A 57,671-nucleotide genomic window follows, 5' to 3' on the forward strand; every position below is an offset into this window, starting at 1 on the left:
ATCTGCCTGAAAAGCGCAAAACGGGCTCTATTATCTTAGTGTTTGATAACGGCGGCCATATTCCACACATTACCCAGCAACGGCTTTTGCCTTTAATGCGCAATGAAGACCAGTGCTTACTGATTAGCAACAATGTTAAAATGTCGCTCGATTATGCGAAAAAACTGGGGTTTGATGAGTTGCTCGCCTGTTCTGAACTCGATAGCCAACTGGAGCACATGATGTCTCGTCTCATACAAAAGGGAGACAGGCTAAAGAACGCATCTTTGTCACGGATCAATCCTTTGCGTAAAACGCCTTGAAGCAAAACCACTAACCTTGAATAATACAAACGAATGGAGATGATATGGACTGTTTATTTTGCAAAATAGTGAATGGCGACATTCCGGCAACCGTCCTATACGAAGACGACGATGTGATTGCCTTCGAAGACATTATGCCGCAGGCACCAACGCATTTTCTTGTTATCCCTAAACGTCATATCAGCACACTCAATGATTTAACAGATGACGATGCCCCAATGGTTGGCAAGCTCCAAATCACCGCCGCAAAAATTGCAAAACAAAAAGGCATTAGCGACGCAGGGTATCGTGTTGCAATGAACTGCAACGAAATGGGTGGACAAACCGTCTACCACATTCACATGCATGTATTGGGCGGCCGTGCGATGACATGGCCACCGGGTTAATTAAGAGGAAGTAAGATGATCTCTTTTCTAGATAAAGCCGTATTACAATTTGATCGTGCTTTGCAAACACTGGTTCCGCATGCGGCGACCGCTTCTCGCCCTTCACCTGCGGATCCATTAAGTGAAGCCGAGTTAGATCAAGACGAACTCAAGCACTCGTCTGGGCTCATGCGAATCAACCATACTGGTGAAGTCTGCGCCCAAGCACTTTATGCGGGGCAAGCCACTACGGCAAAACTGGCGGAAGTGCGCCAAGAAATGGAACACGCGGCTGACGAAGAGATAGACCACCTCGTCTGGTGCGAACAACGCCTTTACGATCTTGGCAGTAAACCCAGTATTTTAAATCCGCTATTTTATGGCGCTTCTTTTGTCATTGGCGCAGGCGCAGGACTCATCAGCGATAAACTAAGCTTAGGTTTTGTTGCGGCGACGGAAGATCAAGTCTGTGTTCATCTAAAAAAACACATGGCGACATTGCCATCACAGGATGAAAAAAGCAGAGCTGTATTAACACAAATGCACATAGATGAAGCAAAACACAAAGCCATGGCATTAGACGCTGGTGGTTACGCGTTTCCAAAACCCATTATGGCCATCATGACTCAAGTATCCAAAGTCATGACCACAACCACTTACCGAGTTTAATCATGAACAGAGACCTTCATTCTATTCGTCGTGACTACCAATTCGACGACCTTTTGGAAGAGCAATCCGGACACGACCCTCTTGCTCTGTTTGATGCTTGGCTTGAAAAAGCGATAGATAGCTGCCCAGACGACCCGACCGCCATGGTACTCAGCACAGTGGATTCAGACGGCTGGCCTCACTCTCGCGTGGTGTTACTAAAACAACGTAACGAATCCGGCTTTTCATTTTTTACCAATTATGACAGCGAAAAAGCGCAGCAGCTGGCAAACAACAACAAAGCCAGCATGACCTTTTTCTGGCCCGCCCTTTCTCGCCAGATTCGCGTTGAAGGCACGATTGAAAAAGTCTCTCGGGATATTTCTGAAACCTACTTTGCCAGTCGACCTCGCGGTAGCCAACTCGCGGCTCGAACCTCGAAACAAAGCACGGTCATTGAAAGCCGAGAAGCCTTACAGCAAGCCTTCAATAAAGAAGAACAAGCGTTCAATGACCAAGACGTACCTTGTCCGGAAAACTGGGGCGGTTATGTTCTGAAACCCACATTCATTGAGTTTTGGCAAGGACGACCGAGTCGCCTCCATGATCGGATCTGCTTTACCGCAAACGAAAAAAATTGGCTGAGAACTCGTAAAGCGCCGTAACCGCGCCATCGTTACGCTTTAGTGGACATCGTTTATTTGGCGATCAAAGCAGGAGACGAAAGGTCAAACTCATTCTCTCCTCTTTGATTCTCTTCCTGATTGGCAAAGAATGCTGCCACAACACCTGAGTCGAAGCCGACATAGTCAACCAACTTCCATTTTCTAACATCTGGCTGTGTTTAATTTTATGATTAACCTTTGAACGAAACAGAAAGGGTCGTGCTACTCCCAGACTCAACATCGCCACTACTGGCGCTGGCCCCAATGTTTTTTCATCGTCCGAGTGCCACCCCATATAATCTTCACCATTTTGATACCAGTTCAACAGCACCGCGTTAAAAGCTTGTCCAGCTTGTGCTTCCGCCTCCGCTTTAACTGACAACAACCATTCAGGCCAACCTGCGCCAATATGGTCTTTACCAGAATAGCGATAATGCAAACCGTGGTCTGCGACGAACGCCACCAACCTTGGCACGAGCACATCTCGCCCAAACATCGATAGACTTTCTCTTTCCCACAACAAACCGTCCTTCAGACGAGGTAAAAGCGCCTGCGAACTTGAGCTAGAAAATGAGTATCGGTATGATGGCCGAGCTTCCATTAAACTATTCACTTTGGATTTCCATGCAAACCTCTCCAGTATATGAGCCCGCAAAACGCAGTGCGTTTTTAGACATTTACCGCGGCTCTGCCGTACTGTTAATGATGATTTTTCATTTTTGCTGGGACTTGCTCAATTTTGGTTTTATGGAGTTCTCTATTTACGACCCTTTTTGGGTACACTTTAGAAGCCTTATCCTGACGCTATTTCTTTCCGCAATTGGCTGGTCGACATTCATCGTATTAAAGAAAGACAAGTCAGCTTCTTTTTGGAAGCGAGATATCAAGCTCTTCCTTTCTGCCGCGGCGATTTCCCTAGCGACCTATCTTGCTGTGCCAAACCAATGGATCTATTTTGGTATTCTGCATTTTATCTTTATCGCGTCTCTCGCTATTAGACCAATTGCTCGCTGGCCAATACATTGCGCTATCTTTGGTGCCGCGATTATCATTATTTACCATTCAACAGACTGGTTGCTTTTCCCTAACGCCTTCTCAACCATAACCCATTACATTGCACTGCCACAAAGGACGCTTGATATCGTTTTCCCATTCCCTTGGGTTGGTGTCGTGTTGATAGGACCACTGCTAGGCTATTTAAACTGGCACAAAATCCCTACACCACAACATACTGTATTGACGGTATTCGCTTTTATGGGTCGTTATGCGTTACCAATTTATCTTACCCATCAGCTTGTTCTGTTTGCACTCGTTGCTACGTTCAAAATGGTGCTCACCTTCATTTCTTGATCAGTTTTCGTGCGCTCGATAAGGTTAGTTTTTTTCATGCAAAAATAGAAAAAAATAGCCTTTCTGGCCTTGCCAATTGCTAACTTTACGCTTCTTGAGGCAAGTAAAGTAAGTGACCACTTAGGCATTCTTTATTTCTCATTTTCGAGTTTTTTTCAAGCCTTGATTTTACATTGAATGAGCACTATTGTTCGTTACAGATTATCAATGAAGCACTACATATAGTGTGTTGGTCGAAAAGAACACACTATATAGAGTACATCACCTCTTTTTATAATGCACTAATGGGAAGTTAAGGCATGAGCACTCTCACAGTTACTAAGCGTAACGGGACCACCGAAAACATCAATCTTGAAAAGATTCATAAAGTGATAACGTGGGCCGCTGAAGGATTAGACAACGTATCTGTTTCCCAAGTGGAATTAAAAGCACAAATACAGTTTTTTGAGGGTATTCGCACAACCGATATCCACGAAACTCTCATCAAGTCTGCTGCTGATTTGATTTCAGAAAACACACCAGACTACCAATACCTAGCTGCACGCCTAGCCATCTTCCATTTGCGTAAAAAAGCCTTTGGTGACTTTGAGCCACCACATCTTTATGCGCACGTCAAAAACCTCGTGCAGCAACAGCGTTATGACTCCCATTTATTAGAAGATTACACTGAAGAAGACTTCAACGAGCTGAATGCATTCATGGATCACTCTCGTGACATGGACTTTTCTTATGCGGCTGTAAAACAACTTGAAGGCAAATATTTAGTTCAAAACCGCGTGACGGGCGAAATTTACGAAAGCCCTCAGTTTATCTACATCCTTGTCGCGGCTTGTTTATTCGCGAAATACGATAAGACAGAGCGATTGACTTTGATCCGCCGTTTCTATGACGCCGTGTCTAAATTCAAAATTTCGCTGCCAACACCGATTATGTCCGGCATCCGTACACCTACTCGTCAATTTAGTAGCTGTGTGTTGATTGAATGTGGCGACTCGCTTGATTCCATCAATGCCACATCAAGCGCCATTGTGAAATACGTGAGCCAGCGTGCCGGCATCGGCGTGAACGCGGGCGCTATTCGTGCACTAGGCAGCCCAATCCGTGGCGGCGAAGCATTCCACACAGGATGCATACCATTCTACAAACATTTCCAAACAGCGGTTAAAAGCTGTTCTCAAGGTGGTGTTCGTGGCGGCGCGGCGACGGTTTTCTACCCAATTTGGCATTTAGAAGTCGAAAGTCTATTGGTTCTAAAAAACAACCGCGGTGTTGAAGAAAACCGTGTTCGCCACCTAGATTACGGCGTTCAATTCAACCGTTTGATGTACCAACGCTTGATTAAAGGTGGCAACATCACCTTATTCAGTCCATCCGATGTGCCTGGTTTATACGATGCGTTCTTCGCAGACCAAGAAGAATTCGATCGCCTATACACCATGTACGAACAAGATCCTGCGATTCGCAAACAAACCATGAAGGCAAGCGAATTGTTTACCTTGTTTGCTTCAGAGCGTGCCAGTACAGGCCGTATCTATTTGCAAAACGTGGATCACTGTAATACACACAGTCCGTTTGATCCGGCCGTTGCGCCAGTCAAGCAAAGTAACTTGTGCTTAGAAATTGCGTTACCGACTAAACCGTTAAACAGCATCGATGACCCAGAAGGCGAGATTGCACTTTGCACTTTGTCTGCCTTCAACCTAGGCGCACTTGAGAATCTCGACGAACTAGAAGAACTAGCAGAACTGATCGTTCGCGCGCTAGACAGCTTGTTGGATTACCAAAACTACCCAATTCCAGCCGCACAACGTGCAACAGAATTGCGTCGTACATTAGGTGTTGGCGTTATCAACTACGCGTATTACCTAGCGAAAAATGGCGTTAAATATTCCGATGGTTCTGCCAACGAATTAACGCACAAAACCTTTGAAGCCATTCAGTACTTTCTATTAAAAGCATCGAACAAGCTGTCAAAAGAGTTTGGTCCTTGCTTGGCCTTCAATGAAACAACGTATTCAAAAGGCATTTTGCCAATCGATAGCTACAAAAAAGAAATCGATGCCATTTGTTCTCCAGAATTGTTCTATGATTGGGAAACCTTACGCAGTGATATCGTAGAGCACGGCTTGCGTAACTCAACGCTGACCGCATTAATGCCATCTGAAACATCCTCTCAGATCAGTAATGCCACCAACGGCATTGAGCCACCACGTGGTTTTGTTTCTGTGAAAGCCAGTAAAGACGGTATTCTTAAGCAAGTTGTTCCTGAGTTTGAACGTCTAAAAGACAACTATGAATTGTTGTGGACCATTCCATCTAACGATGGCTATCTGCAATTAGTTGGTATCATGCAGAAGTTTGTTGACCAAGCCATTTCGGCAAATACAAACTACGATCCACAAAAATTTGAGTCTCAAAAAGTACCGATGAAGGTCATTCTGAAAGACTTGTTGACCGCATACAAATTGGGCGTGAAGACACTCTACTACCACAACACCCGTGATGGTGCTGACGACAAACAGGAAGACATGGACGATTGCGCTGGCGGCGCTTGTAAAATCTAAGCCAGTAATTGTCTGATACAGCAAAGCCTCATCCCAATGAGGCTTTGCTACGTTTACCGCGTAAATACAACTATCAACATCTATTAATAACTAAGACATCTTCACAACCGAACATGTCTTACGCTTTTGAGGAATACCCTGAGACATGAGTTACTCGACTTTCAACCGTAAGCACTTCGATAGTACAAAAGAACCTATGTTCTTTGGTGAAAATGTCAACGTTGCTCGCTATGATCAGCAAAAGCACCCTATTTTTGAAAAGCTAATAGAGAAACAGTTGTCTTTCTTTTGGCGTCCAGAAGAAGTGGATCTTTCGACAGACCGCAAAGATTTTCAAAGACTAGAAGAACACGAACAACATATATTTTTAAGCAATTTAAAATACCAAACACTTTTAGACAGTGTGCAAGGTCGATCACCAAATGTTGCCTTATTACCCATCGTTTCTTTGCCAGAATTAGAAACCTGGATCGAAACCTGGTCGTTCAGTGAAACCATTCATAGTCGCTCTTATACTCACATTATTCGTAATATCGTCAACGATCCGACCAAAATTTTTGACGACATTGTAACCAATGAAGAAATCACCAAACGAGCAGACAGTGTTTCAAAATACTATGACCGTCTCATTGAAATGGTGAGTATTTACAACACTATGGGCATGGGCACATTTAATATCCCAGGAAAAGGCGATATTGAAATCTCTATGCCTAAACTGAAGAAGGCACTTTACCTAACCGTTGCCTCAGTGAATGTGTTGGAAGCCGTGCGTTTTTATGTGAGCTTTGCTTGCAGCTTTGGTTTTGCTGAACGAACACTAATGGAAGGCAATGCGAAAATCATCAAGTTAATCGCGCGTGATGAAGCCCTTCACCTCACTGGCACACAGCATATGCTTAACCTAATGGCATCCGGTAAAGATGACCCAGAAATGGCCATTATTGCTGAAGAGTGCAAAGAGGAAATGCGTAATATCTTTGTAGAAGCCGCCGAGCAAGAAAAAGATTGGGCAACGTATCTTTTCAAAGATGGCTCCATGATCGGTCTAAACGCTCAAATCTTAGGTCAATATGTTGAATACATTACAAACGTACGCATGCAAGCCGTTGGTCTTGAAACGTACTTCCCAACCAAGCACAACCCAATTCCTTGGATCAATGCTTGGCTAGTAAGCGATAACGTACAAGTTGCACCACAAGAAGCCGAAATAAGCTCTTACTTGGTTGGACAAACGGACAATAGTTTAGATGACTCAGACTTCGATGACTTCGATCTCTAAGCACGCATTACCCGAAACGAAAGATCAGGTACATCGTGTACTCATTGGTAAGAAGCAAATTCTTGTCACAGAAGAGGAACCGTTATTGGTTCAGCTTGAACGTGCAGGCATTCATATAGAATATCAATGTCGCGAAGGGTATTGCTCTTCTTGCTCTGTGAAGCTCTTATGGGGACACGTCAGTTACCCATTTGAGCCTTTAGCGTGGGTGCAAAGCGGTTATATGTTAGCCTGTTGTGCGATCGTGAAAAGCGATATCGAAATCGCTTTTTTCGATTAACCCCCGTCCAATCCGTTTTTCGACTTCCCTTAGCCCAATGTGCGATAACCCGCGTAAATTCGAGTTGCTGTGGTTATCCAACAAATCCCACCAAACACATACGCCAACAAGGAAAAATGCGCTGGCAATAAACAAATCAACACTAAAAACGCGATGGTTTCTGCCCCTTCCGCCAAACCACCTAAGAAATACAAAGATTTATTGCCGTATTCCAAACGCTCAATTTTTCGTTTTTCTGCCATAATAGCAAACGCTAAAAAGCTGCTTCCCGTTCCCATAAAGGAAAAAATCAAAAAGCTTGCCGCTAGCGCATTCTCTATCGGATTCATCAGAGCGAAACCGAAAATCACGGCTGAATAAAAAATAAAATCTAACGTAATGTCCAAATATCCACCTAAGTCGGTGGGCCCCTGCACCCTCGCGACGGCGCCATCCAGCCCATCCAGTACCCGATTAATGACAATAAAAACCAACGCCAATACTGTATTGCCAAAGTACAACGCAGGCAGCACCAGAATGCCGATAAAAAATCCCAACAGGGTAATCCAATTGGCCTTCACGCCAACCTTATTCAACCCCATGGCCATAAGACGTAACGGGGTTTTCAAAGACTTAATAAAAAACGTGTCTAACATTCAAAACAACCTTGATTCCATAGGGACGAAGCTTTCAAAGACTTGATACAATATAAGCCAACAGGTGTCACTCTCACCATCCATTGACTCACTATTTAACATAATAAGGTAACTATGATTCACGCCAAGCAATATGGTTCCTCTGGCCCTAATCTTATTGTCATTCACGGTTTATTTGGCAACGCAGACAATTGGCACTCCATAGCACAAGCTTTAGCGGAACAGTTTACTGTGTATTGTGTTGACCTGCCTAATCACGGTAAATCGGACAACATGATGGACGCGACTTACCCGAAAATGGCCGATGAGATACTCGATTGGGCAAAGGCCAACCATGTTGATTCGTTTTATTTATTGGGGCATTCAATGGGCGGAAAAGTGGCGATGCAAATGTCGGCAATGGCTCTTCCGGAGCAAATAAAAAAATTGATTGTGGTGGACATTGCACCAGTGGATTACCAAGCCAGCCACACTCGAATTTTAGACGGTTTGAAGGCCATCAATAACGGTGACATTCACTCGCGAAAAGAAGCGGACGCACTCTTAAGCCAATACGAACCCAACCTTGCCGTCAGACAGTTTTTATTAAAAAATCTAATGAAAAGTGAGCAAGGCTTTAAACTTTCTTTGTCGGTCGACAATATTGCGAACAGCTACGCGACGATTCTAAAAAAACCCACCATTGAAACAGCGGTCACCACACCAACGCTGTTTATCAAAGGTGAACACTCAGATTACATTGTCGCTGAGCATCAAAAGGCCATTACAGACCGTTTTTCAAACGCGAGTTTTAAAGTGATATCGGGCGCAGGACACTGGCTTCACGCGGAAAAACCCGTCCCCTTTACCAGTTTAGTGAAACGTTTTTTACAATAATTAATCGCATATTGTGTCGGAACAAAGACCAAAACGGTCTTTCAAATAGGAAGAAGAAGGTAATACAATGCCATGGGATTTAATCAGATAAGGGTTAAAGCTGACCCGCAATCGATCGGGGTATACGGCATCGAGCAGTATCCCTTTTGTTTCCCAGGCGGTCAGTCGTTCTGCCAGCGACTGTAACTTAGCGTCATTATCCGAATAAATAGCAAACAATGAGCCTGAACGCACGAAAGCCAAAGAAGGCCCGATCATCACTTGTTGTTTGTGAAACAGTAACCTCAAAATATCCTGCGCATTGCCATTTTTATACAGCTCTGAATCCACTAACGAAACAATCAACGCCGAGTCTTCTAGAATAAAGTTTATCGACCTCAACACAGACAGCCGATCCGTCTGTGTTTTTATAAATTGGAAAACAAAACCATATTGATCCGCTTGGGCCATCATGTCTTCTTCATTAACAAACAGATGATCACTATAAATCACCGCAAGCGGTTTGCGATCAAACCACACGGCTTGCAGTAAATTCAATCGGGTTGCCAGCGGCGCGCCAGAAAAAACACCACTAACAGGCATTGCGCATTGCGGCTTTATTTTAAGATACTCTTCTTGCCCAATGAAAACCGCCATAACCGCCCCAACAGCAGCGACTGAGCACACCTTTCGGAAGCTTTCAGCTCCCACGGTAACCATCACATCATCATGCTTAAGGACGTTAATATTTTGAACAAACAACGTGCTGCGAACAGGAATTAATGGTTTTTTTATCGTTAATAGCTTAGACAGTTGGAATGTCAGAGAACGTACTGAACTTTCTTCGGTATCGTGTATAACATAAATTGCTGCAGGCACCTTCAATGAAGCCAGCAGCAAAAATATAAGAAGAAAAAACCTTTGCACGTTTCTATTAATCCTAATTAGAAAGTGACATTACTAAAGACATAATAAAATGTGTCTTTATCTAAATTATTGTGTCTGGAAACCAATGCATTACCATCCAAGCGCGCTTCCATCCCAAATCCCATTGTCGCTTTAGAGTATCCACCTAACGATAACTTGTAAGATAGCCAAGTGTTGAGATACTCATAATCTTTTCCATTTAATTTTTCGCCATACCAATAATAACCATTTAAAAACCATTGCTCCGTTAATGGCTGGCTGCCGAAAAAAGACATCATCACAGGAGATGTTGAATCCAGTATTCTTTTATTATCCGTTTGTGTGTCTTGATAAGCATAGGTGAAACGCGTCATTGCGCCAGAACGAAAACGCCAGTCCAATTCAAACTCTACGCCGTTAATGTCAATATTTTCCACTACGCCCTCTTCAAGGGCTGCATCGACGCCACCTTGAGAGAAGTATTTTCGACTAAGTACCATGTCCTTAATTTCATCATGGTAAAGTTTAGCGTCTATAGATAAACCTTGGCCTGGCCAGTAATGGTAATAGCCAATTTCATAAGAGGTGATTTTTTCAGCGTCTTCCCCCTGATCAGCGTAAGTTGTGTAAGAACTTTCACCATTAGACAAAACATAATGCCATTTAAAATACTGATCTGATAAATCAGGCGTTCGGATGGCTTTTGATACATTGAATCTAACCGCCTCTTGTTCAGATATTTTATAAGTGACCCCAAATTTTGGAGATAAAAACGTCCCACCCATTTGCGTATTTTCTAGCATGGCACCGGTATTTATTACCCAGCTATTACCCATTCGGTATTCCATATTAGAAGATAAACGAAACACTTCATCGCTCACCTTCCCAGAAAAGTAATGCTCAGAGTTCGCTTCGTCTAAACGATAGCCAGCCGCCGAGATGACACGCAAATTATCCGATACTTCCCAAGTGCTCTGTAACTCAATGTCTTGACGCGTTTCGACTAAATCCACTACATACGAATCATATACATTGGTAACGCTGCTTCCACCAAAAAAAGCGGCATAAAAGCCGGGGGTCAATACAACAGAATGGTATTCATTTTGATCCGCTCGATCATAGTAATATTGCACCTTAATCTCGTGATTTGAAGTCACTTGCTTACTGTAACTCAGCTTTATGTGTTCGCGATCTGTCTGACGCACTGGATCATTAATGTCATATGATCCTGCTGCGTATTCGGATGGATCGATATTGGCCTTTAAACTACTTGCTCCAACATCTAAATCAAAAAAACTGGTCGCCGTTTCTTTCTGAATAAAGACATTTCCCACATTAGACCCATGTCCATCATGACGTTCTTCACCATCATTATCCGTATCAAACCCATCAACATTATTAGTGGAGACGGAAGCACGATAACTCCAATCACCATTCAAACCGCTGTGCTGGCCATATAATCGATAATCGCCACGCGCGCTAGAATACGCAGAAATGCTATCGCCCAACGTTTCTAGCGGAGAACGAGTAATGATATTCACCACAGCGAAAAAAGAATTGATGCCGTAACTCGCGGCATTTGGACCGCGGTTCACTTCTACGCGTGCTACATCCTCAATATTCAGAGGTAACGTTGCCCATTCAACTCGAGCCTTACCAGCACTGTAAACCGATCGGCCATTGACCAATACTTGAATTCGTCGGTACTCCTCTAACTGAGTACCATGATAGGAAACAATTTTCTGGCTGGACGCCTTATATGGAAAAACGGCAAAACCTGGTACAAATTGCAACAGGTCTTCAACGTATTGCATATTAATACGGCGGATAAAATCACCATCTAATACAGACAAAGAAGAAGAGACATCTACCCTTGGTTGAGCGATTTTGGACGGGGTCACCACAACCGGAATACTATTGAAGAAATCATCATCGAAACTGGAATCCAACACACCCAAATCGAAAGATAGATTTTCCAACTCCGCCCACGCATTCAATCCAAACAACATACAAAAAACAAAACAAAACCAACGCATCATCATATAACTACTTCAACCTATAACCATCAGCTAGATACGTTCCCAATATACGCACCTCTTCAGAAAAGAAGCGCAACTCTTCAAGCGCTGCCTGCATTTCAGAAGATTGAAAATGCGCTTCGACATCCACATAAAACTGAGTTGCCGTGAAATTTCCGTTCACCATATAGCTTTCTAACTTCAGCATATTAATGCCCTGAGTGGCAAAACCACCCATGGCTTTATACAGCGCAGCGGGGATATTACGAACGCGAAACATAAACGACGTAATGTACGTTCGCTCATCTTCGTAAACGGGCATTTTTTGCTGACGTGAAAAAACTAAGAATCGGGTGGTATTTCCCACCGTGTCATTAAAGTAGGTTTTAAGGACATTCAGACCGTACAGTTCGGCCGCTAGTTCCGATGAAATCACCGCTAACCCAGGCTCTTCAAATTCTGCAATGTGCTTCGCGGCACCCGCGGTATCGTACATGGCCTGACTTTTTGCTCCCAGCGTTTTGATATTCGTATCGCATTGTGCCAACGCTTGTGGGTGACTACCAATTCGAGTGATTTGATCTAACGTCATGCCATGGCGAGCAATCAAACAATGGTTTACTGGCTCAAAATGCTCTTTCACAACATAAAGTTGAGTGCGCTTTAGCTCTCTATAAATTTCTTCTACTCGACCCGCTGTCGAGTTTTCAACCGGAATCATCGCGTAATATGCGTCGCCTCGTTCCACCATTTGTAAGGCATCAAAAAAGGTGGCACAGTGAATGCTCGTCCAATCAGGGAAAGTATGTTTACAAGCAAGGTGCGAATACGCTCCAGGCTCGCCTTGGTAAGCAACGACCTGCATTGCATCCAGCGTAAGATGTTGTTCTGGCATAGTGGAATAGGTTCTGTGATATATTTCTTTTACAGTAACAAATAGCCGTTGTTATATACACAAAAATGACAATTCCCAGCGCACCAATAACCACTAATTGAATCAACCACTTTATGCTAAAGAAAATATTTATCTTATTGGTAAAAGGCTACCAGTTTTTAATTAGCCCTCTTTTAGGGAATAACTGCCGGTTCTATCCCAGCTGCTCACAATATATGATTCAGGCGATTGAGCGATTCGGCGTTATAAAAGGAGTTTATCTCGGCGTGAAAAGACTGTCTAAATGTCATCCGTGGCATGAAGGAGGCATGGATCCTGTGCCTCCATGCCATTGTAAAGAAGACAAAACAGACAACTAATTATTGATCGTCGTCATCTGTAATTTTAACTCACTGGCAACCAATACCGCTTGCGTCCTATTATTGATTTCCAATTTTCGAAAGATAGCCGTGATATGCGCTTTCACGGTGGCTTCGGATATCGATAATTCATAAGCAATTTGCTTATTTAACAACCCTTCGTGTAAATAACACAGCACTTTATATTGCTGAGGAGTCAGTTCCGCGACTCTATTTTGCATAGATAAATCAGGCTTAGGTTGATTCGCCACTTTTAGCTTGAGGTATTCTGGAAGCCAGATATCTCCCGCTAAAATGGCATGAATGGCTTGCACGTATGTTGCAGGCTCACTGGTTTTTGGAATAAATCCCAATGCACCAGCGTCAATCACCTTCGCCACCATAACACTGTCTTCGCTGCCAGAAATAACAGCAACAGGCACATCAGGGAAATCTTTACGAATCCGAATAAGCCCATACAATTCACCACTGCCAGGCATATTTAAATCCAGCAGCAGTAAATCAAGCTCGGTTTGGTTTTCTAAGCATTGTAAGGTTGAATCCAAATCATGAGACTCAACAATCACAACCTCTTGCATTTCTGCCCGTAGCGCACCACTCAGCGCGCTACGGAACAGAGGATGATCATCTGCGATAACAAGTGTAATCACTGTCTATCCTTTTTAAATGTGTAAACGCTCACACATTTAAACGGTTTTCGATTAAATCATCAACCACACTTGGATCAGCCAATGTACTCGTGTCGCCAAGCTGATCATGTTCGTTCGCCGCAATCTTCCTTAAAATTCGACGCATGATTTTACCTGAACGCGTTTTTGGTAAGCCTTTACTAGCCCACTGGATCAAATCCGGCGTAGCAATCGGGCCAATTTCCTGACGAACAAACTGCTTCAACGATTTTGTCAGTTCTTCATCGGGCGTCACGCCAGCAATCGCACTGACATAAACATAAATACCTTGCCCTTTGATATCATGAGGATAACCAACGATTGCGGCTTCTGCGACAGAAGGATGAGCCACCAAAGCACTTTCAATTTCTGCTGTACCAAGACGATGCCCAGAAACATTCAGAACGTCATCCATACGGCCCGTAATCCAATAGTGACCATCTGCGTCTCTTGACGCCCCATCACCCGTGAAATACATACCATCAAAGGTACTAAAATAAGTTTGTTCAAAACGCTCATGATCACCATAAACGGTTCGAGCCTGACCCGGCCAAGAATCAGTGATCACCAAACCGCCATCAACCTGAACGCCTTGTGCATCAAGCAACACGCCTTGAGCATCCACCAGCGCAGGTTGCACACCGAACAAAGGCCCAGTACAAGAACCCGGCTTAATATCGCCTTGCACAATACGTGGCGTCATCATCATGCCGCCTGTTTCAGTTTGCCACCATGTGTCCACAACCGGACAAGAACCATTGCCGATTTCCGCGTAATACCAAGACCATGCTTCTGGATTAATTGGCTCACCGACGCTGCCCAAAATACGCAAAGAGTCTCGCTTACTGGTACGCGTCGCTTCATCGCCTTTCGACATCAAAGCGCGAATCGCAGTCGGTGCGGTATATAAAATGGTCACGCCAAATTTATCGACGACTCGACCAATTCGACCAGAATCTGGGTAAGTTGGTACACCTTCAAATAAAATACTGGTCGCGCAATTGGCTAAAGGCCCATAGACCATATAGCTGTGGCCTGTGATCCAACCAACGTCCGCCGCACACCAATACACATCATCAGGTTTAAGATCAAACACCAATTCATGCGTCATTGCAGCATACACGAGATAACCGCCAGTCGTATGAACAACCCCCTTTGGCTTGCCCGTTGAACCAGACGTGTAAAGTATAAAAAGAGGGTCTTCTGCGTTCATTCGTTCCGCTGAGCAATCGGTACTTTCATTAGCAACCGCATCAGCCCAATCCAAGTCTCGGCCATCAAACCATGGTGTTTCTTTTTTGGTGTAGCGGTAAACCAGAACGGTTTCGACAGAAGGACAGGCGTTATTTTCCAACGCCATATCAACATTGTGTTTAAGCGGAATCGTGTTACCTGCTCGACGACCTTCATCGGCGGTAATCACTAACTTCACTTCACAATCATTAAGACGATCGGCTATCGCATGAGCAGAAAAACCACCGAAAATAACGGAGTGAATCGCACCGATTCTGGCACACGCCAACATGGCGTAAACCGCTTGAGGAATCATCGGCATATAAATAGCGACTCGGTCGCCTTTTTTAACACCTTTGCGCTTTAATAGATTCGCTAAACGACCGACTTCGTCGTGCAAGGTTTGATAAGTAATCGCGACTTTATCACTGCTTTCGGTATCCCCTTCACAGTAATAAGCAACTTTGTTTGCTGATGTGGCTAAATGGCGATCGATACAGTTATAAGCCACATTGAGCTCACCGTCTTCAAACCATTTAATATTGACATGACCGCGTTGAAATGACGTGTTTTTCACTTTGGTATAGGGCGTAATCCAATCTAAACGCTCCCCTTCTTTTCCCCAAAATGCGTCAGGGTTTTCAATCGATTCTTGATAGCGTTTTTCAAATTCTGCTTGACTCACATTGGCATTTTTTGCCGCCTCATTTGAGGTTGCGCTATATAATGACTTCATAACCCGCTCCATTGTTAAATTTGTTATTCGGATGCTGAACTACTATAACTCGCTAGACAGACCAATCTATTCCACTTTAGTCTTATTATGAAAACAAACACTTACACCAACCTTCCTGCCTTAACAAAAAACGGCAAGCAAACTTCTTGTTTTTGATTGGGCTTGGACCATGCATCTCTAAGAATAGGAGACGCTTTTAATAAAAAGTCATCACCGCTTTCTTTTATTCGTAACTGAGAAGAAGACCAGCTTCGAATAAAATCCAGTGTTTGAGTGACAGACCAATGGCAACGCAATTCAAAGCTCGGGACATCAATCACCTCAAAAGGAAATTCAATATCACGATACTGATTCCACAGCAGTCTACTTTGAGGAGGCCAATAGGGTTCCAAATACGGCAACACCTCTTCCGCAACCACTCTGTCTTCCACTTTTCCTATCTGCAGCCAGTTGTATCCCCAACAAACAAAAATCCCACCTGGCTTTAGAACGCGACGAACTTCCTTCCAAAAGGCCTCTAAATCAAACCAATGCAACGCATGCGCCACACAAACAACATCAAAATAGTCGTCAGGGTAGTCCGTTTTTTCCGCGGGACAAACTTGATAGTTCACCTTACGGTGAGGCGTCGCGCCCGTCACCTGAGATTCACTGATGTCCGATGCTTCCACTCGTTCAAAATAAGCCGCAAGGTCAACTGAAGCCTGCCCGGTACCACAAGCGCAATCCCATACCACTCCGGTCGAATCGACTTGCTGGGATAACCAGTAATACAATTCGGCCGGATACATCGGTCGTGTTTTCGAATAAATTGTCGACGTTTTTCCATCAAAAGTACGCATAAAACCCCTGAACTAAATGACATTAATACCTGAACAACGCCATTAAGGCTTCAAGCAATTCCAATGCAGTCAACTCATCAAATTGACTAATGAGATAACACGCCGTGTTGATCAAGCACTCGACGTGCTTCTTCTATTCCCTTAACTCTAAATGCCTGCATTCCCAGTGCGTTTGCGGTATCGATATTCACTTGATTATCATCAATAAATAAAATGCTTTGTGGTATAACTTGCAAGCTGTCGATCACATGCTGGTAAATGGCTTTATCCGGTTTCACAAAGCCAACCATGTGAGAAGCATAATAGCTGTGAAATTTACCAGCAAGCCCCATTTCATCCATTAATCTCGGCCAATGGGCCGCATTTGTATTGGATAAAATAGCACGATGATATTCAGGTTTCACCGATGCTACCAAGTCTAAAGCACCCGAAAACAATCCTTTTGGCCACGCTTTAAAAGACGCCTTAAAAACATCTTTATTCGTTGCACTGCCCACTTCTTGTAGTAAATTTTCAGCAAAGCGGTCAAATGTGATTTGACCAGAATCAAACGCTGCGACCGTTGGTGACTGTAACCATTTCAGCCACACATCAGACTCTTCACCTTGCGTATTCAACATAACATGCATTTCAGACACGTCGCCTAAATCGACCAAGACATTCCCTAAGTCAAACAGTACAACACGAATATGACGATCTTGTTCCATAATTTCTTTTTCCTGACTCATCGGCAATTTTTTGCTCATGAAAAAAACACTATCATGCAAAAAGACCCGTTAATGGCTATATTTACTCACTTACATCATAAGCAATTTTTTGCTTATCTAGAAAGGCCAACCATAAGCAATAAACCGCCAATATGTGAATAAAAAAAGGAAGTACGCTTACAGAGAAAGAAAAAAACCTTATATATCAAACCATTATGCTTTTGGCACGATAATCGCTATAAGCTAATGGAACCAACCCCACTAACGGAGAAAAATAATATGAAATTGGGATTTGTTACAAAAACTATTCTTACAAGCGCGACAGCAGCCGCTATCGCACTTTCTGCTACTGGCGTATCCGCCGCAGACAGCCGCAATTATATCTTAGCAACAGCATCCACTGGTGGTACTTATTACCCTGTTGGTGTTGCCATTGCGACCTTAAGCAAAGTGAAGTTAGAGCCTAAATTCGGCCTTTCTGTCTCTGCAATCAGCTCTGCTGGCTCAGGTGAAAACATCAAACTATTACGAGAAGACCAAGCGCAATTCGCGATTCTACAAGGTCTTTATGGCGCATGGGCTTGGGACGGCGAAGGTCCATTTAAAAGCTCTGGCAAACAAACTGAGTTACGCTCTGTTTCTATGCTCTGGCAAAACGTAGAACACTTTGTTCTTAAGTCTGATCTTGCGAAAACAGGTACGGTTGCCGATCTAAAAAGCCTTGAAGGCACCAACAATAAGTTCTCTATTGGCAAAAAGAACTCAGGAACAGAAGGCTCTGGTCGTCAGCAGCTTAAAGGCTTAAACATCGACCCTGACAAATTCAGTCTTGCTTATATGGGTTACGGTGCCAGCGCCGACGCCATGCAAAACGGCAATATTGAAGGCATGAACACACCTGCAGGCGTGCCTGTTAGTGCGGTAACGCGTCTTTATGCGTCCATGGGCGATAAGGTCAAAGTACTGGATTTCACTGACGAACAAATCAAAGAAGCAAACGGTAACTACGAGCTGTGGACGCGTTATGTCATTCCAGCAAACACTTACCCAGGCCAGACTAAAGACATCAATACTGTCGCTCAGCCTAACTTCTTAGCCGCTCGTGCGGATTTGTCTGAAGATGATGTGTATCAATTGACCAAATCTCTTTATGAAAACTTACCTTACTTAAGTGCGATTCATAAAGCGACATCCGTTATGTCTATTGAGAAAGCTATTTCAGGCCTTCCAGTACCACTTCACCCAGGCGCAGCGCGTTACTACCGTGAACGCGGCATTAACATTCCTGCTCGCCTAATCGCAGAGTAATATAGTCACTCTTGTTATCGCGCCGTACTTCTGTACGGCGCTTCTTTGCGTTATTTGTTTTTTGCACACATAAAGGTAGCTTGTCTATGACTGCTTCATCGCAACCAGCCGCACCTCAAGAAATCAATCTTGAGGAATTTGAAACCAAACACCGCTCTGGGCCTTGGTTAAATCGCTTTGTTTTTACGCTCTCCATTTTCCTAGCGGTTGCTCATATCTACATCAATACCATCGCTACATTACCAGAACTTTGGGTTTCAGCCTTTCATTTCGCGGGCTTTGGTACCTTATGTGCCTTACTCATTCCAGCCAATCCGAAATGGCGCGAAAGCAAAATCGCCATGTTATGCGACGGTGCCATTGTGCTCGCCTTAATCGGGATGGTGCTTTACATCATTTTCTTTGAAGACGCCCTCTACGCCAGAGGCGTGACATTTAACAATGCCGATTGGATCGTCTCCAGCGTGACCGTTCTTCTCGCGCTTGAACTCATTCGCCGCACAAGTGGTTGGTTTATTCCTTTCCTTATCATCATTGCACTTACTTACGTCGTGCTTTGGGGGCAATGGCTTGGCGGCATGTTTACCTTTCCTGGATTGAGTGTAGAAACCTTACTGTACAGAAGCTTTTTTAGCACCGACGGTATGTTTGGTTCCATCTCTCGAATCTCATGGAGCTTTGTCTTCATGTTTATTTTATTCGGCGCCTTTTTAGTGAAATCCGGTGCTGGCGACTTTATTATTGACCTGTCTCGATCACTTGCCAGTAAGATGATTGGCGGACCCGGTTTCGTAGCCGTTCTGGGTTCTGGCTTGATGGGTTCGGTTTCAGGCTCCTCTGTTGCCAATACCGTCTCCACAGGGGTTATTACGATTCCTCTGATGCGAAAAGCTGGCTTTCCCGCTCGATTCGCTGCTGGTGTAGAAGCCGCGGCGTCAACCGGTGGGCAATTGATGCCACCAGTGATGGGTGCTGGGGCGTTTATCATGGCGTCGTATACCCAAGTGTCCTACGTCACCATTATCAGTGTCGCGGCCATTCCAGCCTTGTTGTATTTCCTTTCAGTTGGTTTCTTTGTACGGGTTGAAGCCAAACGCAGCAAGGTAATTGCAACAGAAAGCGATGACGCCGTTAACATGTCACAAGTACTAAAGAATGGCTGGCATCACATCGTGCCATTGGCGGTTCTCGTCACATTATTGGTTCAAGGCTTCACACCAACTTACGCAGCAGGAATTAGTATTCTTGCTGTTATTGCCGCGTCGTTTTTGTCTAGCAAACACAGAATGGGCCCAGCGGCCGTACTTGATGCCATGGCACAAGGCGCTAAAAACATGTCGACCACCGCGGTTTTGCTCGTCGGTATTGGCTTGGTGGTTAACGTAATCAGTACGACAGGCGTTGGTAACACCTTCTCACTGTTGATCACGAACTGGGCGGGGGGGAGCCTTTTCTTCACCATCATCCTTGTTGCAATTGCGTCTTTGATTCTCGGCATGGGGTTGCCTGTAACAGCGTCTTATATTGTTTTGGGTACGCTTTCTGCGCCAGCCTTGTTCAATCTGATCGCGGAAGGGCAACTGCTGGATATGATGTCTGCTGGAAGCTTACCGGAAGCCGCAAGCGCGATATTCATGCTGGTCAATCCTTCTGCTATCGCGACGTTAGCGCAAGGCATGCCAATGGAACAAGCGCAGGCTTTGTTAGCGCAAGTGCCAGCCGACTTTAAAGGCATGTTAATGGATCAAGCGTTAGGTGCGCAGAGCGTTGCAATGATTTTAGTCACCGCTCACATGATCATCTTCTGGTTGTCTCAAGACAGTAACGTAACACCGCCTGTCTGTTTAACCGCGTTTGCCGCGGCCGCCATTGCGAAAACACCGCCGATGTTAACGGGCATGACCGCTTGGAAGTTGGCAAAAGGGCTTTATATTATTCCGCTTCTTATGGCGTATACGCCACTGATCGGTGGTGATACCCAAACGCTTCTACACCTTACTTTCTTCGGCATCTTTGGAATGTACGCACTGGTCGCAGCGATGGAAGGCTATTTGGAAGACAAGCTGTCTATTGTGACTCGAGTGATCGCCTTGGCGGCATCCGCCATGATGTTGTGGCCAAACCTCGCTCTTTGGATTCAATGCATTGGTCTGGCCATTTTCCTAGTGTTGTTTGTTATCGGTAATAAATCGTACAAAAAGAACATGTAAGCAAGTCACTTCGAATCAAAAAAAAGGGCATCTCTTCTTATGAAGAAATGCCCTTTTTTATGGTTAGCGTTTGCACACTATGACAAGGTTAATCTAGCTCAGAATCGGCCCCTTGATCCGAACCATCCTCAGCGACCTGAACATCGTCTTGAGCGCCTTCCATCATGCCTTGCCAGTATTGAACATTCGCATTGTATTCGGCCCGTTTGTCAGCCGGAATAGACTGGGTCGTTGGAATATCAGTGGTCATTGGATTAACAGGACGACCTCTTATGTGCAGTTCATAATGCAAATGCGCGCCCGTTGTTCGACCAGTGTTGCCAGACAACGCAATCACTTGACCTCGTTTGATCTTCTGCCCCTTTTTAACCAAGATTTTACTCAAGTGAAGAAAGCGTGAACTATAAGGTCCGGTGTAATCAATAACGACGTATTTGCCTGCGTATTTGTGTGTCGCAACACGAGTGACCACGCCGTCTCCTGTTGCCAAAACCTCAGTGCCAGACGGCGTTGCCAAATCGACCCCATTATGTGGCGCGGGATGGCCGGTAATGGGGTGTAAACGGTGCGCGTTAAACGGCGAGCTAATACGATACTGTTTGTGCGTTGGCCAACGTAATAACGACGGCGTTAAACTGTTGCCATCTCGATCATAAAATCGACCATCAGAATGCAAGAACGCACTGTAAGTTTGTCCTTTCACCGTTATCTCTAACGCCTCTAACTGATCTTCTCCCACTTTAACGCCGTCAATGCTGCCACTTTTGATAATGACGCTAAAAGCATCGTGGACTCGCAGGTCTTTACGAAAATTCACCCGCCCTTTGAGAACATCGTGAATGAGTAAAATATTCGTATCTGACAAACCTACTTTTTTAGCAGACAAGTAAAAATTGCCTACAATCTCACTGTGTACGGCGTTATGAGTGTACGTTATAGGGGTAATGTGCTCTTCGTAGCTAAAGCCACCATTCTCATGACGAACATAAGACACACTTTTACTGATGTCGATTCGACGAGTCAGCTTCGTCAATTCACCGTCTTCGTCCAACTCAAAAGAAAACGCATCATTGGGTCTTAATGGTTCAAGTACCAAAAATTCTTGATCGGCTTCAAGCACCGCATACATAGACTCACTCGACAGCCCTAAACTCGCAAAAATACGCGCCAAGGTATCGCCGGATTTAATGACGTATTCTATGGAAGGGATAGGTGCGATGACTTTTTCTACGTTCTGCAGAGGGTCAGTGGTAATTAGCGAATCGTAATTATTGTCTTCGTCCGTATTTAGACTCGGCGCTACTTTGCTCGGCGCTGTTGTGCTTTTGCTATTGTTGGCACTTGGTATTACGTAGTCATCTGGATTTTCAGTGGGCGATACAAGCGCTCTATAAACAAACAACAAAACAACAAAAACAAGACCAATGATCGATAACCAAGCTCGCGGGCCTGACAAAGCCCAACGCGAAAGGCGGGTAATAAACTGCATAAATATAAAACTCATTAAACAAAAAGTGGCTCACAGAGAACCTGACTGCGTGCTAACGTTCTGGTCGCACACGTTCTCGATTTATGACAAAAACAGTCCCACACTTTGTAACATGTGTTTTTTCCTTGCCACTGTTGGAGTGCGAATAATCACAGTCCGTACCCATTTCAGCGATTGTTTTACACAATCAATACGAAACAGGCATCTATAGCGTATTTTTTGGCGTAGAATACGGCATTTTACCCCCTAAAGAAATACTTAAGCCTTTGAAACCATGGCTAATCTTGCTTATTTTTTAATCATATCGTTCCACCCTCAAATCCGCGTGATGATCTTAATCAAACAAGCGTAAAATCATTGGACGCTCATAGTTGCGCTACGTAATATAAAGCTCGTCTTTTTTCACGGATTAGATTCAAGCTTATGTCAGAGTCGCCTCTTTCTTTTACCCATTACCGACCGACTACTTTTGGCCGTTGCGACACACCACAAAACACCTCAGCGCGTTTAGAATCGGCCGACCTTGTTGAAGAAGTTCCTTTGGCCATTAGCATTAACGACATTGCATACGCCGTCATGATGGTCACACCTGTGCATTTAGACGCATTTGTCATCGGCTTTTCTCGCAGTGAAGGCATCATTGAGCACCTCAATGAAATACGAGACATCGAAACACAACACACCCAAACATCACCAAACATTGACAGCATCGCGATCAACCTAGAACTAAGCCCGCGTCGCCTCGCTCAATTTAAACAAAAAAAGCAAACACACCTTGGCGCAACCGGATGTGGCTTATGTGGCATAGAGTCTTTGGCCCAAGCGATTCCGATACTGCCGACACTGCCGCCAAGCCACTCCGTTCAAGAAACCACCTTGCTCTCATTACGACCGCGCTTAGCGGCACACCAAATACTGGGTAACAAAACCGGTGCGGTTCATGCGGCATTGCTATTATCGCCAGAAGGAGAACCTATGATGTGCATGGAAGACATCGGACGACACAATGCACTGGATAAAGTCATTGGTTATGCCCTTCAGCACGATATAAACTTACACAACCACAGCGTATTAATGACAAGCCGATGCAGCACAGAGCTGGTTCAGAAAGCCGTTCGTGTCGGGCTTTCCAGACTGATACACTTAGCGTCACCTAGTACGCTTGCCGTGAAGCTCGCTCAACATTACGGACTGACACTGATACATTTACCAAAGCAGGATGCGCCTCGAGTATTCGCTTCTTCATTCAAGTTAGAGGGAACAGACGATGAGTAAAAAAACCGATTTTTACACGCCATACAAAGGACCGGCTGGCGGATGGGGAGCCTTACAAAGCACAACCAAACATTGGCTACAAAGCGACAATGCCGTCCGAAACATCAACACCTTACTCAAAACCAACCAGCCACATGGCTTTGATTGCCCAGGTTGTGCTTGGGGTGAAAAACACGATCCGGCCAAAATACGCTTTTGTGAAAACGGTGCGAAAGCCGTTAACTGGGAAGCCACATCACGTAAAGTAGACGCCGCTTTTATGGCAGAGCACAGCGTAAGTTGGCTAAATACTCAGAGCGATTACTTCCTTGAATACCAAGGTCGGCTCACCGAACCCATGCGTTACAACCGAGAAACCGATCACTACGAAGCGATTTCTTGGGAGCAAGCTTATCAACACATTGCCGACACACTAAAAGCCCAATCAAATCCAGACAACGTCGCGTTTTACACGTCCGGTCGAGCCAGTAATGAAGCGGCGTTTCTTTATCAATTATTTGCTCGCGCTTATGGCACCAATAACTTTCCAGATTGTTCCAATATGTGTCACGAAGCCAGCGGTTATGCGCTCACCAGCAGCATCGGCATTGGCAAAGGCACGGTAGAAATTGACGATTTTGAACGCGCTGACGCGGTCTTTGTTTTCGGTCAAAATCCGGGAACAAACCATCCACGCATGTTAGAAACATTAAAAGAAGTCGTGCAACGTGGCGCGCACTTGTTCAGTTTCAATACCTTGCACGAACGTGGGTTAGAGCGCTTTCAAAACCCACAAAATCCCATTGAAATGCTCACCAACGGTTCAAAGCCCACCAACACCGGTTATTTTTGTCCAAAAATTGGCGGTGACATGGCCGTCGTTCGCGGTATGGTTAAAGTCCTCATCGATTTAGAAGCCGAGGCACAGAAAGAAGGGGACGCGGTTTTTGATCACGACTTTATTAATGAACACACTCAAGGTTTAGACGCCTATCTTGAGCAAGTAAAACAAACGCCATGGGCTGAAATTCTCCAACAGTCGGGCCTGACAAAAGAAGAAATCACCTACACTGCAACCGTGTATGCCAACGCCAACAGCGTGATTATTACCTGGGCAATGGGCATTACTCAGCATCATCATTCCGTGGCAACTATTCATGAAATGGTCAACCTAATGGCCTTGCGCGGCAATTTAGGCAAACCGGGCGCTGGCGTTTGTCCTGTTCGTGGTCACAGTAATGTTCAAGGCGATCGAACCATGGGCATTAATGAACGCCCTTCTCAGGCTTTTCTGGATGCTCTGGAAAAACGTTTTGATTTCACGCCACCACAAGAACACGGCTTAGCGGTTGTCGACACCATTCGCGCGATGCGCGATGGCAAAGTGGGTGTTTTTATCGCACTGGGTGGAAACTTCGCGGCGGCCACCCCAGACACTCAAGCCACAATGCACGCATTAACACAATGTCAGCTTACGGTTCAAATCAGCACGAAACTGAACCGCTCTCACCTTGTAACAGGTACAGAAGCCATCATCTTGCCTTGCCTTGGTCGAACCGACATTGACCATCAAGAAAAAGGCCAACAAAAAGTCACCGTGGAAGATTCGTTCAGTATGATTCACGCCTCTGGCGGCGTATTAGAACCCTTGAGTAAAGAACAAAAATCCGAGCCTGCTATCGTCGCAGGATTGGCCGCTGCAACGTTAGGGAACTTCCCAATCGATTGGATGGAAGCCGTTGGCGATTATGACATTATCCGTGAACACATCGCGGCCGTTGTGCCCGGCTTCAATGATTTCAACCAACGCATATTGCAAGACGGTGGCTTTTATCTCGGCAACAGCGCGAGAGAAAGACATTGGAAAACACCGGCAAACAAGGTGATTTTGCACACGCACATATTGCCTGAATCAATATTGCCAAAGCGTGCACAAGACTTGTTATCGGACAAAACTTTGATCATGCAAACCCTACGTTCACACGATCAATATAACACCACAATTTACGGTATGAACGATCGTTATCGTGGTATTAAAGGCGAACGTAAAGTAGTCTTTATCAACCCAGCAGACATACAACGTTTGGGGTTTGTAGAAGGTCAAAGCGTCACTCTACGCTCACTATGGGATGATGGCGTAGAACGCAAAGTTAGCGGTTTCAAGCTGGTTCCTTATAGCATTCCGGCGGGCAACATCGCGTCGTATTATCCAGAAACCAATCCTTTAGTACCTTTAGACAGCCATGGTGAGTTCAGCAACACACCCACGTCTAAAAGTATTGCCATCGAACTGGAAGCCTACGAAGAAGAAAGCAACGGCATCGCGGTTTCCTCGCTTTAACACAGAGCCACTGAGTCTGTTTTTCATTGCGATAAATAGACTCAGTGACGTAAGTCGTTAGTGTCATTTACTCTATAATTGAGACGCTCCTTAACGGCAAAGTTAATGTCTGCGAACTATTGAAATTAGCAAATAGTGTGGACGAATCAGGTTTGCTGTGCTTTTATTAAGCAAAAGAATAATAAAATATTCACCAGAGGACTCAATATGGAAAACGCATTCATCATCGATTTTTTTCATCTAACTGCGGTTGCCATTACTGTAATTTGCTTTTTGGTTATCAGTGGAAAGCGCGTCATTGAACTTTGCTCAGCAACAAACTCAAACAAATAACGCATAAAAAAAACCGAGCAAATGCTCGGTTCTATTCCTTTTATATTCTGCATTACCAATGTCTAAGCTTCTTGAGAATTCCGCATTTTCAACCTAATTTGATCTGGAATCCGTTCCGATGCAAGACTGCCAGATTCATTCACACACGCCCAGACTCGCTTCTCCCAACACTCAACCGCTAAGTCACCGTCGTTAAACAATCGATGACGAATGCTAAAACTCGCGCGCCCTACTTCTATTACTTCGCTTTTAATGACGACGTTATCACCATATTTAGACGGTTTAAAAAACTGAGAGCGTGTGTCCACCATGGGAAAGCCCACGCCTTTTAGTTCATCTCGAATATACCGAAGAGTGAAACCCATTGCTTCGAATAACGCCCCCGTTGAAACATCAAAGAAAGCGAAATACCGTGGGTAAAAAACAATGTCCGCAGGGTCACAATCGCCCCACTCAATTCTTTGATGCCGTTCGTTGCTAAACATACAAAAACCCTCCGTTATAACGCAATCACAGATTTCGCAATCGGTTCTTGATACAGCAACGCCACTTGGTCTTCTCGATGATCTTGCACCGCACGTTGGTTCAACGAGCCTTTATCGGTCACTTCATGATGATTAATGCTTGGCGGCGTTGCTTGCAATGCAATCCGCGACACCACCGTTGAACCGCCTGTGCTTTGTTGATTAAAATCGGCCAACTTCTGTCTGAACGCTTCTATCACCGCAGGGTGCTCGACCAGCGCTTCATTCGTGATATCAAGATCATGAGGCAAAATGGCTCGGCAATGCGCCCAATCAGGAAACACCATCGCCGTAATGTAGCCACGGTTCGTGCCACACAACACCGCGTCTTGTACGAAAGGCGCAAACGCACTGATAAACTTCGCTCGCAAGGTCCCTGCGCTGACCCACGTACCACTGTCTAATTTAAAGTCTTCCGACACACGGCCATCAAAACGAAAGCCTCGCTGCGGTGCTTTTTCATCCAAATACGCAAACGCATCCCCAAGGCAATAATACCCCTCGTCATCAAACGCTTTTGCAGACAACTCTGGTTGTCGCCAATAACCCGGCATCACCGTGACGGCTTTGACTCGCGCTTCCAACTTGCCTTCGTTTGGCACCAGCTTGATGGACACACCTGGCGCTGGCACGCCAATCACTCCCGATGTGGATTCTTCCACCGACGCAAAAGTCGCCGACGGCGCGGTTTCAGTGCAACCAAGCCCCGTCAGCATGGGAATCTTCTTCCCCGTATATTGAATCGCCAACGCATCAAGATCATCCCAAATATGTTGCGCCAAGCCTGCCGCCGCAAAAAAGGTAAATTGCAAACGAGAGAAGAACTTCGTGGCCAACTCGTGATCCACTCTTAAACTCTTAACCAATAATTCAAACCCTTTTGGCACATTGAAATACACAGTAGGCGAAATTTCAGCAAGATTTTGCAGGGTTTTATCAAACAGTTTTTCAGTAGGTTTGCCATCGTCTAAATACAAGCTGCCGCCGTTGTACAACGCGATGCCAATATTATGATTACCACCAAAGGTATGGTTCCAAGGAAGCCAATCCACCATAATTGGTGGCTGATCTTTCAAAAACTGCATCACCTGATGAATCATCACTTGGTTCGCACAAATCATGCGCTGGGTGTTAATCACCCCTTTTGGCATGCCAGTGGTACCAGACGTGAACAGAATCTTAGCAACGGTATCACCGTCGACCTTGGCGTTTTCAATATCCACTTGTGTCGACATGGGGTGGTTTAAAGAGGATTGAAACGACATGGTTGGGTTGGAAATTATCTGCGGTGTCGTATCGCCTTTAATCACCACAACTGGAATGTCCGTATCATGACAAACGGCATTGATCGCCTTTTCATATGGCGCTAATTCGTCCACCACAATCAAGCCCGGCGTTAACACATCAAAGATGCCTTGCAGCTTGGCATAATCCGTCGCGATCAAAGAATAAGCAGGCGACAATGGCGAATGTGCAATGCCAACGTACATGCCAGCCAACGCCAACATAAGATGCTCAATACTGTTGCCGCAAAGAAACACAATAGGACGCTCCGCCGACACAGGCTGTGTCAAAAGCCAAGACGCAATGTGACGAACACGAACCACCGCGTCAGAATAGGTAATATTGTCCCATTCTCCGTTTGCATCACGCTGTGCGACAAACACACGCTCTGGCGCTTCTTTCGCCCAGTATTCCAGCCGGTCTGTCCAACAACGTGCAAAATCATCAAGCGGCTTCCGACTGTTTATAATCTGCACACCCGAGTCATGTTTTATTACTTCAATGGGATGAGCGACCACTTTTATAGGGTGAAATCCTGCGTTCATTTTCTACTCCTCAAACCGCCATAATTATTGTTGTGCGGTTAGTGTTGTGATTGTGGCCGATGGACAAACACCACCAGCGATATTATTTTTATTCTCACATTGAAATACTGCGCTGTATTTCATGACGTCTAGCCATTTCATGACGCCTAGCCATTTCATTCGGCGAATTTATTGCCTTTAAAAAACATATTCTTGTAAGCCTAACGATTTCGACTCCACTGTTTGCAAGGCCGCCTTTGCTGTAGGCAAACGAAAGGCACCATAAAACTGCACCATAGCAATCAGATTTTGATAATAACCGTCGTCAATGTCGTCGCCCGCCAGCACCACGGCGTTCATCAATTGCCAAGCACAACACAATGTTCCCATCGCGTCTAAAAACGGCACAGACACACCAAGCAAAGAATCTTCTTCTTGACCAAGTAGCGCCTTATCAAGCAAAGAACGAATTGTCACAACGACGAGGCGTATTTCCTCTGCGGTTTTTGACAAAGCAGAATTGGCTTCCACTTTCGCGGCTTGATCATCAATCTCACAGAGCAAGGCCTTCAGTGCCAACCCTTGATCACCACGGACTTTGCGCATGAGTAAATCCCGCGCCTGAATACCGGTTGTGCCTTCGTAAATCGTCGTGATTCGCGCGTCTCGCATAATCTGCGCAACGCCCGTTTCTTCAATAAAACCCATGCCGCCAAACACCTGCACCACTTGGCCAGCCATGACATTAGCACGCTCGGTCGAAAAGGCTTTAAAGATGGGAGTAAGTAAGGCTATCCTAGCTTGCAGCGCGTTATCGTTTGTTGTGTCAGCACGGTCAATTTGCGCCGCAATTTGATAACCTAACGAGCGCAATGCAAAGGTCTCCGAGCGCATGTCCAATAGCATTCGCTTAACATCTGGGTGCTCAATTATCGCGACACGCTCGCCTTTTCCATTCGAGCCTTGCGTGCGCTCTTTGGCGTACTCCAATGCTGATTGATAACCCAACTCGCCAAGCGCCACGCCTTGTAATCCACAACTTAAACGCGCTTCGTTCATCAAAACGAACATGGCCATCAGACCTTGATTTCGTTCGCCGATCAATTCCCCAATACAAGCATCTTGTTCACCATAACTGATTGAACACGTTGGGCTGCCGTGCAGGCCCATTTTGTGCTCGATGCCCGTACAACGCACATCGTTAAACTTGCCCATTGAACCGTCTGGGTTCACACGATATTTCGGCACAATAAACAACGAAATACCGCGACTGCCTGCGGGCGCATCGGGCGTTCTTGCCAATACTAGATGAGCAATATTCTCGGTCAGGTCATGATCGCCATAAGTAATGAAAATCTTCTGGCCTTTGATCTGATAAGTCCCGTCGTCTTGAGGAATTGCCTTGGTCGTTAACGCCCCCAAATCCGATCCTGCGCTGGGTTCGGTCAGCGCCATCGCCACCGTCCATTCACCGGAAACGATATTAGGTAAATAACGAGCCTGTAGAGATTCACTCGCAAATTTCAAGAGAATCTCCGAGCCACCTTGAGCCAGCGCCTGAAACATGACAAACGCCAAATTGGCCGACTGCCACATTTCATTCACCGGCTGCGCAATGTATTTCGGCAAACCTTGTCCACCAAACGCCTCTGGCAACGCCAAACCAATCCACCCCGATGCGGCAAATTGCTGATACGCACTTTTCCAGCCAGCGGGCGTGATCACTTTTGTCTTTTGATCATCGTCTTTTTGAGCATTGCCCTCTTCGAATCGACAGCCTTGAACATCACCCACTTGGTTTAACGGCGCCAGCACACCAGAAGCAAACTTCGCCGCTTCTTCCATCACCGCATTCGCCAGCTCAAGATCAAAGTCGTCAAACGGCGCCAACGTGTCGAGTCCTTGCTGCTTATACGCTTGTGCCACCAGCCGTTGCATGTCTTGGTAAGGCGCTTGGTACGTCATCATAAAATCCCTTACTTCGCCGCCATTCGAATGGCGCCATCCAGACGAATGACTTCGCCGTTCAACATGCTGTTTTCCATAATGTGCTGAGCCAGTGCAGCGAATTCGTCTGGGTCACCAAGACGAGGTGGAAATGGCACGGATTCGCCCAAGGATTTTTGCACTTCTTCTGGCAACACATCCATCATCGGCGTTTTGAACAAACCCGGAGCAATGGTCATAACGCGAATACCAAAACGCGCCAATTCCCGAGCGATGGGTAACGTCATCGCCACCACACCGCCTTTTGATGCTGAATACCCAGCTTGACCGATTTGACCATCAAACGCCGCCGCAGACGCTGTATTAATAATCACGCCGCGTTCAAGGTTTGCTTCTTGCTCATTGTTTTGCATTTGATCCGCGACAAGGCGAAGCATGTTAAACGTGCCAACTAAATTGACCGAGATCGCTCGCTGAAAAGACGCCAACCGATGCGGTCCTTCACGTCCGACAACACGTTCTGCGCCCGGAATGCCGGCGCAGTTGATCAATCCGCTAATCGCACCAAACGTTTCAACCGCTTTGTTTACGGAATGTTGCGCCGATTCTTCACTGACAATGTCTGTCACGCACGCCAAGGCGCGATCGCCTAATTCAGCTTGAACGCGCTCTAATCCTTTTTCATTCACATCGGCCAATGTGACCTTGGCACCTAAACCATGTAAACGTCGCGCAACCGCTTCACCAATGCCAGACGCGGCACCGGTGACAATAAAATGTTTGTCTTGGATTTGCATATCAACCACTCCTATTCAGGCACAGAATTAAGATTTTTTACGGTTAAGAAACGCGTCAATACGCGCTTTGACTTCTTCGCTGGTTTGCGTGATGCCGCAAATTAATGACTCTGTGTACATGCCTTCTTGTGCCGACATATTGCTGATACGACTCAGCCCTGTGGTCATCGCCCAGTTAGAGTATTTGGAGTTTTTGCCAATGCCCTCAGCCAACTCAAAGGCTTTTGCCAAGGCGTCACCATTACCAACCACATAATGCGCCAGCCCAATGCGCAAACCTTCTTCGGCATTCACATCTCGACCTGTTAGCATCATTTCCGTCATGCGGCTTACACCAATCACGTTCGACACATTCACCGACGCACCGCCACCCACAAAAATACCGTGTTTGCCTTCCGGTAAGCGGTAATACGTACCTTCTTCCGTAACACGAACATGAGCACAAATCGCCAGCTCTAAACCGCCACCAATCACCGCGCCATGCATGGCGGCCACCACGGGAATACCCGACTCACGAATATGACCAAAAACGCGATGCCACATTTGAGAATGCTTCACCACTTGAAACGGTTCACGGGCTTTGTGCTCGCGTAAATCCAAACCGGAACAGAACTCAGGGCCAGCGCCAGAAAGAACAATGACATTCACGTCATCGGTTAAATTTAAAAAGACATGCTCGATCTCAAGACACAAACTGTCATTGATGGCATTTTTCTTTTCTGGGCGATTCAGTTGCAAATGCGCCACACCATTTTCTACGGAATAATGAATAAATTGATACGTCATCTTGGGTTACCTTTAAAAATTTTATTGAGCCTTTACACAACGCGACGAGTAAATACGCGGCTTACGAGAAAATACACGGCTTACGAGCGATGCTAAACACCCTACTTATCGACCTGAAACCTTGATCACCACGGCCATGCCAGTGTCACCTGCCGCACACCCTGTAAACAGGCCGTAACCACCGCCAGTTAATGCCAGCTCTTCAATCAGTTCAATGATCGCTCGCAAACCGGTTGGTCCTTGCGGATGGCCCCAAATAAGCGAACAGCCATAATTGTTCATTGTCATCACATCGACGTTCATCGCTTTTGCAAATGCCACGTCATTGACAGCAAAGGGGTTGTGGGTTTTGATCGCTTTGATCTGTTTAATGTCCACGCCTGCGACGGCAAGTGCACGCTTTGCAGCCTCAATCGGCGCGGCTGGCATGTAGGCTAAATCGTCTCTGGCTTGACCAAAACCCAGCACTTCAATTTTGATTTCAGGTTTGCTCGTCAACGAAGCAACGTCTTCAGAGCGGCAAAGCACCACTGACGCATTGCCGTCCGCAGGGTGCGTTTGATTGCCAAAAGTAATAACACCACCTTCTTGAATCGGTTTTAATTTCGCCAAGCCTTCCGGCGTCGTGGCAAACACCCCTTCGTCGCCGGTAATAACCGTGTCTACTTTTTTGAAGTTCGCCGTTGGCACAGACAAGGGCAAGGTCATGAAACGTTTTTGGAAAGCTTGATCGTCTTTTAAGGCGTCTTGATATTGCTCGTAACGTCGATACGTTACGGTGTCTAGTTCTTCACGGGTGATGTTAAAACGCTTCGCTACGTTTTCACCAGTTTGCATCATCGAATGACCGCCAATGCAGTCGTTCATCATGTTATATGTGACTTGGTCTTCTGACGAACCCGCTGGCCCTTTGGCATTCGGATAATATATGTGCGGCCCGTTAGAGCAACGATCGGCCGTCATCAAGAACGACACATTCGCCATACCACAAACAATTTCCGACGCGGCGGCAAACAAACCCCGCGCGCTCGTCGCACAGACTTGGTTGACCGCATGACCGGCAGTATTCACCGCACCAATCTCATATAAAGGCCAAGGCGCCCCGTTGAATGACTGATACTGGTTGATCGTCATGCCCAACACGCCGGAATCAAACACAAGCGGGTCAATATTACGCTTCGCCAATTCGTCTTTTGCCACATGCGCTGCGAACTTCATCGAATGCAAATGCTGTAACGAGCCCTGCCATTTGGTAAACGGCGTACTCCAATAAGCACCGTAAGGGATTTCGACATTCTTAATAGACATAGCCTTTCCTCTTTCTTTTATTCTTATTTTTTATTGCTGATCGGCCGATGCCATGATGTCGCCTAAACCGCCCCACTGCTCCGCAAAAATAGCGGTGGGCATGGTTTTAAGGTCATCGGCTATCATCGGGCGAAACGCCATCGCGCTCAGCACGTCTTTTTCCAAATCCAAACCCGGTGCGATTTCGGTGAGCACCATGCCTTCAGGACGCAGTTCCAACACGCAGCGCTCCGTAATAAACAGCACAGGTTTCTTATTTTTTCGCGCCAAATCCCCACTGAAAGTAATGTGGTCAACGGTGTTAACAAACTTTTGCACCTTGCCTTCTTGCAGCACAGAGACCTTGCCATTGTCATACGTCAATTTCGCGCCGTTCACCAAGGTGCCACAAAAAACGACTTTCTTCGCGCTCTGGGAAATATTAATAAAACCACCCGGCCCGACCACTTTCGGACCAAATTTGCTGACGTTTAAATTGCCTTTAATATCGGCTTGCGCCAACCCCAAAAAGGCAATATCCAAACCGCCGCCGTCGTAAAAATCGAATTGCGCTTCATGCTCAATAATCGCATCGGCATTCCACGCAGCGCCAAAGTCACCACCCGAAGCAGGAATGCCGCCGTATGTACCCAGCTCGGTGGTTAAGGTAAACAAGTGCGAGACTTTTTCTTCCGCCGCGATGGCCGCCACGCCATCTGGCATGCCGATTCCTAGATTCACCATGACATTGGCTTTTAGCTCCATCGCCGCGCGACGCGCAATCACTTTTCGATCGCTAAAAGGCATAGGAGGAAGCGCACTTAATGGCACCCTTGAATTGCCTGCTAATCCGGGGTTGTAAGTCGTCGTGATGGTTTGTTTGTGATCTTCCGCGGGCGCAACAGTGATGTAGTCGACCAAAACGCCGGGGACTTTGACGTCTTTAGGATGAATAGAATGACGTTCGGCGAGGTACTTCACCTGAGCGATGACAATACCACCGCTGTTTTTGGCCGCCTGCGCCATAGGAAGAATTTCGGCCAACATGGCTTCTTCTTCGACAGACAAGTTACCGTCTTCATCGGCAGTAGTTGCACGAATCACCACGACATTGAGAGGAAACTTTTTATACAGCAGCCACTCTTCATCCTCGATATCGATGCGTTTAACGAGGTCTTGCGTGGTGATGGAAGTGACTTTACCGCCACTAACGAGAGGATCGACATACGTTCCCATGCCGATTTTAGTGATTACGCCAGGTTTGTTTCCTGCAATCTGACGCCACATAGTGGTCAAAACGCCTTGAGGGAGCAAATAGGCTTCAATGGCGTCGTCAGTGATCATTTGCGCCATTTTAGGCGCTTGTCCAGTATGACCAGAGATAAGGCGCTTAACGAGATTAGGATACGCCATGTGCGACATGCCTGCGTCTTTTCCGTCACCGCAGCCACAATCATGGATCAAGGTTAACTGTTGCGGATGCCCTGTGCTGAGAAATCGCTGCTCGACGGCTTTGGCCACCGCTTCGGCAAAAAAAGACATGCCAACGGTTGACCATGCAACAGAGTCGCCATCTTTTATAAGACCCGCTGCGTGCTCCAAAGAAATAACCTTACTCATTTTATGCCCTCACATGTCTATTTTTATTGGTTTGTTTTGGGGTATAGAATTTATGTTGTACACCACAACTATTTTTATATCAAACGTTTTATGAAGGCTTGCTTTTTTTGAATATGCAGAGCAAAAATTTTATAAATAAGATTGTTGAAAAGCTAAACTATCTGTGTCACAAATAGATTTATCGGCTCTGAAAATAACAAAAATACACTGTTTTTTCTCAGTCCCTTTACCTTTAATAATGGATTAACCTTGGTGAATTAGCGTTCGGATTAAAACACTTAATAACAAAAACAATTAAGGTGATTAAAATGAAGAAGATAAAACTACAGGGCCTAGCTCTTGTCGCAGGCTCAATGCTGTCAATCAATGCCCTATCAGCCGAGGCTGAATACACATTAAAGCTGCATCATATGCTTCCGCCAATGTCGATGGCACATTCTCAGTTTCTTGTACCTTGGGCAGAAAAAGTCGAAACAGAATCGAATGGTCGAATCAAAATAGACATTTACCCAGCCATGCAATTGGGCGGAAAGCCGCCTCAGTTATTTGATCAAACTCGCAAAGGCATTGTGGACTTGTCTTGGACAGTGGCTGGCTACACACCTGGACGTTTTCCCAAAATGACGTCGTTTGAACTGCCTTTCATTCCAGGTTCAGCAAAAGCAACCAGCATGGCGCTGCAAGATTACTCAGAAACTGAAATGCAAGATGAAATGAAAGATGTCCACGTCATCGCATTGCACACACACACTCCCGGCTCTTTTCACTCACGAGACAAGGCCATTAAAAAACTAGAAGACTTGGAAGGCATGAAGGTTCGCGCCCCCAACAAAGTCATGTCAGAAGCCTTTAAAAGTGTGGGCGCTAATACCGTCTTTTTGCCGGTTACAGAAATGCCAAGTGCTCTATCAAAAGGCGTTATTGATGTAGCGGTATTGCCTTTCGAAGTGGTATTGCCAATGAAAATATACGAGTTGGTAAAACACCACACAGAATTTAAAGGCGCAGGTCTTTATACAAACACATTCGTTTTTTCAATGAACAACAAAGTCTATGACAGCATGCCTGCCGACCTACAAAAAGTGATTGATAACAATTCGGGTGTTGCGTTAGCAGGGCACATCGGGGATTTGTTTGATAACTACGAAGTGTTTGCGCGTAAGTACGCAGTGGATCAAGGCAATAGCTTTGATTATATTGAAGGCGCAGAACACGCTCGCTGGGAAAAGGCCATGGCACCGATTACCAGCCAATGGGTTGAAGACATGAACGATGACGACTACGACGGACAGCGTTTGTTAGACAAAACCAAAGCACTTATCAAAAAATACGAAGCACTTTAAGCCACGTTGTTGGATGATTTTAAATGACAGTATTTTCTGCCGATATACAGCGATCCTTTCTGGGTCGCTTATCAAATATTTTTGCACTCACGGGCGGCTTTGTCATGCTTGGCATAGCCGCCGTCACCGTTGCGAGCATAATAGGTCGAACCACCATTGGACAATCAATTGAGGGTGATTATGAAATCACTGAAATGGGTCTGGCCATGGCGGTGTTTCTCTTTTTGCCCGTATGTTATGTGCGTAATGGTCACGTGATTGTTGACCTCTTTACCGCACATTGTAAAAAAAGCACGTTACAAACATTGGATATCACGGCGGACATCGTGTTTACCGTAACCGCGTTTGTCTTTGCCTATCAAATGAGCCTTAGTGGGCTTGAGGCAAAAGACTACCTTGAACAAAGCATGCTGCTTGAACTTCCTACTTGGTGGACATTCATTGTCGGCGTCACGTCCATGACGCTGTGTGGACTATGTGGCCTTTACAAACTGTTTGCCGCGTTTCTAGGAGGTGCGAATGAGTAATATTGAGCTGGCATTTTTAATGATGGCTGCGTTGCTTGTTTTAATGAGCATTCGTATTCCAATCGCGTTGGCCATGTTAGCGTGTGGCGCGGCGGGCTACTCCATGATTGGCGGCGTACCGGCGTTATTAGAATATTTAGGAACCGCACCCGTCTCTAAATTTTCCACTTATGACTTATCCGTTGTCCCTTTATTTCTTTTAATGGGCGAGCTTGCGACACGATCTGGTATTACGGCCGAGTTATTTAAAACCTGCAATACGTGGATTGGACGTCAACGCGGCGGTATTGCTATGGCGGCCGTAGCGGGTTGCGCGGCATTCGGGGCGATTTGTGGCTCATCCTTGGCAACCGCGTCCACAATGGGAAAAGTCGCGTTACCTGAAATGAAACGCCTTAACTATTCTGGTAGTTTGGCGGCGGGCGCGTTAGCCGCTGGTGGCACATTGGGCATTTTGATTCCTCCTTCCATGGTGCTGATCATTTTTGCGGTTCTGACCGAACAAAATATTTCCAAAATGTTCATTGCGGCCTTTATTCCTGGCTTTCTCGCCGCGGGCGGTTACATTCTTGCTATCGCAATTTACGTAAGGATTTACCCAAATGCGGGACCACGTGGAGAAAAAACCACGCTGGCACAGAAAATAAAATCGACGAAAGACGTATGGCATATTACGACGATCTTTTTAATCGTATTAGGCGGCATTTACATGGGGATTTTCACCCCAACAGAAGCGGCATCTGTCGGTGTTATTTTGACCGCCATTCTAGCCGTGACTCATGGAAAAATGCGTCTTGATGGTCTATTGGTTTGTCTGATGCGTACGGCGGTATCTGCTGCGATGATCTTTTTCATCGTGCTAGGTGCGGATTTATTCAGTGTGTTTATCGCGCTTTCTAGGTTACCTGATCTAGGTGTTGAGCTTATTCAGAACTCTGGCCTGTCGGCCTACACTATTCTAGTGTTGATGCTATTAACCTATTTAGTGATGGGGTGTTTCTTAGACAGCTTGGCGATGATTTTGCTCACCATTCCGATTTACTTCCCAATGATTATGGCCATGGATTTTGGCATTCCAACGGCAGATGTCGGTATTTGGTTTGGCATATTGGCACTGATCGTCGTCGAAGTCGGACTCATCACACCACCCGTGGGCATGAACGTTTTTATCATTAAATCCTTTGATGATAGCCTTAAATTAAAAGAGTGTTTTAAGGGGGTCATTCCATTTTTACTGTCTGACTTTGTGCGCGTTGCGTTACTAATAATCTTCCCTAGCATCACGCTTGGGTTAGTTCACTTGATCGGATAATTCATAAAAAAACGGCGTTGAAATTGAATCAACGCCGTTTTTTATGATCCATGTTTTGCATTACACCGAAATAGTGTTTTTATATTACAATGCCCAATTATTTAATAAGAAATGAGATCTAAATGGCTGACGATACAAAAAAAACAGACCCATCCGTGGATTTTGGCATACTCAATAGCCTAATGGGTTATCGCTTACGCCGTGCTCAAATGAATTTTTTCAGCAAATTTTCCGATTTGTGTTCAGACTTGGGCATCAGTCCAGGCTTATTTGCCATCATTGCCATTGTTGAACGAAACCCAGGACTAACCCAAACCGCAGTGGCTCAAGCGCTGGGGAATGACCGTTCCGCCATGGTCGCTGCAGTCGATAAGTTAGAGCAGATGGATATTATTGAAAGACGTCCTGCTAAAAACGATCGTCGCTCTTATGCGTTGTTTATGACCAAACACGGGCAAACATTTTTTAAGACATTATCAACACGCGTGATGGAACATGAACAAAGTATGGCGGCGCGCTTAAAAGATGACAAAGAACTTGATTGGCTACTGAAAACGCTCGACATCCTATCGAAGAACTAACGCTGAGTAATGGCTGACCGTAAAAAGTCAGCCATTACTCTTAACATTTAGTTCGTAAACTGATTCGCAAATTGTCCAACCGCACCCACAACACGCTTAGCACCGTCTTGAATTTCAACAATCACTTCACCTGCTTCATTCGATAACGCCAAACCTTGCTCTGCTTGTTCTTTGCCTTTATTAATCAAAGCCACCGCTTTTTCAGCAAGTAACTGATTCTGTTCAACCACGCCAACGATTTCTTCTGTTGCCGAACTTGTTCTTGATGCAAGCTGACGAACTTCGTCCGCAACTACCGCAAAGCCGCGACCTTGTTCGCCAGCTCTCGCCGCTTCGATCGCTGCATTTAGAGCTAAGAGGTTTGTTTGGTCTGCGATGCCTCGGATACTCTGGATAATCGAACCCACTAACTGCGATTGTTTATCTAGCTCAGAAATGCCTTCTGCCGCTTCGGCCATTTGGTCCGATAGCTGGTGCATCACTTTCACCGTGTCTTTAACCACTTGGCTGCCTTTTTTAGCGCTTTCATCAGTTTGCTTAGACGTACTAAACGCAATATCCGCGGCTTCGGACACGGCGATTTCACGATTAACCTGATCGGTAATCACCGTTGCAAATTTAACCACTTTATAAAGGCGACCATGAATATCAGAAATTGGGTTATAAGACGCTTCTAACCAGACAGTGTTGCCTCGGCTATCAATACGTTTAAAACGCTCGGCAAAGAAAATGCCCTTATTTAACTTACCCCAAAACTCCGTATATTCGGCAGACTTAGATTCTTCTTCAGTACAAAACATTTTATGATGTTTGCCCTTAATCTGCGCCATTTCATACCCCATCCCTTTTAGGAAAAGGTCATTTGCTTTCAGAATATGGCCCGTCATATCAAATTCAATGACCGCGGTAGAACGCTGAAGTGCGGCTATAATATTTTCATCTTCTCGAGATTTAACAATCGTTCGAGTTAAGTCGTTACAATGTAAGGTGAGTATTTTTGTTGTGCCGTCGCCATCCACCATGGGTTGAAAAATGGCTCGAAGCCACACTTCTTCTTTGTTGTTTTTTTCAATTTCCAAGGCACCAACCCAGTGTTCCCCTTCTTTTATAGCATTCATCAAGGCTTTATAATGCACTGTGTTACGAGCGTAGCTTGGCGCTAATTCAGAAATCTTTTTGCCTACGATGTGTTCTTTAGCAATGCCTAATTCATCCGCGAATTTTTTGTTTACCGTGGTTACAATGCCGTCTGGCGTTGCCATGATAACCAGCATTTCTTGCTCTAAACTTTCTTTGACTTGATTAAGCGAAAACAGCTCTTCCTTCAAAGTCTTAAGTTCATTCTTCAAACTATTATTAAACATTCCTTTCCCCTCACATACCAAATCAATAAAAAATCAAAACAACAAAGTCCGTAAACTAAAATCTAAAAAACACTCTGTAGACATTTTCTATAACCAGAATTTTTCATTAAAGCATCTGTAATATAGCGTAGTTCAGATTGCTAAAAAATCACGTAAAACCATTCACTTCGCTCACAATGGTATCGAGTACTTGATGTAATTGTGAGCGAAGATCAGACACTTGAATAGAAGAAAAACAAACCTCTAATTCGTCTTTATCTTCCGTCGCTTTTAAAACCTGCTCAAAATGTGACAGCTGACTCGAAAGTTGCAACAAGCCCATCGTCAAAGCAGATCCCTTTAATGAATGAATATATTCTCGCGTGCGAACTGGATCACGCTCCTTCACGCCTTGTTGAATTTTTTCTAATAAATCGTTGGATTCAATGACAAAGCTTTCCACAACGCTTTTGAATAAATCCGCACTGCCACCGAAGCGATTTAAAACAGATTCAATATCTTCGTATTCCTTCGATGCATTATCTTCTTTTTCTATTATGGTCTCAGCTTCAATATTCACATTTAATAACGGCTTTTTATCGACGTAGCGCAAAATACACGCAATCATCAAATCAACATCTAATGGCTTACCAAGATGATCATTCATTCCCGCATCAAGACACGCTCGACGATCAGATTCAGACACATTCGCAGTCATCGCAACAATGGGCAATGACGCAAACAACGTATTTTGACGAATCAACCTCGTGGCTTCCAACCCATCCACACCTGGCATTTGCATGTCCATAAGGACAAGGTCAAAAAAATCTGCGTCTTGTTCTAATACTGTTTCAACACCTTCTCGCCCACCTTCTGCCACGGTAACAATCGCGCCTTCGGCAGCCAGCAACTCTGTTGCTACTTGTCGGTTAAAGGCATTGTCTTCCACTAATAAAAGTTTAATACCCTCCAAATGCCCTTTGGTTTGAATATCTTGTTTCTCCGTACGGCTTTTTATTGCTGTACGATTGCCCGATAACGCTTTGATAATCGTTTCAGATAACTGACTTTGTGTCGTGGGCTTTATCAAATAATCCGTCGCCAAATCAATGGAGCGTTCAAGCGTTTCATTCGACATGTTGGCCAGTAAAATAATTTTTGGTTGACGAGATACTAGGTCAAATTGTCCTCGCATTTTTAACAAACTGTCACGTCCAACAAAGTCTGACGTTTTCACATCTAGCAGCACAATATCAAACGGATTGTTACATTGAATGGCCTCATTTACCCAATGAATTACCGCTTCAATCGTGTCGGCTTGCTCATGAGACCAACCTAGATTATTCGCCATGCGCGTTAATATGGTTTGCGAGGCAATGTTATTGTCTACGATAAGAATACGTACGGGTGCACTTTTTTGAATCATCATTAAGCTTGAGTCTGGAGAGTCTGCAATAGGCAGGTCAATGGTGAAATAGAAAAGACTGCCTTCACCTAACGTACTCTTCACACTTAATGTTCCACCCATTAATTCGACAAAACGACGGCAAATTACCAAGCCCAAACCTGAGCCTCCAAAACGTCGAGTGGTTGAAGATTCCGCCTGAGAAAACACTTCAAAGATGGACTCTATTTTATCGTCTGAGATACCAATTCCTGTATCTTTAACTGAAACCGTCAGTCGTGACACACCTTCCGCTGCATTCGTATGTTTAATTTCTAAAGTGACACTGCCTTCTAAGGTGAATTTAATCGCGTTACTTAATAGATTGATGAGAACTTGTAACAAACGCAGTTTGTCGCCCACAAGAGAGGGAGGTATGTCTTTATCTATATCAAAAATAAGCTCAACATTGTCTTTTAACGTACCACCAGACAACACCGTAGATAACTCATAAAGTAATTTTTCGACATCAAAAGGAACGCTTTCCAGTTCTAATTTTCCAGCGTCTACTTTGGAAAAGTCCAACACATCATTAATCAAACCCAGTAATGATTTCGCTGAAATATGGGCCTTGGAAATATAATCTTCTTGCTGATGCGTTAAAGAGGTTCGTTTTACTAACTGCAACATACCTAAAATGGCGTTCATGGGCGTGCGAATTTCGTGGCTCATATTCGCTAGGAAGCTGGATTTGGCTGCGCTGGCCGCATCCGCTTCATTTTTTGCGTTGCGCAGGCGAGTTTCAAGCTCTCTTTCCGATGTAATATCTTGATTCACACCAATAACATTGATGGTGTTTCCGTTGTTGGTTTTATCGACATAAGCATCTGACTTGATATAACGAACACTGCCATCGGGTAAGACAATCCGAAAATCAATACTGTATGTCCCTTCAGTCGCGAGTATTTCCTGTAAAAAAGTCGATGTCCACACTCTATCTTCTGGGTGAACTTTTTCCAGCCATGTGTCAAAAACCACAGGCGTTTCATCATTTTTTAGACGTGGTAGTTGGTAGATATCAAACATAATATCATTCCATTCCAGTACTCCCAGTTCAACATCCCAACGCCACACACCAAGACGTGCCGCCTCTGTCGCTACCAACAACTGATCACGAGCCGACACCAACGCCAACTGGCTTTCTTTCTGTTCGGTAATGTCCATTGCCATGCCCAAAAAACCGACAATTTGATTGTCTGCGTTTTTCATTGGTGTGATCACCAAAGACACGGGTTTTCTATTCCCAAATTTATCAATATAGGTCCATTCATTTCTATCATAATCATCGTGGAATGCTTTAAATATCAGCACATCCATTAAGTCTGAAACATAGGTTCCGCTTGTTTCAAGAATCGCCTTCTGCGCTTGCTCGATTTCATTATGATCATGGAAGTCTAAGGACGTCATTTTATTGACCGCTTCCTCAGCGGAATACCCCAACATTCTTTGCGCACCGCTGTTAAAAAGATTAATCACCCCTTTCTTATCCGTCGCTATGATTGAGATTTCAGAAGAGGCGTTCAATACATCGTTCAACAGCAAATTGATTTCTTGTAATTCTAAGGTCCGCGCCTTTACCTGACTTTCTAAATTGGTGTTTAAATCACGAATTTTGGCTTCTGCTTTTTTACGCTCGGAAATATCTCGGACACTGTTCGATACCCCAACCACAATATGGTTAGAATCAAATATGGGCGACACCGTCAATGCCACAGGAACATCAGAACCGGACTTCGTCTTTCTTCGCGTTTCCACCAAAAACGACTCTTTGCTTTCAATAACCGATGAAAGAATCAGTTTGTCTTCGTATTGCAGATCCGTCGGTACCAACAACTCAAGAGACGATTTCCCCATAACTTCTTCTTGTGTATAACCAAAAATCTGCTCTGCTCCCTTATTCCAGCTGACTATTTCATTGCTTAAACTTTTACTGATAATGCCATCTGCTGAGCTTTCCACTATCGCCGCAATGCGTGATTTATGCGCGACATTAGCCCGTACCATCGCCACCAGCAGAGCAACAAGGGCGCTTATAAAGCCCCCAATGACCAAAACAGAGAAAGGGTTGGGCAAATGTAAATCAGCAATAAAAGCCGAAGAAACGCTAAAACAGCTTTCCCATTGTCGACCGTAGATGGATTGTGATTGGAATACTTTATGTCGGTCATCTTTTAAATCACCGCTGTCGTAAAAACGCACTTTGTTATCTACATCTGTGATATCAAAGAGTTCGTAATGCACTTTCTCCAAATCAATTTGAAGATCTTTTAAAACATCTTCAATGATCAAAGGCGCATAGCTCCAACCAAAGCCTTTTTCTTTTCGTTCCTCTAATGTGCTGGGGACTTTTCCCCCTCGATAAATCGGCATGAGAATCAACACAGACTGCTGTGCCTTTCCTGACGCTTGCACTAAGGTAATCGGCCCTGTCATTCTGACACCACCACTGTAAAGCGCCGAACTGGCGGCTTCGCGGCGATTTTTTTCAGACGCAATGTCCAATCCTATTGCTGGCAAGTTTCTTTCAACGGGCTCCACAAATTGAATAATGAATCGATCACCAAAATTAGAAGTGAGTTCTTTGATTTGAAAATCTGGCCAGCCATGTTGACGCGCAGATTGAATAAAATGATCGACCTTGTTTTGAGAAACACGACGAATAAACCCAAAGCCCAGCGCACCGGGAAACTCTGTTTCTAAATCACGTGTCAGACTGTACTGGTGGAACATGTCTTGGGTGATTTCATTTTCACCCGCCGTTAATAAAACGCCTCGGGCACCGCGAAGTCCATATTGATAGATTTGGATGCGATACAACACTTCTTCCATGACATGATGTGAAGATTGGAAAATGGCGTCTGCGATTCTTTCTTTATTGCTGTCCTGAACTCGATACGTCACAGCCAACGTGACTAACATACCAAACAGCAATACTAAGATCACATAGCGGTTATAAAAATTATCGAAGGATATTTTCTTCACTTTTGCCTCCTGGCAAATGTCGATCCCAATACCGAATTCATAAATGTCTTAAAACTGCCTATCAGATTGATTTTGTTGTAATTGTAGTCTAATTCATGGTCTTTGATAAAATATCCAATCTCGAAAATCACACAAAGCTACAATTTATTACGCAACCTAACCCAGTTTTATAAACAGACGAAATGAACCGCATGATTTTTTCTCAAACTTCCTTTGCCTTAAATCAATTTCCACCATACAAACCAAGCAATAACGTGTGTTTTACGCTATAAATACACTTACATTTCCCACACAAAACGACAGGATTACATGTTATGAAAGTGGCCGTTTTCTCATGCAAACCCTACGACAAAAGAACACTAAGCTCACACTCAGACAACACCTCGCTGTCCATGACCTACTTTGAAAGTCGTCTAAGCATGGAAACTATCAGTCTAGTCAAAGGTTTTGATGCCGTCTCTTGTTTTGTAAACGATGATGTAAATGCCGATGTCATCCATCTTTTAAAGCAACAAGGTGTGAGCACCATCGCTTTGCGTTGCGCTGGGTTTAACAATGTGGATTTAGACGCTGCAAAAGCAGAAGGCATTAAAATATTTCATGTTCCCGATTACAGCCCAACATCCGTCGCGGAACACGCTGTGGCGCTCATCATGACGTTGAACAGGAAAACGCATCGCGCTTATCACAGAGTAAAAGAAGGCAACTTTGCATTGGAAGGTTTACTCGGTTTTAACTTAGAAGGCAAAACGGTTGGCTGTATTGGAACAGGGCGAATTGGGGCGGCTTTTTGTCGAATCATGAAAGGCTTCGGCTGCCATGTTTTATGTTATGACCTTTATCCATCCCAAACCCTAATCGATCAAGGCTGCGAATATATTTCACTGGATGAGCTCTACCAAAAAAGCGATATCATCAGCTTGCATTGCCCGCTCAATGCATCAACTCATCATTTGATAAACACAGACAGCTTAGAAAAAATGAAAGACGGCGTGATGATCATCAACACCAGTCGTGGCGCATTGGTTCATGCTCAAAAAGCCATTGATGCACTCTATAGCGGAAAAATCGGTTATTTAGGGTTGGATGTTTACGAACAAGAAAATAAGATTTTCTTCGAAGATATGTCATCCCACATCATCCAAGACAGTGTCTTCCAGCTGATGCTCACCTTCCCCAACGTCGTCGTAACAGGCCACCAAGGCTACTTTACCGACGAAGCGTTAAACCACATTGCGGCAACCACTGTCGACAATTTACTGCACCATCAGAATGAAGAAAGTTACGCGAGACAGCTGGCGTAGAAATACCATTTCATCCCTTAAGACGAGTTTATTGCCCCAGCGAATGAGGTTTTAGACTCGTCTCACTTCTTGAAAAACCCTATCTAACAATCCACAAATGGTCACACTCATCGAGTATAATTTGTCCATATTTATAAAAGAGAAGGAATGCCAGCACATGAATCTCGACAAACCATCTCAAGACCAACTCATCAGCATTGTCCGTAGAGCAGGACAAGACATCGTCATGCCAAGCTTTCGTCAATTAAACTCAGGAGAGGTCGAAACAAAAAGCAGCCTAACCGACCTTGTCACCATTGCCGACAAAGCCAGCGAGGCCTTTATCACTGGCGAAATTCAGCGAGCGTTTCCAGACTGGGAGATCGTGGGAGAAGAAGCCGTCGCCGAAGACCCATCGACCACGGATAAAATCGCCACCGCACAAACATGTGTGATTATCGATCCGATCGATGGTACGTGGAACTTCGCACATGGCTTATCAGATTTTGGAATTATTCTTGCCGTTGTCGTCGAAGGCATTACTCGATTTGGTTTACTTTACGATCCCGTTAATGATGACTGGGTTTACGCCAATCTAGGTGAAGGCGCGTTTTTCCAGCGCACCGCCATGAACGAAAAAGGCCAACACCAAACACCAAACCAAGCGCCCTTGCCTCTGCACATCACCGCAGAACCAGAATTAGACAAGCTCACTGGCATCATGTCGGTAAACTCATACAAGGGGCAGAAAAAACAAGACTTTGCACTGAAAGCGTCTCGCTTTGTTCGCATCAACAACTTACCGTCTTGTCCTGCTTACCGACAAATTGCCCAAGGCCACTTCAACTTCAGCCTAACCTACAAACTGCTCCCGTGGGATCACGCCGCCGGCGTATTAGTTCACACCGAAGCGGGTGGAGTTTGTCGAACACTCGACGGCCAAGAATACAGCCCAACCATGCTAGACGGCGAAATGCTCGCCGCTCAGTCAGATCAACAATGGCAAGCGCTGGCGGATTGGTTTAAGGAGTAATGAACTTTAGCTCCTCCCCCTGCTAAGGGGGAGGCTGGGAGGGGGTCAGCTCTGCAACCCATTTAACCCCACCCTAACCCTCCCCTTCAAAGACACAAGGGGAGGGAACAAAACAATCACCTCCAGAAAAACAAACCAGCCTACTCCTCCCCCTGCTAAGGGGGAGGCTGGGAGGGGGTTAGCTCTTCTCTGTCTTTTTACTTTTTCTTGCTAACCTTCTTCGCGGCTTTGGCAAGGACTTCACTTTCCGCACGAGCGGCAGCGATGCGTTTGAATAGTTCATCAGGGTAATTTTTCTGGTCGCTTGAGCAATGGAGAAAAGAAAATCGTTATGACCTTGTAGAAAAGCAAAGTTAGATTGAGTGGTGGTCATTGCGTTCTAAAGTCCTTTTTCCGCTGAATGTCATCATCTTGAATTGTCAGTTTACCCTGACAATTCGAATTGCGGAATCCTTTCATTGTTATTGGGTGAATTATTACCAAGGATGCTTAGCAAAGTAGCTGTCTAGATGATCAATCAAGGCGCGTACATTGGGTGATAGATGCTTTCTGGACGAATACAAAGCGTAGATTGTTAGGTCTTTGGGTTTCCACTCTGGCAAGACATGGCACAGGCTGCCATCCTTAATGTAACGATTGGCTAAATACGTGGGTTGTAAGCACACACCCATGCCATTCAATGTAGCATGCAAAAGCGCCGTCGCTTCGTTAATACTTAAGCGACAGTCCAAAGAGACCGATTCAAACTGGTCATGCTGAGATAGATGCCAGATGTGACGCGCCAAGTTTTTATAGCCCAAGCAATCGTGGTTTATTAGGTCTTGCGGATGCTGAATATCACCGATCGTTTGTCGTACTTTTTCAAGGTAAATCGGAGACGCTACCAACACGGATTCACAAACTGCGATGGGCTTACCGATTAAGGAAGGATCGGGATTCGAGGCAATTCGTATCGCAAGGTCGATGCTTTTTTCGGTTAAATCGGCGGCACTGTCTTCTAAATCTATATCGATATGAACGTTAGGATGTTGATCCATAAAGTCCTGAATGGCGGGCATGAGTTGGGAAAAACCAAACGACATGCTGGACGTGATTCGAACCACACCAGACAATTCATCACTGGTATTGACCAAAGATATAAAATCATCGGCTTGCTCCAACCAAAGTTCGACGTCTTTTAAGCAGGCTTCACCCGCGCTGGTCAGTGATATTTTTCGTGTTGTGCGATGCAACAAACGAATCTTTAACCAATCCTCCATTGTTTCTATATAACGCGTCACCATTGGTCGTGACATATTCAAACGATCCGCAGTTCGAGAAAAACTACGCGATTGCACAACATCAATAAACACCTTGGCCGCCGTCACTCTGTCCATAATTTCACCCATCAACTTGCACGATATAAGAAACAATCATGCTCATTTTTGTGTATTTTTCCGAGCACGTCAATTCTCTATTATGGCCACATCAACACAACATTCACTCTAGGAGAATATAATGAAAAAACTGATTACCTTAGCAGCTTCCGCTCTTATTGCTCATTCTGCTTTTGCAGCAGACACTAAACCTTTGACGCTAGATGTATACAACGCAGCGTCTGGTAGCTTTGGTGTTACTTCTACTTTGGTTTATGGTGAAACAGAAGCCATGGTTGTTGATGCAGGATTTACCAAAGCCGATGCACTGCGCATTGCCGCTAAAGTATTGGATTCTAAAAAAGAACTAAAAACGATCTTTATTAGCCAAGCGGATCCTGACTATTACTTTGGTGCCGAAACTTTGCATGAACTCTTCCCAAAAGCGGAGATCATAACCACACCGGCGGTTCAAAAAGTGATTGAAAAGAAAATGGCGGGCAAAGTCGGATTTTGGGGCCCTCAAATGGGTGCTAATGCACCTGTAAGCCCTATCGTTCCAACGGCTTATACTAAGTCCACTTTAATGGTTGATGGTCAGACGATTGAGATTCGCGGCACTGAAGGTATTTTGGCGCACCGTCCTTACCTTTGGATTCCATCAAACAAAGCGATTTTAGGGAACGTGGCTGTATTCGGTAATATGCATTTGTGGATGGCCGATGCGCAGTCTGATGAGTCTCAAGAAGCTTGGAAAACACAGTTGCAAGAAATGCTCGACCTTAAACCAACCACGGTTGTTCCTGGTCATATGACACAAGGTACAGCGTTAACCGCAGACAATATTGCGTTCTCACTTGATTACATCAAAGCTTTCCAACAAGCAAAAACGAACAGCAAAAACAGCGCAGAATTTATTAAAACAATGACGGCGAAATACCCAAATGCACAAGGTGCTTTGAACCTAAACATCGCAGCGAAAGTCCATAAAGGTGAAATGGCATGGTAAAGGTCCATTATTTCTTCGACCCTATGTGTGGCTGGTGTTATGGTGCATCGTCTTTAATTAAAACTCTGGCTGAAATGCCTGGATTCGAGATGACTTATCACCCTGGTGGCATGATTCCAAAACGGGCGATTGATCCGTCTTTCAGACAGCATATTTTGCAGGCTGACAGTCAAATTGCCACGATGACAAAGGCCAAGTTTGGCGAGGTGTATAAAGCCAGAGTGGCAAGCAGCGGTGAGTTTGTTATCGATTCTTACTTACCAACTCAAGCATTTATGGTGGGTATTGAGATGGGGATCGAACCACATGTCATGCTAAAAGCCATTCAATTGGCGCATTACCAAGACGGTAAAGCACTGGATAAACCAGAAGCGTTAAAAGCATTGGCTGTTTCGTTAGGTCTTGATGAAGCAACATGGACAGAAAAAATGGCAGGTGCTGAACCTGCCATGATGAAAGTAATAGAAGACAGCCAGACGTTAATGGATCAGTTACAAGTAAACGGTTTTCCAACGCTGATCATGGAAAAAGATGGCCAGTTAATCCGCTTACCTCACAGTACTTACTACGGCAAGCCGATTGAATGGAAGGCGCATTTAACTTCTTTGATTTAACTTCTTTGATTTAGCTGCCTTGATTAAACTTAAGACGCTATAGGTTATGACACCCCAGCCGTTGGACAACCAACACTGGGGTTATAAAGTCAGATTCAATTACAACGCCCACGCAAAGGTTAACGTGCCGTAGCGTGTAAACTTGTCTATTTCACGGTCACGTTCGTCGCCATTAATGCTAAAGGGAGAATTAATCGCAAACGCAAGAGACGATTCGCCCCACGAATAGCTCAAGCCGGAAGAGAACATATTATGACTGCGGTCATAATCGACTGATTGACTGTTGCGGAATGTATTACCATCCATGAAAATTTGGTTGAAGTCGTAATTAAACAAAACCCCTGCAAACACAAACCAACCATGATCGATTGCAATGGGATTCGAAATGCGCGAGCCAGACAACAATACACTGGCGTAAGAGTTTTCCATCCGCTGACCATAACGTAAAACAGCCCCTGCATTCACACCACTTTTGATCGTGCCGACATCCACACTTGCACCCAGTAATAGATCCATTCGCTCGCTATCAGAGACCCAAGAGCGCCATGTTCTACTGCGGGAAATCATAAAAACAGGTTCATTTTTTAATTGTGTGTCCCAACCTTTTGGGTCTTGAGCACCAATAATTTTATGAATGGTTTTTTGTGTTTGTTTACCTAAAGCCCAAGGTCCAACCATTCCCAGCGTGGTACTTAATCTATCGGCATGATCCGGGCCAATCGAAATATAAGTATTGGTATAGCTTAATAGTCCTGCGTAAGGAAGAGAGCCCTCAGGCGGATGGGACACCGTCAAATCACTGGGTGTCATCAAAGATTGACCAATGCTATTCACCTTAATGGTCACAAGCGCAGGTGTATCCGGCATGCTCCACATAAAAGGTTTTACCCAAACATCAGGGTCTGGCTCAAAACTGGGCGTGTCATCGATGCTATAAATAGAAACATTAATGCCATTGGTATAGCCATTATCTTCATTCACAAAGAAGTCATTATCTAACGTGGCGGACATCCATTGATCTTCGGCAAACACAGTGCCCGTAAACAATACAAGCAGCACAAATGCGTATTTATTCAACCCCGTTGCTCTGAATTTCCAACCTTTGTTAACTTGCGTCATCTTCAACCTTTTGTCTTATCTACCTATTTGAACAGCAAATAGCTGCCGCCATTATAAAGTAGTCGCCTCTTAAAACATGAAGTACATAACATATATAACCTAGGTGAATTTGATGGCACTTTATGGAAAAAGTTCTACGCTGCAGCCAGTTTTGTGCAAAAAAAACTCATTCGTTCTTCATGCCAAAAACAAGACATAAAAAAACCACTACAGAGCAGGCTCGTGCAGTGGTTTTTCTAGTAATAAGCCACCATTTGATGGTCACTTCATACCGGTATTAGAAGATCAAAAAGCCCAATGAAATGATCACGCCTGAACCGATCAACGCCATCAAGCAATAGCCCATCACGTCTTTCGCACCCAGTCCTGCAATCGCAAGCGCTGGCAATGCCCAGAAAGGTTGAATCATGTTCGTCCACGCGTCGCCCCATGCAATGGCCATGGCAGTTTTCGCCGCATCCACACCAAGCGCAGCACCAGCAGGCATCATGATTGGCGCTTGAACCGCCCATTGACCACCACCAGAAGGCACGAAGAAGTTAACAATACCCGCACTCAAAAAAGTAAAGATAGGGAATGTTGTTTCGTTTGAAATAGACACAAACGCTTGAGAAATCACTCCTGCAAGCGACGCACCAGAATCGCCTGTTGCCGTCATCATGCCCATGATTCCTGCATAAAACGGGAATTGAAGCAAAATGCCAGAACAGTTACGCGCGCCTTGAGAAATCGAATTCAACAGGCTCTTTGGTGTTCCGTGTAGCAAAATAGCCGAGAACAAGAATGTGAAGTTAACAATATTCAAGTTTAGCGCGAAGCCATTCGTCACAAAGTAATAAATGATGTATGCAAAGCCCATCACACCCAATGCCAACGACAAAGTACGGCTATTTTCAAGACGTTCTGCTGGTGTCATATCGGCTTTGTTAGGCGTTTCGACAACACTCTCTTCCAGCAATGACGCGTCAATCGTGATGGTGTCTTGCGGAGCAGGATGCATCAAACGATTCAATAACGGAATCGCGACTAACATCACCGCAAGAATCGTCAAGTTCATTGGTGAGAAAATCGTTTCTGACGTAGGAATCGCCGCCGTGACAGCGCCGTTTGTCACGACTTCAATATTCTTACCGCCTGCAATAGACAACGGAATAGAGCCTGAAAGGCCACCATGCCAAAATAAGAAACCACTGTAAGCTGATGCGATCAATAAGCGGTAATCCACACCTTGTACACGCGCCGCAATTTCACGAGCAAAAATAGCGCCTACAACCAAACCAAAACCCCAGTTAACCCAACACGCCATCGCGCTGATAACAGTCACCAAAATAATGGCTTGGCCTGGTGTTTTTGCCACACCGGCCAACATAGCCAATTTACTTTTAAACGCCGGTGCACTCGCCATAGCATGGCCCGTCACAACCACCATTGCCATCTGCATCGAAAAGCTGAGCAATTTCCAAAAACCACCAGCCCATGCATTTACAACCTGCATTGGCCCTTGACCGGTGCTAGGCATAACAAACAAGAACACCACAAAGGTTAAAATGATTGCAAATATGAATGGATCAGGGAGGTAACGCTGTAACAGCGCCACGAAGAATTGGCTTATTTTTTGTAAACCGGTTTGCTTTTGTTCGAGAGTGTTCATCAATTTATCCTATTATTATATTTATATTTTATTAGTGCTTTTTATCTTTTTATTACATGAAAAAGCTGAAGATGACCTTAGAAAAGTCCCTTCAGCTAGAACGCTTTTTTACCGTACCTTTGTCTTATGACCAGCGTTAACGAGACACCAACATCGCCACGCCCATTCCGCCGCCAATACACAGCGTCGCCAAGCCTTTTTTCACGTCTTGTCGTTGCATTTCATGAAGCAAAGTCACCAAAATACGACAACCCGATGCGCCGATAGGATGACCAAGCGCCACCGCACCACCATTCACATTGACTTTACTGCTGTCCAAACCGAGCTCTTTGTTTACACACAAAGCCTGAACCGCAAACGCTTCATTGGCTTCAATAAGGTCTAAATCATCCACTTGCCAATTGACTTTCTTAAGCGCTTTTTGTGTCGCTGAAATAGGACCCGTACCCATAATTTCTGGATCAACCCCCGCCGCACTCGCCGCTTCAATGACCGCCAAAATAGGCAAACCTAAACGCTTCGCCTCCACATCAGATGTCACAATCACCATCGCGGCACCATCGTTTAACGTCGATGCGTTGCCTGCTGTCACCGTGCCTTCTTTTGCAAACGCTGGGCGCAATTTCGAAAGGGATTCCGCACTGGTATTAGGGCGAATTTGCTCATCCGCCACCACGATCACTGGGTCGCCTTTGCGCTGAGGAACGGCAATAGGAAGAATCTCTTCAACAAAACGACCCGCCGACTGTGCTTGCGTAGCCTTTTGCTGCGAGTTCGCCGCAAAAATATCTTGTTCTTGGCGACTAATGTCCCAACGAGACGCAATATTTTCCGCCGTTTGACCCATGTGATAATCGTTAAACGCATCCCACAAGCCATCGGTTACCATAGAATCCAATAATTCCCAGTTGCCCATTTTCTTGCCAGAACGACTGTTCGGTAACACATGAGCGGCTTGACTCATGCTTTCTTGCCCGCCAGCCACAACCATATTGGCATCACCGTTCAGCACGGCTTGCGCCGCCAACTGCACGGCTTTCAAACCCGAACCACACACTTTATTGATGGTCATCGCCGACACTTTTTTCGGTAATCCAGAATGAATCGCCGTTTGACGTGCAGGGTTCTGGCCACAACCCGCCGCCAGCACTTGGCCTAAAATCACTTCATCAATCTGGTCTTTCAATAACGGTTGTTTAGCCAAGATGCCAGACAATAATTGAGTACCCAATTGCACCGCACTCAGGGAAGACAAAGCACCGTTAAAGGTACCAATGGGCGTTCTTGCAGCAGCAACAATGACAGCTTTCATTCGATCGGCTCCTCGATTTTTAAATCAATGTATTATTCTAATGTAGATTAAGCGAAAACCATTTCAGGCACATGATCTGGTACAACCAGCTTGCCTTGGGTTTTCTCAATGATCTCTTCGATGGACACGCCCGGTGCTCTTTCTTTTAGCACAAATGCGCCGTCTTCTATTTCTAGCCACGCCAAATCTGTCAGCACTTTCTTAATACAGCCCTTGCCCGTCAGCGGCAAACTGCAATTGGATAACAATTTAGACTCACCCGTTTTCGACGCGTGCGTCATGGTGACAATAATATTGTCTGCACCCGCAACCAAATCCATCGCACCGCCCATGCCTTTCACCAACTTATTGGGAATCATCCACGACGCAATGTTGCCATTTACATCCACTTCGAACGCACCCAACACAGTTAAATCCACATGACCGCCGCGGATCATCGCGAACGATTCCGCCGATGAAAAAATAGACGCGCCTTTGACCGTCGTCACCGTTTGTTTGCCTGCGTTGATCATGTCGGCGTCGATGGTTTCTTCCGTCGGAAATTCGCCCATGCCAAGCAAACCGTTTTCAGATTGCAGCATGACATCCATGTTTTGAGGGACGTAATTGGCGACTAAAGTGGGAATACCAATGCCTAAATTGACGTAAAAACCGTCTTGTAATTCTTGGGCGACACGCTGCGCCATTTGCTCTCTTGTCAGTGCCATTTCAAACCTCTTTTTTTTATTTTTTTGTCTTATGCAACCGTCTTAATGGTTCTTTGTTCGATGCGTTTTTCAAACGTGCCGAGCACGACTCGATCCACATAAATACCAGGCGTGTGAATGTGCGCTGGGTCTAATTCGCCAACCTCAACAATCTCTTCCACTTCCACAACGGTGATCTTGCCAGCGGTCGCCGCAAGAGGATTAAAGTTTTGTGCCGTATGACGATAAACCACATTGCCATAACGGTCGGCTTTCCAGCCTTTTACAATCGCGAAATCACCAACAATGGCTTCTTCCATCAAGTATTCACGACCATCAAATACCTTGGTTTCTTTGCCTTCAGCCACCGGCGTGCCAACGCCCGTCGCGGTATAAAAAGCAGGAATACCCGCGCCACCCGCACGCATTTTTTCAGCCAATGTGCCTTGAGGAGTCAATTCCACCTCAAGCTCACCGTCTAACAATTGTTTTTCAAATAAGGCATTTTCACCAACATACGACGACACCATTTTGCGGATCTGTTTGTCTTCGAGCAAAATGCCCAAACCAAATCCATCGACACCACAGTTGTTCGACACAACCGTTAACCCTGTCGTGCCTTTGCGTTTTATCTCTGCAATCAGGTTTTCAGGAATACCGCACAATCCAAAGCCACCGGCAAGAACCGTCATACCGTCTTCTAGCCCAATCATGGCGTCTTCGTAAGAAGTGACCACTTTGTCAAAACCTGCCATCGTCATTTCCTCATTATTATTTTTGATTGTTGACCAGTTTGACTCAAGGCGATAAATTAATTAAATTTGTTTTTTCTATTTATTAATAAGTTTTCCAAATATATTTGGCAGCGAAAGCACCATAATAAAAAAGCGTTTCGGATGACGCATTAGCAAGCACAGCCATTGTGCAAAGGTATCTATGAACATCAAACAAGTGAAAGCTTTCTTGGCCGTCGCCCAATCCATGAGCTTTGCCAGCGCCGCCACACAGCTGCATTTGTCTCAACCTGCGCTGAGCTTATCGATCAAAAGCCTAGAAGAAAATTTAGGCGGCAAGTTGCTGACTCGAACCACTCGACACATTGCCTTAACCCCAGAAGGCGAAGCGCTCCTGCCTATCGCGAGGCGATTATTAGCCCAATGGGAAAATGCCGAAGACGAGATGAAGCAACGCTTTGCCTTGCAACTTGGTAAGATCGCTATTGCGTCCATGCCTTCTTTTGCGGCGTCATTATTGCCAAAAGCGATTCGTAATTACCACGAATCTTACCCAAACATTCAGGTGGCGATCGACGATGTGCTGTCGGATGTGGTGGTGGAAATGGTGCGAAATAACCAAGTGGAATTAGGTATTTCGTTTGAGCCGAACAACCTGTTGGATTTGTCTTTTTACCCACTGTATGACGACACGTTTATCGCCATTCTGCCCAAAGATCACCCGTTAGAAAAACAAGACACCATTTCTTGGCCTGCTCTTTTGGAGTACGACTTTATTACCTTACAGCGCCCTTCCAGTGTTCGCGCCATGATAGAAAGCACACTGAATGACGCAGGAATCGAGCTGAGTGTGGCCTTCGATGCTCACCAACTTGCTACGGTAGGACGTATGGTCAGCGAAGGCATGGGCGTGGCCGTTGTGCCGTCAATCTGTCGTCAACAAGCCAACGAACAAGGCGCAATTATTCGCCCTGTCATCCAACCTGAAATCCATTGTCGCGTTGGTGTTATTTGTCAGCCAAGGTCCAACCTTTCTATTGCCGCCGCCGCCATGCTGGATGTGCTGATCAATACCTATGCTTGAACATTATTCTTGCTACTTAAGTTATATTAAGAAAATTGCATTCCTATCCAGAGAATCTTCTATTAGACTCAATCATGTACAGTATTGTACGAGCTCAAAAAAAACCTCTTTAAGTTCCCGCTTAAAGAGGTTAACTAGGTCTCAATCAAACACTTGCACACTTAAACTGACTATTTTTTAGTTGGTTTAAGTGAGCCATTTCATATTAGTTCAGTGGTTCAAAATCCAAATCTGCGATTTTTTGCACTTTATCGACACGTTTAATGCCATAAACCGTATCCACACCAATCCATGTGTCCCAAATTTTATCTATGGTGCCATCATTTTCCATGGCCATTAAAGCGGTATTCACTTTTGTATAAAACGCGGCTTCACCTTGGCGCATGCCAACTCCTACTGGCTCTAATGCCATGGCATCGTCAATCATGGCCAACTCAACGCCGCTTTCTTTCGCGCTGCGGATTAAACTACGAGCGGTCATTCCATTGGTCACAACACCCAAGGATTTATTTTGTAAAACCGCTAGGTACGCAGAGCCCGTATCTTGGAAAGTTACCGGAGTCGCACCCGCTAAGCGAATGGATTGCTCCGATGTTGAGCCTTTCGTCGAGCTGAGTTTTTTACCGTTAAAGTAGTCTTTGGATTTGTTTGCCAATGGCGCTTTAACAACAAGGCGCTCACGGGCGATGTAATAAGGGTCACTAAATTGAATCTGCTCAGCACGTGTTTTTGTGTAGGCTAGATTCGCGATAACCACATCAACTCGACCTTGGCGAAGTTCAGGAATACGCGCTTCAACAGAAAGAGGCTTGAGTTCTACTGGCACACCTAATTTGTCAGCAAGACCTTTGCACAAATCCGTATCCATACCGACTAATTGACGAGTCTCAGGATCTGGAGATGAAAACGGTGGCACATCGGCAAAGACACCACACACAAATTTGCCTTTACTTTGAATATCTGACCATTGATCGGCATGAGCCGCTGAAATGGCAAGCGTACTTAGGGCCAAGGTTGCTGTAATTGATTTAATTATCATCGTTATGTTCCTTTTTTAGTTGGTTTAATTACATCGTTTTCAATACTTCACTTACAAACTACTCTTGCTTTACTAACCGCGAATATCACGAATAAAACTCTGCGCTCTAGGGTGCGTAGGGTTTTGGAAAAAAGTTTCTGGATCAGAGGTTTCCAATATTTTCCCTGCATCCATAAACCAAACTTTATCGGCCACTTCACGAGCGAAGT

Annotated in this window: 50 protein-coding genes (2 of these 50 cut by a window edge); 23 read left to right on the forward strand and 27 right to left on the reverse strand. The window is 45.1% G+C overall.

Translation table 11 applies throughout. From position 1 onward, the window contains the following. The 4 genes in view from D104_RS32710 to pdxH are tightly spaced (at most 44 nt apart) and all read left to right on the forward strand, a layout consistent with a single transcriptional unit that may run on beyond the window. Positions 1 to 302 carry the 3' portion of a 7TMR-DISM family protein gene (locus tag D104_RS32710; protein WP_024024886.1) on the forward strand. 1,996 nt of this gene lie to the left of the window's left edge, so the window shows 302 of its 2,298 coding nt (coding positions 1,997-2,298); its start codon lies off the left edge, out of view; it ends in the stop codon at positions 300 to 302. Positions 303 to 346: 44 nt separating this feature from the next. Continuing rightward, complete coding sequence (locus D104_RS32715; protein ID WP_024024887.1) at positions 347 to 688, forward strand: histidine triad nucleotide-binding protein; 342 nt, start codon at positions 347 to 349, stop codon at positions 686 to 688. Positions 689 to 703: 15 nt separating this feature from the next. Further along, entirely contained in the window at positions 704 to 1,336 is a 633-nt protein-coding gene (coq7, locus tag D104_RS32720; RefSeq protein WP_024024888.1) for a 2-polyprenyl-3-methyl-6-methoxy-1,4-benzoquinone monooxygenase, read from the forward strand. A gap of 2 nt (positions 1,337 to 1,338) precedes the next feature. Continuing rightward, on the forward strand, positions 1,339 to 1,980 hold the full coding sequence (gene pdxH / locus D104_RS32725) for a pyridoxamine 5'-phosphate oxidase (RefSeq protein WP_024024889.1): 642 nt from the start codon (positions 1,339 to 1,341) through the stop codon (positions 1,978 to 1,980). A gap of 43 nt (positions 1,981 to 2,023) precedes the next feature. On the opposite strand, the gene D104_RS32730 is transcribed toward pdxH, so the two are convergent. Continuing rightward, positions 2,024 to 2,581 carry an alpha-ketoglutarate-dependent dioxygenase AlkB family protein gene (locus D104_RS32730; RefSeq protein ID WP_024024890.1) on the reverse strand — a complete coding sequence of 186 codons (558 nt, stop codon included), beginning with the start codon at positions 2,579 to 2,581 and terminating at the stop codon, positions 2,024 to 2,026. On the opposite strand from D104_RS32730, the gene D104_RS32735 reads away from it, so the two are divergent. The 4 genes from D104_RS32735 (at position 2,551) to yfaE (ending at position 7,453) form a co-directional block, all read left to right on the forward strand. Then, positions 2,551 to 3,330: a heparan-alpha-glucosaminide N-acetyltransferase gene (locus D104_RS32735; protein WP_235075942.1), complete on the forward strand. Its 780-nt coding sequence runs from the start codon at positions 2,551 to 2,553 to the stop codon at positions 3,328 to 3,330. The genes D104_RS32730 and D104_RS32735 overlap by 31 nt on opposite strands. 299 nt (positions 3,331 to 3,629) lie before the next feature. Next, positions 3,630 to 5,894: a class 1a ribonucleoside-diphosphate reductase subunit alpha gene (gene nrdA / locus D104_RS32740; protein ID WP_024024892.1), complete on the forward strand. Its 2,265-nt coding sequence runs from the start codon at positions 3,630 to 3,632 to the stop codon at positions 5,892 to 5,894. Positions 5,895 to 6,039: 145 nt separating this feature from the next. After that, positions 6,040 to 7,173: a class Ia ribonucleoside-diphosphate reductase subunit beta gene (gene nrdB, locus D104_RS32745; RefSeq protein WP_024024893.1), complete on the forward strand. Its 1,134-nt coding sequence runs from the start codon at positions 6,040 to 6,042 to the stop codon at positions 7,171 to 7,173. Continuing rightward, complete coding sequence (yfaE, locus tag D104_RS32750; protein WP_024024894.1) at positions 7,157 to 7,453, forward strand: class I ribonucleotide reductase maintenance protein YfaE; 297 nt, start codon at positions 7,157 to 7,159, stop codon at positions 7,451 to 7,453. The genes nrdB and yfaE overlap by 17 nt, the downstream gene beginning before the upstream one ends. A 29-nt stretch (positions 7,454 to 7,482) precedes the next feature. Here yfaE and D104_RS32755 read toward each other — a convergent pair whose 3' ends face one another. Continuing rightward, the gene (locus D104_RS32755; RefSeq protein WP_024024895.1) at positions 7,483 to 8,088 is read right to left on the reverse strand and encodes a CDP-alcohol phosphatidyltransferase family protein; all 606 of its coding nucleotides are present in this window, start codon (positions 8,086 to 8,088) and stop codon (positions 7,483 to 7,485) included. A gap of 114 nt (positions 8,089 to 8,202) precedes the next feature. Between D104_RS32755 and D104_RS32760 the strand changes: the two genes are divergently transcribed. Then, entirely contained in the window at positions 8,203 to 8,964 is a 762-nt protein-coding gene (locus tag D104_RS32760) for an alpha/beta fold hydrolase (protein WP_024024896.1), read from the forward strand. Here the strand turns inward: D104_RS32760 and D104_RS32765 are convergent, their stop codons facing one another. From D104_RS32765 to D104_RS32775, 3 genes are read right to left on the reverse strand one after another with little or no spacing between them, the layout of a single operon-like run. After that, positions 8,965 to 9,870, reverse strand: a complete 906-nt coding sequence (locus D104_RS32765; protein WP_024024897.1) for a hypothetical protein — start codon at positions 9,868 to 9,870, stop codon at positions 8,965 to 8,967. Positions 9,871 to 9,887: 17 nt separating this feature from the next. Further along, on the reverse strand, positions 9,888 to 11,858 hold the full coding sequence (locus D104_RS32770; protein ID WP_235075943.1) for a TonB-dependent receptor plug domain-containing protein: 1,971 nt from the start codon (positions 11,856 to 11,858) through the stop codon (positions 9,888 to 9,890). 37 nt (positions 11,859 to 11,895) lie between these two features. Continuing rightward, positions 11,896 to 12,762, reverse strand: coding sequence for a prephenate dehydratase (locus tag D104_RS32775; RefSeq protein ID WP_024024899.1), 867 nt, complete (start codon positions 12,760 to 12,762; stop codon positions 11,896 to 11,898). A gap of 113 nt (positions 12,763 to 12,875) precedes the next feature. On the opposite strand from D104_RS32775, the gene yidD reads away from it, so the two are divergent. Next, positions 12,876 to 13,121, forward strand: coding sequence for a membrane protein insertion efficiency factor YidD (yidD, locus tag D104_RS37250; RefSeq protein ID WP_084546042.1), 246 nt, complete (start codon positions 12,876 to 12,878; stop codon positions 13,119 to 13,121). Here the strand turns inward: yidD and D104_RS32780 are convergent. From D104_RS32780 to D104_RS32795, 4 genes are all read right to left on the reverse strand, one after another. After that, a complete protein-coding gene (locus D104_RS32780; RefSeq protein WP_024024900.1) occupies positions 13,118 to 13,771 on the reverse strand; it encodes a LuxR C-terminal-related transcriptional regulator in 654 nt (217 codons plus the stop codon). The two genes, yidD and D104_RS32780, sit on opposite strands and share 4 nt — an antisense overlap. A 28-nt stretch (positions 13,772 to 13,799) precedes the next feature. Next, complete coding sequence (gene acs, locus D104_RS32785; RefSeq protein ID WP_024024901.1) at positions 13,800 to 15,758, reverse strand: acetate--CoA ligase; 1,959 nt, start codon at positions 15,756 to 15,758, stop codon at positions 13,800 to 13,802. Between the two features lie 101 nt (positions 15,759 to 15,859). Next, positions 15,860 to 16,600: a class I SAM-dependent methyltransferase gene (locus D104_RS32790; RefSeq protein WP_024024902.1), complete on the reverse strand. Its 741-nt coding sequence runs from the start codon at positions 16,598 to 16,600 to the stop codon at positions 15,860 to 15,862. Positions 16,601 to 16,686: 86 nt separating this feature from the next. Continuing rightward, complete coding sequence (locus D104_RS32795; RefSeq protein WP_024024903.1) at positions 16,687 to 17,346, reverse strand: HAD family hydrolase; 660 nt, start codon at positions 17,344 to 17,346, stop codon at positions 16,687 to 16,689. Positions 17,347 to 17,586: 240 nt separating this feature from the next. Here D104_RS32795 and D104_RS32800 point away from each other — a divergent pair, with 240 nt between their 5' ends. Then, positions 17,587 to 18,615 carry a TAXI family TRAP transporter solute-binding subunit gene (locus tag D104_RS32800; RefSeq protein ID WP_024024904.1) on the forward strand — a complete coding sequence of 343 codons (1,029 nt, stop codon included), beginning with the start codon at positions 17,587 to 17,589 and terminating at the stop codon, positions 18,613 to 18,615. 86 nt (positions 18,616 to 18,701) lie between these two features. After that, complete coding sequence (locus D104_RS32805) at positions 18,702 to 20,825, forward strand: TRAP transporter permease (protein WP_024024905.1); 2,124 nt, start codon at positions 18,702 to 18,704, stop codon at positions 20,823 to 20,825. An 88-nt stretch (positions 20,826 to 20,913) separates the two neighbouring features. On the opposite strand, the gene D104_RS32810 is transcribed toward D104_RS32805, so the two are convergent. Further along, positions 20,914 to 22,314, reverse strand: coding sequence for a peptidoglycan DD-metalloendopeptidase family protein (locus D104_RS32810; RefSeq protein WP_235075944.1), 1,401 nt, complete (start codon positions 22,312 to 22,314; stop codon positions 20,914 to 20,916). Between the two features lie 423 nt (positions 22,315 to 22,737). On the opposite strand from D104_RS32810, the gene fdhD reads away from it, so the two are divergent. Both fdhD and D104_RS32820 read left to right on the forward strand, forming a co-directional pair. Then, positions 22,738 to 23,589 (forward strand): formate dehydrogenase accessory sulfurtransferase FdhD, encoded by an 852-nt coding sequence (gene fdhD / locus D104_RS32815; RefSeq protein ID WP_024024907.1) that lies wholly within the window; start codon positions 22,738 to 22,740, stop codon positions 23,587 to 23,589. Next, positions 23,582 to 25,909: an FdhF/YdeP family oxidoreductase gene (locus D104_RS32820; RefSeq protein WP_024024908.1), complete on the forward strand. Its 2,328-nt coding sequence runs from the start codon at positions 23,582 to 23,584 to the stop codon at positions 25,907 to 25,909. The genes fdhD and D104_RS32820 overlap by 8 nt, the downstream gene beginning before the upstream one ends. A gap of 395 nt (positions 25,910 to 26,304) precedes the next feature. Here the strand turns inward: D104_RS32820 and D104_RS32825 are convergent, their stop codons facing one another. The 7 genes from D104_RS32825 to D104_RS32855 form a co-directional block, all read right to left on the reverse strand. Beyond that, entirely contained in the window at positions 26,305 to 26,727 is a 423-nt protein-coding gene (locus D104_RS32825; RefSeq protein ID WP_024024910.1) for an acyl-CoA thioesterase, read from the reverse strand. A 14-nt stretch (positions 26,728 to 26,741) separates the two neighbouring features. Continuing rightward, positions 26,742 to 28,595 (reverse strand): feruloyl-CoA synthase, encoded by a 1,854-nt coding sequence (locus D104_RS32830; RefSeq protein WP_024024911.1) that lies wholly within the window; start codon positions 28,593 to 28,595, stop codon positions 26,742 to 26,744. Positions 28,596 to 28,772: 177 nt separating this feature from the next. Next, the gene (locus D104_RS32835; protein ID WP_024024912.1) at positions 28,773 to 30,542 is read right to left on the reverse strand and encodes an acyl-CoA dehydrogenase; all 1,770 of its coding nucleotides are present in this window, start codon (positions 30,540 to 30,542) and stop codon (positions 28,773 to 28,775) included. 8 nt (positions 30,543 to 30,550) lie between these two features. Continuing rightward, complete coding sequence (locus D104_RS32840; protein ID WP_024024913.1) at positions 30,551 to 31,318, reverse strand: 3-hydroxyacyl-CoA dehydrogenase; 768 nt, start codon at positions 31,316 to 31,318, stop codon at positions 30,551 to 30,553. A gap of 27 nt (positions 31,319 to 31,345) precedes the next feature. Next, the gene (locus D104_RS32845; RefSeq protein ID WP_024024914.1) at positions 31,346 to 32,104 is read right to left on the reverse strand and encodes a crotonase/enoyl-CoA hydratase family protein; all 759 of its coding nucleotides are present in this window, start codon (positions 32,102 to 32,104) and stop codon (positions 31,346 to 31,348) included. 105 nt (positions 32,105 to 32,209) lie between these two features. Further along, on the reverse strand, positions 32,210 to 33,412 hold the full coding sequence (locus tag D104_RS32850) for a thiolase family protein (RefSeq protein WP_024024915.1): 1,203 nt from the start codon (positions 33,410 to 33,412) through the stop codon (positions 32,210 to 32,212). 30 nt (positions 33,413 to 33,442) lie between these two features. Next, on the reverse strand, positions 33,443 to 35,011 hold the full coding sequence (locus D104_RS32855; RefSeq protein WP_024024916.1) for an acyl CoA:acetate/3-ketoacid CoA transferase: 1,569 nt from the start codon (positions 35,009 to 35,011) through the stop codon (positions 33,443 to 33,445). 308 nt (positions 35,012 to 35,319) lie between these two features. On the opposite strand from D104_RS32855, the gene D104_RS32860 reads away from it, so the two are divergent. From D104_RS32860 to D104_RS32875, 4 genes are all read left to right on the forward strand, one after another. Then, positions 35,320 to 36,354: a TRAP transporter substrate-binding protein gene (locus tag D104_RS32860; protein WP_024024917.1), complete on the forward strand. Its 1,035-nt coding sequence runs from the start codon at positions 35,320 to 35,322 to the stop codon at positions 36,352 to 36,354. Positions 36,355 to 36,377: 23 nt separating this feature from the next. Continuing rightward, complete coding sequence (locus D104_RS32865; protein ID WP_024024918.1) at positions 36,378 to 36,881, forward strand: TRAP transporter small permease; 504 nt, start codon at positions 36,378 to 36,380, stop codon at positions 36,879 to 36,881. Then, the gene (locus D104_RS32870; RefSeq protein ID WP_024024919.1) at positions 36,874 to 38,193 is read left to right on the forward strand and encodes a TRAP transporter large permease; all 1,320 of its coding nucleotides are present in this window, start codon (positions 36,874 to 36,876) and stop codon (positions 38,191 to 38,193) included. Before D104_RS32865 ends, D104_RS32870 begins: the two co-directional genes overlap by 8 nt. 122 nt (positions 38,194 to 38,315) lie before the next feature. Beyond that, on the forward strand, positions 38,316 to 38,774 hold the full coding sequence (locus D104_RS32875) for a MarR family winged helix-turn-helix transcriptional regulator (RefSeq protein ID WP_024024920.1): 459 nt from the start codon (positions 38,316 to 38,318) through the stop codon (positions 38,772 to 38,774). 47 nt (positions 38,775 to 38,821) lie between these two features. Here D104_RS32875 and D104_RS32880 read toward each other — a convergent pair whose 3' ends face one another. Next, positions 38,822 to 40,138 (reverse strand): methyl-accepting chemotaxis protein, encoded by a 1,317-nt coding sequence (locus tag D104_RS32880; protein ID WP_024024921.1) that lies wholly within the window; start codon positions 40,136 to 40,138, stop codon positions 38,822 to 38,824. 148 nt (positions 40,139 to 40,286) lie between these two features. Then, positions 40,287 to 44,543, reverse strand: a complete 4,257-nt coding sequence (locus tag D104_RS32885; protein ID WP_024024922.1) for a PAS domain-containing hybrid sensor histidine kinase/response regulator — start codon at positions 44,541 to 44,543, stop codon at positions 40,287 to 40,289. Positions 44,544 to 44,857: 314 nt separating this feature from the next. Here D104_RS32885 and D104_RS32890 point away from each other — a divergent pair, with 314 nt between their 5' ends. Both D104_RS32890 and D104_RS32895 read left to right on the forward strand, forming a co-directional pair. Next, complete coding sequence (locus D104_RS32890; RefSeq protein WP_024024923.1) at positions 44,858 to 45,847, forward strand: 2-hydroxyacid dehydrogenase; 990 nt, start codon at positions 44,858 to 44,860, stop codon at positions 45,845 to 45,847. Between the two features lie 157 nt (positions 45,848 to 46,004). Further along, positions 46,005 to 46,859, forward strand: a complete 855-nt coding sequence (locus D104_RS32895) for an inositol monophosphatase family protein (protein WP_024024924.1) — start codon at positions 46,005 to 46,007, stop codon at positions 46,857 to 46,859. A 476-nt stretch (positions 46,860 to 47,335) separates the two neighbouring features. Here D104_RS32895 and D104_RS32900 read toward each other — a convergent pair whose 3' ends face one another. Then, on the reverse strand, positions 47,336 to 48,235 hold the full coding sequence (locus tag D104_RS32900) for a LysR family transcriptional regulator (RefSeq protein ID WP_031215174.1): 900 nt from the start codon (positions 48,233 to 48,235) through the stop codon (positions 47,336 to 47,338). A 121-nt stretch (positions 48,236 to 48,356) separates the two neighbouring features. Between D104_RS32900 and D104_RS32905 the strand changes: the two genes are divergently transcribed. Further along, on the forward strand, positions 48,357 to 49,223 hold the full coding sequence (locus D104_RS32905) for an MBL fold metallo-hydrolase (RefSeq protein WP_024024926.1): 867 nt from the start codon (positions 48,357 to 48,359) through the stop codon (positions 49,221 to 49,223). Then, positions 49,217 to 49,837, forward strand: coding sequence for a DsbA family protein (locus D104_RS32910; RefSeq protein ID WP_024024927.1), 621 nt, complete (start codon positions 49,217 to 49,219; stop codon positions 49,835 to 49,837). The genes D104_RS32905 and D104_RS32910 overlap by 7 nt, the downstream gene beginning before the upstream one ends. Before the next feature lie 99 nt (positions 49,838 to 49,936). On the opposite strand, the gene D104_RS32915 is transcribed toward D104_RS32910, so the two are convergent. From D104_RS32915 to D104_RS32935, 5 genes are all read right to left on the reverse strand, one after another. Further along, the gene (locus tag D104_RS32915; protein WP_024024928.1) at positions 49,937 to 50,956 is read right to left on the reverse strand and encodes a lipid A deacylase LpxR family protein; all 1,020 of its coding nucleotides are present in this window, start codon (positions 50,954 to 50,956) and stop codon (positions 49,937 to 49,939) included. Between the two features lie 277 nt (positions 50,957 to 51,233). Then, positions 51,234 to 52,607, reverse strand: coding sequence for a short-chain fatty acid transporter (locus D104_RS32920; protein ID WP_024024929.1), 1,374 nt, complete (start codon positions 52,605 to 52,607; stop codon positions 51,234 to 51,236). A 136-nt stretch (positions 52,608 to 52,743) separates the two neighbouring features. Beyond that, positions 52,744 to 53,919, reverse strand: coding sequence for an acetyl-CoA C-acetyltransferase (locus tag D104_RS32925; protein WP_024024930.1), 1,176 nt, complete (start codon positions 53,917 to 53,919; stop codon positions 52,744 to 52,746). Positions 53,920 to 53,966: 47 nt separating this feature from the next. After that, positions 53,967 to 54,626 (reverse strand): CoA transferase subunit B, encoded by a 660-nt coding sequence (locus D104_RS32930; RefSeq protein WP_024024931.1) that lies wholly within the window; start codon positions 54,624 to 54,626, stop codon positions 53,967 to 53,969. A gap of 29 nt (positions 54,627 to 54,655) precedes the next feature. Continuing rightward, positions 54,656 to 55,360: a CoA transferase subunit A gene (locus tag D104_RS32935; protein WP_024024932.1), complete on the reverse strand. Its 705-nt coding sequence runs from the start codon at positions 55,358 to 55,360 to the stop codon at positions 54,656 to 54,658. 181 nt (positions 55,361 to 55,541) lie between these two features. Between D104_RS32935 and D104_RS32940 the strand changes: the two genes are divergently transcribed. Next, positions 55,542 to 56,423, forward strand: coding sequence for a LysR family transcriptional regulator (locus D104_RS32940; protein ID WP_024024933.1), 882 nt, complete (start codon positions 55,542 to 55,544; stop codon positions 56,421 to 56,423). Between the two features lie 205 nt (positions 56,424 to 56,628). Here D104_RS32940 and D104_RS32945 read toward each other — a convergent pair whose 3' ends face one another. Both D104_RS32945 and D104_RS32950 read right to left on the reverse strand, forming a co-directional pair. Continuing rightward, positions 56,629 to 57,462: a transporter substrate-binding domain-containing protein gene (locus tag D104_RS32945; RefSeq protein WP_024024934.1), complete on the reverse strand. Its 834-nt coding sequence runs from the start codon at positions 57,460 to 57,462 to the stop codon at positions 56,629 to 56,631. A gap of 72 nt (positions 57,463 to 57,534) precedes the next feature. Beyond that, positions 57,535 to 57,671, reverse strand: the 3' portion of a protein-coding gene (locus tag D104_RS32950) for an amino acid ABC transporter ATP-binding protein (protein ID WP_031215176.1). It continues 589 nt past the right edge of the window; only the last 137 of its 726 coding nucleotides appear in the window; its start codon lies beyond the right edge, outside the window — the gene reads right to left on this strand; the stop codon is at positions 57,535 to 57,537.

This window comes from Marinomonas profundimaris (assembly GCF_000508165.1).
GTDB classification, from domain to species: Bacteria; Pseudomonadota; Gammaproteobacteria; order Pseudomonadales; family Marinomonadaceae; genus Marinomonas; species Marinomonas profundimaris.

Bases quoted from the DNA above. Each gene is read 5' to 3' on its own strand.
- acs (WP_024024901.1), bottom strand. From the start codon at position 15,758: ATGAAGTCATTATATAGCGCAACCTCAAATGAGGCGGCAAAAAATGCC.
- D104_RS32790 (WP_024024902.1), bottom strand. From the start codon at position 16,600: ATGCGTACTTTTGATGGAAAAACGTCGACAATTTATTCGAAAACACGA.
- D104_RS32830 (WP_024024911.1), bottom strand. From the start codon at position 28,595: ATGAACGCAGGATTTCACCCTATAAAAGTGGTCGCTCATCCCATTGAA.
- D104_RS32845 (WP_024024914.1), bottom strand. From the start codon at position 32,104: ATGACGTATCAATTTATTCATTATTCCGTAGAAAATGGTGTGGCGCAT.
- D104_RS32835 (WP_024024912.1), bottom strand. From the start codon at position 30,542: ATGATGACGTACCAAGCGCCTTACCAAGACATGCAACGGCTGGTGGCA.
- D104_RS32890 (WP_024024923.1), top strand. From the start codon at position 44,858: ATGAAAGTGGCCGTTTTCTCATGCAAACCCTACGACAAAAGAACACTA.
- coq7 (WP_024024888.1), top strand. From the start codon at position 704: ATGATCTCTTTTCTAGATAAAGCCGTATTACAATTTGATCGTGCTTTG.
- D104_RS32820 (WP_024024908.1), top strand. From the start codon at position 23,582: ATGAGTAAAAAAACCGATTTTTACACGCCATACAAAGGACCGGCTGGC.
- D104_RS32900 (WP_031215174.1), bottom strand. From the start codon at position 48,235: ATGGACAGAGTGACGGCGGCCAAGGTGTTTATTGATGTTGTGCAATCG.
- D104_RS32755 (WP_024024895.1), bottom strand. From the start codon at position 8,088: ATGTTAGACACGTTTTTTATTAAGTCTTTGAAAACCCCGTTACGTCTT.
- D104_RS32880 (WP_024024921.1), bottom strand. From the start codon at position 40,138: ATGTTTAATAATAGTTTGAAGAATGAACTTAAGACTTTGAAGGAAGAG.
- nrdB (WP_024024893.1), top strand. From the start codon at position 6,040: ATGAGTTACTCGACTTTCAACCGTAAGCACTTCGATAGTACAAAAGAA.
- D104_RS32770 (WP_235075943.1), bottom strand. From the start codon at position 11,858: ATGTTGTTTGGATTGAATGCGTGGGCGGAGTTGGAAAATCTATCTTTC.
- D104_RS32875 (WP_024024920.1), top strand. From the start codon at position 38,316: ATGGCTGACGATACAAAAAAAACAGACCCATCCGTGGATTTTGGCATA.
- D104_RS32760 (WP_024024896.1), top strand. From the start codon at position 8,203: ATGATTCACGCCAAGCAATATGGTTCCTCTGGCCCTAATCTTATTGTC.
- D104_RS32860 (WP_024024917.1), top strand. From the start codon at position 35,320: ATGAAGAAGATAAAACTACAGGGCCTAGCTCTTGTCGCAGGCTCAATG.
- yidD (WP_084546042.1), top strand. From the start codon at position 12,876: ATGCTAAAGAAAATATTTATCTTATTGGTAAAAGGCTACCAGTTTTTA.
- D104_RS32895 (WP_024024924.1), top strand. From the start codon at position 46,005: ATGAATCTCGACAAACCATCTCAAGACCAACTCATCAGCATTGTCCGT.
- D104_RS32805 (WP_024024905.1), top strand. From the start codon at position 18,702: ATGACTGCTTCATCGCAACCAGCCGCACCTCAAGAAATCAATCTTGAG.
- D104_RS32870 (WP_024024919.1), top strand. From the start codon at position 36,874: ATGAGTAATATTGAGCTGGCATTTTTAATGATGGCTGCGTTGCTTGTT.
- D104_RS32775 (WP_024024899.1), bottom strand. From the start codon at position 12,762: ATGCCAGAACAACATCTTACGCTGGATGCAATGCAGGTCGTTGCTTAC.
- D104_RS32715 (WP_024024887.1), top strand. From the start codon at position 347: ATGGACTGTTTATTTTGCAAAATAGTGAATGGCGACATTCCGGCAACC.
- D104_RS32840 (WP_024024913.1), bottom strand. From the start codon at position 31,318: ATGCAAATCCAAGACAAACATTTTATTGTCACCGGTGCCGCGTCTGGC.
- D104_RS32945 (WP_024024934.1), bottom strand. From the start codon at position 57,462: ATGATAATTAAATCAATTACAGCAACCTTGGCCCTAAGTACGCTTGCC.
- D104_RS32920 (WP_024024929.1), bottom strand. From the start codon at position 52,607: ATGAACACTCTCGAACAAAAGCAAACCGGTTTACAAAAAATAAGCCAA.
- D104_RS32810 (WP_235075944.1), bottom strand. From the start codon at position 22,314: ATGCAGTTTATTACCCGCCTTTCGCGTTGGGCTTTGTCAGGCCCGCGA.
- D104_RS32800 (WP_024024904.1), top strand. From the start codon at position 17,587: ATGAAATTGGGATTTGTTACAAAAACTATTCTTACAAGCGCGACAGCA.
- yfaE (WP_024024894.1), top strand. From the start codon at position 7,157: ATGACTTCGATCTCTAAGCACGCATTACCCGAAACGAAAGATCAGGTA.
- D104_RS32910 (WP_024024927.1), top strand. From the start codon at position 49,217: ATGGTAAAGGTCCATTATTTCTTCGACCCTATGTGTGGCTGGTGTTAT.
- D104_RS32865 (WP_024024918.1), top strand. From the start codon at position 36,378: ATGACAGTATTTTCTGCCGATATACAGCGATCCTTTCTGGGTCGCTTA.
- D104_RS32935 (WP_024024932.1), bottom strand. From the start codon at position 55,360: ATGGCAGGTTTTGACAAAGTGGTCACTTCTTACGAAGACGCCATGATT.
- D104_RS32730 (WP_024024890.1), bottom strand. From the start codon at position 2,581: ATGGAAGCTCGGCCATCATACCGATACTCATTTTCTAGCTCAAGTTCG.
- D104_RS32940 (WP_024024933.1), top strand. From the start codon at position 55,542: ATGAACATCAAACAAGTGAAAGCTTTCTTGGCCGTCGCCCAATCCATG.
- D104_RS32915 (WP_024024928.1), bottom strand. From the start codon at position 50,956: ATGACGCAAGTTAACAAAGGTTGGAAATTCAGAGCAACGGGGTTGAAT.
- D104_RS32825 (WP_024024910.1), bottom strand. From the start codon at position 26,727: ATGTTTAGCAACGAACGGCATCAAAGAATTGAGTGGGGCGATTGTGAC.
- D104_RS32905 (WP_024024926.1), top strand. From the start codon at position 48,357: ATGAAAAAACTGATTACCTTAGCAGCTTCCGCTCTTATTGCTCATTCT.
- pdxH (WP_024024889.1), top strand. From the start codon at position 1,339: ATGAACAGAGACCTTCATTCTATTCGTCGTGACTACCAATTCGACGAC.
- D104_RS32930 (WP_024024931.1), bottom strand. From the start codon at position 54,626: ATGGCACTGACAAGAGAGCAAATGGCGCAGCGTGTCGCCCAAGAATTA.
- D104_RS32850 (WP_024024915.1), bottom strand. From the start codon at position 33,412: ATGTCTATTAAGAATGTCGAAATCCCTTACGGTGCTTATTGGAGTACG.
- D104_RS32925 (WP_024024930.1), bottom strand. From the start codon at position 53,919: ATGAAAGCTGTCATTGTTGCTGCTGCAAGAACGCCCATTGGTACCTTT.
- D104_RS32795 (WP_024024903.1), bottom strand. From the start codon at position 17,346: ATGAGCAAAAAATTGCCGATGAGTCAGGAAAAAGAAATTATGGAACAA.
- fdhD (WP_024024907.1), top strand. From the start codon at position 22,738: ATGTCAGAGTCGCCTCTTTCTTTTACCCATTACCGACCGACTACTTTT.
- D104_RS32855 (WP_024024916.1), bottom strand. From the start codon at position 35,011: ATGAGTAAGGTTATTTCTTTGGAGCACGCAGCGGGTCTTATAAAAGAT.
- nrdA (WP_024024892.1), top strand. From the start codon at position 3,630: ATGAGCACTCTCACAGTTACTAAGCGTAACGGGACCACCGAAAACATC.
- D104_RS32735 (WP_235075942.1), top strand. From the start codon at position 2,551: ATGAGTATCGGTATGATGGCCGAGCTTCCATTAAACTATTCACTTTGG.